Origin of the sequence: Streptomyces abyssomicinicus (assembly GCF_008974245.1) — a bacterium.
GTDB lineage: Bacteria > Actinomycetota > Actinomycetes > Streptomycetales > Streptomycetaceae > Streptomyces > Streptomyces abyssomicinicus.
On record NZ_BBZI01000008.1, the window covers coordinates 228,769 to 285,784 of the forward strand.

Consider the following 57,016-nt stretch of genomic DNA (forward strand, 5'->3'; position numbering starts at 1 on the left):
CGCACCGCCCGCCGCTTCGCGGAGGCCAGGGACTTCCAGGCGGGACTGTGGGCGGCGGCGGGCGAGGACCGGGCGGTGCTGATCGAGCGCGCGGTGCGCCGTCAGTACGCCGAGATGTTCGCGGCGATGCCCACCCCGGCGTACGCCACCTTCGGCAACGTCGACATCCCCCGGCTGTGGCCGGAGTTCGCCCGGGAGGGCACCACCGTCCTGGACGGCCAACGGGTGGAGATCGGCGGCTGGACCTTCGGCTTCGTCGGCGGCGGCCTGCGCACCCCGATGCGGACGCCGTTCGAGATCAGCGACGAGGAGTACGAGGCCAAGCTGGCCGCGCTGGGCGAGGTGGACGTGCTGTGCACGCACATCCCGCCGGAGGTCCCCGACCTGGTCTACGACACGGTGGCCCGCCGCTTCGAGCGGGGCAGCCGCGCCCTGCTGGACGTGATCCGGCGCACCCGGCCCCGGTACTCGCTCTTCGGGCACGTCCACCAGCCGCTGAGCCGGCGGATGCGGATCGGGTCCACCGAGTGCGTCAACGTGGGCCACTTCGCGAGCAGCGGCAGGCCGTGGGCGCTGGAGTTCTGAAGGCCCCGGCCCCCCTGCCGGGACGGCGGCGCCTTCCACGCGCGATAGCCTGCACCAGCAGACCTGCCGGACCGGATCTGGAGGAGCCACGGCGATGGCGGAACACACCAGCTCGAACATCACCATTGAGGCCGCACCGGCCGACGTGATGGAGGTGATCGCCGACTTCGCCCGCTACCCCGAGTGGACCGGTGAGGTGAAGGAGGCGGAGGTCGTCGCCACGGACGGCCGGGGCCGCGCGGAGCAGGTCCGGCTGGTGATGGACGCCGGCGCGATCAAGGACGACCAGACCCTGGCCTACACCTGGCAGGGCGGGAGCGAGGTCTCCTGGACCCTGGTGAAGTCCCAGATGCTCAGGTCCCTGGACGGCTCCTACGCCCTGCGGGACCGGGGCGACGGGTCCACCGAGGTCACCTACACCCTCACCGTGGACGTCAAGATCCCCATGCTGGGCATGATCAAGCGCAAGGCCGAGAAGGTCATCATCGACCGCGCGCTGGCCGGCCTGAAGAAGCGCGTCGAGTCCAGGGCGGCCTAGGGCCGGGTCCTCGCCGCCGATGCGAACCGTACTGATCACCGGGCCCGGCGGCTCCGGACGGACCACCGTCGCCGCGGCCACCGCCCTGCGCGCCGCCCGCGAGGGTTCCCGCACCCTGCTGCTGACCTGCGACGGCACCTCGCCCGCCGGTCTCCCGCCCGGCTCCGTGCCCGGCCTCGCTGTGCGCCTGTCCGACCCCGCCGAGGGGTTCCGGGACGCGCTGGGGGCCCTCCAGGAGCGGGCCGGCTCCGCCCTGGACCTGCTGGGCGCCCGTCCGCTGGAGCGCGACGAACTCACCCCGCTGCCCGGCGCCCGGGAGCTCGGGCTGCTGCGCGACCTGCGCCGGGCCGCGCGTTCCGGCGACCACGACGTGCTGGTCGTCGATCTTCCGGCGGCCCCCGACGCCCTCGCCCTCCTGGCCCTGCCGGGCGTGCTGCGCCGCTACCTGCGCCGGCTGCTCCCGCCGGAGCGGCAGGCGGCCCGCGCCCTGCGGCCGCTGCTGGGCCGGCTGGCCGGGGTGCCGATGCCGGCCGACTGGCTCTACGACTCCACCGCCCGCCGGGACGCCGAACTCGCCGAGGCACAGTCCCTGCTGGACCGCGCCTCGGTGCGGCTCACCGCCGAGCCCGGCCCCGCGGGAGCGGAGGCGGTGCGCGCGGCCGTGCTCGGCCTCGCGCTGCACGGCCACCGTCCTGAGGCGCTGCTGGCCAACCGGGTGGTGCCGGACTCCTCCCCCGACGCCTGGCTGGCCGCGCTCGCCGCCCACCAGCGCGGGACGCTCGACGAGTGGGCCGCGGCCCTGCCCGTCCACACCGTGCCGCACCTGGGCCGGGACCCGCGCGGCGCGGACGACCTCGCCGCCCTCGGCGTCCCGGGCGTGGACGCCTTCCCCGGCGCGGCGGGCCCGGCCGGCCCCGCCGCCGTCGAGCGGCCGGTGGAGGACCGGAGCGCCGAGGACGGCACGCTGGTCTGGCGCATACCGCTGCCCGGCGCGGTCCGTGAGGAGCTGGACCTGGTCCGACGCGGTGACGAGCTGCTGCTCACCGTGGGGCGCTTCCACCGGGCCCTCGCGCTGCCGTCCGTCCTGCGCAGGTGCGCGGTGACCGGGGCGGCCCTGCGGGAGGGCACGCTGGTCGTCCGTTTCGTCCCGGACCCGTCGCTGTGGCCGGGCCCTTCCGCGGAGCGCTGAACGCGCCCGGCCCGTTCGGGTAACGTCGACAGTGTCCGAGCCGGACGCGAGCGAGGGCACGCGGAAGAGACGGAAGAAGGGGTCCGGGATGAGCGAGAAGCCCGAAGCACACGTCGGCGGCTCCGACGCCTGGGCGGAGGCCTGCGCCGAGGACCTGCGGGCACAGCGGGAGGCCCACCGCGAGCGCCGGGCGACCGGCGACGGGACCGCGTCGGCCGCCGAGGAACTGCGCCGGCTGGCCTCCGCGGTCGCCGACCGGCTGGGCTCGTTCCAGGGGCAGGCCCAGCTGCTGGGGGCGGCCGAGCAGGTCGTCCGGCAGGCCAGGGCCGCGGTCGAGCCGGTGATCGAGCGGAACCCGGACGTCTTCCGCCACCTGGCCGCGGCCGGTTCCGAACTGCTCGCCGCCTACCGCTCCGCCGTGCAGGGCCAGGAGAGCCGCTGGACCTCCGGTGACGAACACCGGACCGGCGGTGCCGGGGAGGACGGTGCCGAGGGCGCCGCCGCCGGCCGGGCGGAGGGCCGCTCCGCGGACCGCCCGGGGGACGACGACCGGGGTGACGGACCGGTGGGAGGCCAGCGGATCGACGTGGAGTGATCGCCCTCCGGTACGGTAAGCCCCAGCGGGCACGACCATTTACCGAGGGACACATGGGACTCACCATCGGCGTCGACATCGGCGGCACCAAGATCGCGGCGGGAGTCGTCGACGAGGATGGCAACATCCTCTCGACCTTCAAGGTGCCGACCCCCGACACGGCCGAGGCCATCGTCGACGCCATCGCGTCCGCGGTGGACGGGGCCAGGGCCGGGCATCAGATCGTCGGCGTGGGCATCGGCGCCGCCGGCTACGTCGACCGGCAGCGGGCCACGGTCTACTTCGCGCCCAACATCGACTGGCGTCAGGAGCCGCTCAAGGCGAAGGTGGAGGCCCGCGTGGACCTCCCCGTCGTCGTCGAGAACGACGCCAACGCGGCGGCCTGGGGCGAGTACCGGTTCGGTGCGGGCCGGGACAACCGCAACGTCATCTGCATCACCCTGGGCACCGGCCTGGGCGGCGGCATCATCATCGGCGACAAGCTGCGCCGCGGTCACTTCGGTGTGGCAGCCGAGTTCGGCCACATGCGGATGGTGCCGGACGGCCTGCTGTGCGGCTGCGGCAAGCAGGGCTGCTGGGAGCAGTACGCCTCCGGGCGCGCCCTGGTCCGCTACGCCAAGCAGCGCGCCTCCGCCACCCCGGCCAACGCCGAGCTGCTGCTCTCCCTGGGCGACGGCACGCCCGAGGGCATCGAGGGCAAGCACATCTCCACGGCCGCCCGGCAGGGCGACCGGGTCTCCGTGGACTCCTACCGGGAGCTGGCCCGCTGGGTCGGCGCGGGGCTGGCCGACCTGGCCTCGCTCTTCGACCCGGAGGCGTTCATCATCGGCGGCGGCCTCTCCGACGAGGGCGAACTGCTGCTGGAGCCGGTCCGCAAGTCCTACCGGCGCTGGCTGGTGGGCGGCGGCTGGCGTCCGGTCGCCGAGGTGAACGCGGCGACGCTGGGCGGCAAGGCGGGTCTGGTGGGCGCGGCCGACCTGGCCCGGCAGCCCGCGGCCCCGATGTAGGAGGGCGCCCGGTGACGGCCGACGCGCCCGCCCCTCCTCCGCCGCTCCCGGCGTCCGGGACCGGGGCGGACGGGTCGGCCGTGGTCCGGGCGCTGTCCTACAACGTGCGGTCGATGCGCGACGACACGGCGGCGCTGGCCCGGGTGATCCGGGCCTGCGCGCCGGACGTGGTGCTGGTCCAGGAGGCGCCGCGGTTCGTCGGCTGGCGCAAGCGGCTGGCACGGCTGGCGCGGGAGTCGGGCCTGGTGGTCCTCTCCGGCGGCGCGCCCGCCGCGGGGCCGGCGCTGCTGTGTTCGGTGCGGGCGGTGGTGGAGCGCACGGAGGACGTGCTGCTGCCGCTCACCCCCGGGCTGCACCGGCGGGGGTTCTCCACCGCCGTGGTGCGGTTCGGGCGGGCGGCGCGGCTGGGGCTGCTGAGCTGCCACCTCTCCCTGCAGTCCGCGGAGCGGTACGGGCAGGCGGACATGCTGCTGGAACGGGTGCGGGGCCTGGGGGCCGCGCACGTGCTGGCGGGCGGCGACCTCAACGAGAGGCCCGGCGGGCGGGCGTTCCGCCGGGTGGCCGGGGAGCTGCGGGACTGCCGGACGGCCGCGCCGTGGGGCGGGGAGTTCACCTCGCCCGCCCACGACCCGGTCCAGCGCATCGACGCCCTCTTCACCACCCCGGGGATCGAGGTCCTCGCCTGCGGCGTCCCCACGGACCTCCCCGGCGTCACCCCGGCCGACCTCCGCGCCGCCACCGACCACCTGCCGGTCCTGGCGGCGCTGCGCGTGCCGTCGCCCTGACCGTCAGCGTGCGGCCTCGGCGTCCGCGAGCACCGACCGCAGCAGCGCACGGCACTCGTCGACGAAGGCGGGGAAGGTGTCCCAGTAGTAGGAGATGCCGCTGACGCCGGTGGAGATCGCCCAGGCCCGGGCCCTGCTCCAGGTCGCGTCGTCGAGGTCCAGCGCGTCCCGGTAGGCCTGCCGGGCCTCCTGCGGGAGGTTCCAGGCGGTGGAGTGCTCGGCATCCGGGCGGCCGACCGTGAGGGAACCGAAGTCGATCACGGCGTGCAGGGCGCCCTCCCGGACCAGCAGGTTGGTCGGCTTGAGGTCACCGTGGAGCCAGCCGTGAGGGCTGGAGGACGCGGGCAGGGCGAGCGCGGCACGCCACAGCTGTTCCAGCGCGTCGACGTCGAGCTCGCAACCCACGTGGGTCCGGCAGTCGCCGAGACACCGGGTGATCCACGGGTCGCAGGGTTCCAGGTCGCCCCCGCGGTACCCGCTGAGGCCGTCCGTGCGGGTGGCGCCCATGAGCGGGACGGCGTGCAGCTCCCCCACCACCGCCGCCAGGTCCGCGCCGAAGGCGGCCCAGTCCTGGACGGTGCCGGGACCGGCCTCCGCGCCGTCGATCCAGCGCAGGACCGACCAGGCCAGGGGGAAGGCGCCGGTGGGCGTCCCGACGTGGACGGGGGCGGGGACCGGGCGGGAGAGGTGCGGCGCGAGGCGCGGGAGCCACTCCTGTTCCTTCCGCACCGCCTCGGCCTTCTCCGTCGTGCGCGGAAGGCGCACGAGCAGGTCGTCCCCCAGCCGGTACATGGTGTTGTCCGTGCCCGCGCCGGCGGGCGCGAGCGGCAGGTCGGCCCACTCCGGGCGCTGTTCCTTCAGCAGCGCGCGGACCAGCGCCTCGTCGACAGCGATCTCGTTCTCATGCAGGGTCACGGCGACAGCCTGCCGCCGTTCCGATCAACGGGCCACCAGCTTGGCGGAGTTGGGCCGCAACCGCGCCCCTGGCCCCCACCGGTCAGGAGGAGGCGGAGGGCCGCCCGGAAGCTTCCGCGTCCGCGGGCTCGGGACGCTCCGACGACGCGGACCCGCTCACCGTGATCTCCCACAGGCGGTCCGCCGCCATCAGCGTCGCGGCGACCAGCAGACCGTTGCGCAGGAACAGCAGCGTGAGCCCCAGCGGCGTGCTCCCCACGACGTCCCCGAAGTACAGCGGGAACTCCAGCAGCGTCACCCCGCAGGCGGCCACCACGACCCACCCCGTCGGCCCCGCCCCGCTCCCGCGGAACGACACGCAGACCGCGGCGACGCCCACCAGCCACACCATGTACTGCGGGCTGATCACGCGGCTGGTCACGGTGAACATCAGCACCGCCACCAGAGCGGCCAGCGCCGGCACCGCCGGCCCCCACACGACGCGTGCCCCTGCGGCCCCCGGCGCCCCGGGGCGGGCCCGCCAACGCCAGAACAGCAGCCACCCGAACGCCGCCGCGGTCAGCAGCATCGCCGCCCGGCTCACCGTCTCCACGTGCGGGCCGAGGAACTCCATCGAGCCGTAGTTGAGCAGTACCTGCCCCTCCCACCCGTACTGCCGGGCGACGTGCAGGACCAGCGCGCCCAGCGACTCCACCTCGGTGCCCCGGTCGCGCTGGAAGGTGAGGAAGGCGAACGCCCCCGGCATCGCCAGCGCGAACCCGGCGGCCACCGCCGCGGCGGTCACCGCCGCCCAGACCCAGGTGGCCCTGCGGACCGCCCCGGCCAGCAGCAGCACCGGCCACACCTTGAGCATCGCGCCGAACCCGACGAGCGCGCCCGCGAGCCGGGGCCGCCGCCGCAGGGCGAGCAGCGCGCCCACCGCGACCGCCGTGACCATCAGGTCGTAGCGGGAGTAGACCGTCGGGCCGAGCAGCGGCACGCCCGCCGTCCACAGCCAGGCCCCGTGCGGGGACCGTCCGCTCCCCCGCCCGGCGCGCAGCAGCAGCGCGAACACCAGCAGGTCGACGAGGAAGGCGAGCACGAAGAACGCCTCCGCGTACCCCAGCCAGGGCAGCACGGCGGGCGAGAGGATCGCCAGCGCCGCGGCCGGCGGGTACTGCCAGGTGACGTCGGCCTGGGGGAACGTTCCCTCACCGAGCACGCCGTACCAGTTCTGGTAGATCACATGGACGTCGGAGGTGACGTCCGGCCCGGGCATCACCCACACCTTGAAGACCAGGAGCAACAGCACCGCCCGCGAGGCGAGCCACAGCGCCCACAGGACCCACAGGACCCACGGCGCGCCCCGGGCCCACCGCCCGGCCGCCGGGCCGGGAGCGGAGGGCGGGACGGTGGAGGCGGACGGGGGGTGCGCGCGGCCCGTGGTCTGCATGCGGACATGATTGCCCATGAGGCGGTTGGATAGGGTCGGCGGCGATGCACAAGACGCTGATCGTGACCAATGACTTCCCGCCGCGTCCCGGCGGCATCCAGGCGTTCCTGCACAACATCGCGCTGCGCCTCGACCCGGAGCGGTTCGTGGTGTACGCGTCGACCTGGAAGCGCGGCCGGGAGGGCGTGCGGGCCACCGAGGACTTCGACGCCGAGCAGCCGTTCACCGTGGTGCGGGACCGCACCACGATGCTGCTGCCCACGCCGGGCGCCACCCGCAAGGCCGTCGGCCTGCTGCGGGAGCACGGCTGCACCTCGGTGTGGTTCGGCGCCGCCGCCCCGCTGGGGCTGATGGCGCCGGCCCTGCGGAAGGCGGGCGCGACCCGGCTGGTGGCCACCACCCACGGCCACGAGGCGGGCTGGGCGCAGCTTCCCGCCGCGCGGCAGCTGCTGCGGCGGATCGGTGAGTCGACCGACGTCATCACCTACCTGGGCGAGTACACCCGTTCCCGGATCGCGGACGCGCTGACGCCCGGGGCGGCGGCGCGGATGGCGCAGCTCCCGCCGGGGGTGGACGAGAAGACGTTCCACCCGGGCTCGGGCGGCGACCGGGTGCGTGCCCGGCTGGGGCTCACCGACCGGCCGGTGGTGGTCTGCGTGTCGCGGCTGGTGCCCCGCAAGGGGCAGGACACCCTGATCCGGGCGATGCCGCGGATCCTGGCCGCCGAGCCGGACGCGGTGCTGCTGGTCGTCGGCGGCGGCCCGTACGAGAAGGACCTGCGGCGGCTGGCCCGGGAGACCGGGGTGGAGCGGTCGGTGGTGTTCACCGGCCCGGTGCCGTGGTCGGAACTCCCGGCGCACTACGGGGCGGGCGACGTCTTCGCGATGCCCTGCCGCACCCGGCGGGGCGGGCTGGACGTGGAGGGGCTGGGCATCGTCTACCTGGAGGCGTCCGCGACGGGCCTGCCGGTGGTGGCGGGCGACTCCGGCGGCGCCCCGGACGCGGTCCTCGACGGGGAGACCGGCTGGGTGGTCCGCGGCGGCTCGCCCGCGGACGCCGCGGAGCGGATCGTGACCCTGCTGGGGGACGCGGAGCTGCGCCGCCGGATGGGTGAGCGGGGCCGCGCCTGGGTCGAGGAGCGGTGGCGGTGGGACCTGCTCGCCGACCGGCTGCGCGAGCTGCTCTGACGGCGGTTCAGCGGGCGCCGAGTTCCTCGCGGAGCTCCGCCTGCCAGAGGGCGGTGAAGGCGGCCCGGTCCACGCCGAGGACGTCCCGCAGGGCGGCCTCCTCGCCGTCTTCGCCGACGGCGTCGTAGAGCGTCCGGACGGCCCGCTCGCCCCACCGGTCCGCCACCAGCCGGCAGGCCAGCCAGGCGCCCTCGTAGGCCCGGCCGACCGTCCCGGCGTCCCCGCCGAAGGCGAACTCCCCGTCGGTGGGCAGTCCTCGGGGGACGTCGCCGTCGCGCGCCGCGCGGGCGAGGGCCGGGGCGGCCTCGGCGGGCGGCTGCTCCTCGCCCCGGTAGGCCGTCCAGTCGGCGCATCCCTCCGAGAGCCACATCGGGGTGCGGGTGGTGGTGCGGGCGCGCAGGGCCACGTGGGTCGCCTCGTGCGTGACGACGATCTGCCGCGCCTGCTCGCCGAGGGTGCCGAACGCCTCCGGGTTCACGACGACGCGGGGGGCGTCGCCGGGGGTGGTGACGGCGGCGGTCGCCCGGTAGGCGGAGGCGGGGGCGTCCAGGAGGCGGGCCATGGCCTCGGTGGACTCCGGCACAACGACCACGGGGCGGACGGCGGTGTCCCACGCCTCGTCGACGGCGCGGGCGGCGGCTTCGCCGAGCGGCGTGTACGCGCGCGGGTCGGTGTCCGCGCCGGAGGCCACCACCAGGGTCCTGGGGGTGCTCGCGGTGCGCGGGGCGGGGTCCTGGTCCCAGAGCTGTTCCGCCTCGCCCGGGGCGGGTCGGTCGGCGGTGACGCGCCAGGTGCCGTCGTCGTCGCGGCCGAGCGTGAGGACGCGGCGGGCGGTGGCGGTGCCCACGTCCTGCTCCAGCCGGTGGCGCAGTTCGGCCTCCACGGTGGCCGTGTCCTCGCCCTGGACGGTCACCTCGGCCACCTCGTACCGCCAGGCGGTGAGCGGGAGGGCGTGCAGGGCTTCCCACTGCGCGGCGTCGCCGGTCGCCGCGAACGCGGTCCGGTCGCCGCGCAGCAGCGCCTCGCTGCGGCGCGTCAGCAGTTCCCCCGCGTCGGGCGCCGCCGGCGCGCACCCCGCCGCCACCCCCAGCGCGGCAACCACGCCCACCACCCGGCTCCTCAGCACCCCCCGATCCTAGGCACCCGGGCCGTCCGGCCGCCCTCGCGGTCCACCGGCCCCCTGACGGGCCGGTGGGCCGCGGCTGTGGGTTCCGCTTCGATCCGTCGGCCGGGACCGTGATGTCCAGGGGTTCTGGATGGGGTGTCCGGCCGGTGCGTCGGTGGGTTCGTCCGGTCGATCCGTCGTCTTCCCCGAACACGTCGTGCACTGGTCCGCTCGGGCGGAGTGCGGATCGTGGGGTGGTTCGCTCTTTCGGCGCCGCTCGGTGGGTATGGGTGTTCCCGACGGACGGGTCATCGGGGCAGGGAGAGATCATGGCGGTGCTCACGGGCAAGGCGGCTGTCGTCACTGGTGGCTCGCGGGGGATCGGCCGGGCTGTCGTGCTGCGGCTCGCGCGGGACGGGGCGACCGTGGTCTTCAACTACGCGCAGAACCGGGATGCTGCGGACGAGGTCGTGCGGCAGGCGGAGAAGGCGGGCGGGAAGGTCGTTGCGGTCCAGCTGGATCTGGCGGAGCCTCGCGCGGCCGAGGAGTTGCTGACCACTGCCGAACGTGAGCTCGGCGGTCTGGACATTCTGGTCAACAACGCGGCCACACATACCGACGTCGTGCCCATCGCGCAGACGGAGGAGGCTGTGTTCGACCAGGTGATGGCCGTGAACGCGAAGTCGGTCTTCCTCACGGTGCGTTATGCGGCGCGGCGTATGCGCGACGGCGGGCGGATCGTGAACATCTCCAGCCTCAACACCGTTTTCCCCGCCCCTGGCAACGCTCCGTACGCAGCCAGCAAGGGCGCCCTCGAACAGCTGACCTTGGTGGCCTCACGCGAGCTGGGCGCACGGGGCATCACGGTCAACACCGTCTCGCCCGGCGCCACGGACACCGATCTTCTGAACGCGGCCAACGAGCCGGAGAAGTTGGCGATGGCCGTCGCAATGACCTCGCTCGGACGCCTCGGCCGGCCCGAGGACGTGGCGGACGTCGTCGCCTTCCTCGCGGGGCCGGACGGGCGGTGGCTGACGGGCCAGAACATTCGTGCCAACGGAGGTGTCCTCTGACCGACAGGGGCACTGTGAGGCATTCACGGAACCTGCAGCGGCTGTCCGCCGCCCGGGTCAGGGCCGCGTGACCGAGGCGAGGGGGAGCATCCCCACCGGGTCGTAGCGGACCGCGGCGCCCGGCCGGGGGGCGTGGATGACCTGGCCGTCGCCGGCGTAGATGGCGACGTGGCTGGCGTCGGAGCGGTACGTCACCAGGTCCCCCGGCCGCGCCTGGGAGAGCGGGACCTGCCGCCCGGCCGCCCGCTGCGCCTGCGACGTACGCGGCAGCGAGACCCCGGCCCGGCCCCAGGCCCACTGCGTGAGCCCGCTGCAGTCGAAGGCCTGTGGCCCGTTGGCGCCCCAGACGTACGGCCGCCCCAGCGCGGAGCGGGCCGCGGCCAGCGCGGCGGCCGCCCGCCCGGTGGCCGCCACGTCGTCGCCGAGCGGCGGCAGGTCGCGTCCGGAGCGGGTGGCCCGCTCCCACGCGGCGCGCTCGCCCTCCGGCAGCGCGTTCAGCAGCTTCCGCGCCCGGGCCAGCTTCCGCTCCACCGTCCGCCGGTGGGCCGCCACGTCCTCGCGGGTGCGCTCGAGCTCGGCGAGGTCCGCCACCGCCTCCTCGCGGTTCTGGCCGAGTTCGCGCAGTGCCCCGCGCAGGCGGCTCAGTTCGCCGGCCTGGCGGGAGCCGATCCGGTCCAGGACCGACGCCTTGTCGAGGTAGTCCTCGGGGTCGGAGGAGAGCAGCAGGGCCAGCGCGGGATCCATGCCGCCGGAGCGGTACTCCGCCCCGGCCAGTGAACCGAGCTGCTCGCGCAGGGCGTTGACCCGCTCCTGTTGCCGGGCCATCCGGTCCTGGGACGCGTCGATCTCCTCGCGGAGTGCGTCGGCGCGCTCGTCGGCCTGGTTGAAGGCCTCGACCGCCTGCTCGGCCTCGGTGTAGAGCCGGTCCAGTTCGGACCGGGTGCTCCCGGCCCCGTCCGGCTCACCGGGCGCGGCGACCGCGCCCGGGGCGACCCCGAAGGCCGCGGCGGCGACCGAGAGGACCGCGGCGGTGAAGCCGGCGGCGCCGGGCGCGGAGGACGCACGGGCGGCCGGTACGCGGCGGCGCGGCGCGAGGCGGCGAGGTGCGAGGCGGCGATGACAACCCACGGGAAACCGCACTCCCTTCGAGGCTGACGAACCTGACGGACCTGCGGGACCGTCACGCACGGCGACGGAACCGATCCCCACGGTGGCGGGGGAAACGCGCCAGACAGTAGCCCCGTCCTGGGGCCTCCTCCAAAGACCGCCGGGTCCGAACATGCCCGCGCCCCGCCTCTGACGCAGGTCATAGGCGGGGCGCGCGGTCAGTACGGGTCGCCCGGTTTCATCCGACCGGGTGAACGCCGCCGGGTTTCGGCGGCGGGTCCGGACCGGCGGGGACCGTGGGGCGGGCGGGTCAGACCCGGACGCCGAACTGGAACGGCATGTTGTTGATCGACTCGTAGCGCACGAGGGTGCCGGTGCGCGGCGCGTGCAGCACCTGGCCGTTGCCGGCGTAGAGGCCGACGTGGTGCAGGTCGCTGTAGAAGATGACCAGGTCGCCGACCTTGAGCTCGCTCATCCCGATGCGCGTGCCGTAGTTGGCCTGCTGCTGGGAGGTGCGCGGGAGACCGACGCCCGCCTGGCCGTAGGCCCAAGAGGTGAGGCCGGAGCAGTCGAAGGAGCCGGGGCCGGTGGCGCCGTAGGAGTACGGCGTGCCGATCTTGCTCTGGGCGGCGGCGAAGGCGTCCGCGGCGCGGCCGGAGGCGGCGGCGCCGCCCCCGCCGGCGAGGGAGGCCGACTGCAGGGCGGACTTGGCCTCGTCCTGGGCCATCTCGGCCCGCTCGGCGGCGGTGAGGGAGTTGAGCAGCTTCTGGGCCTCGGCCAGCTTGCCCTTGACCTCCTTCTGCCGCTTGTTCAGCTCCTCGGTGGTCTCGGAGAGGTCCTCCATCTTGGTGGTGGCCTCTTGGCGCTGCTGGGCGAGCTCGCGCTGCTTGTCCTGGATCTCGGCCAGGTCCTCGACCTGCTGGTTGCTCAACTGGTCGAGGGTGGACGCCTTGTCGAGGTAGTCGTCCGGGTCGGCGGAGAGGAAGAGCTGCATCGAGGAGTCGATGGTGCCGCTGCGGTACTGGGCGGCGGCCGCCATGCCGATCGCGTCACGGAGCTCGTTGAGATCCTCCTGCCCCCGGGCCACGTTGTCCTGGAGGGCGTCGATCTCCTTCTCGAGCTTCTTCTGCTTCTCCTTGGCACCGTTGTACTTCTCGGTGGCCTGCTCCGCCTCTTCGTGGAGCTTGTCGACCTTCTCCTTGACCTCGCCCTTGCTGGGCTTGGCGGGCGCCGCCTGGGCGGAGTTGCCGCCGAGGACGACGGCGGCGGCCGCCGCGGTGGTCAGCACGGTGACGCGTGCGCGGCTCGGCTGCTTGGGTCGACGGTGGGACGCCACGTGGGCGGTCTCCTTCTTCCTTCAGCCGCCTGCCGGAGCACACCTGGCGGGCGGTGAGCCTTCGCCGTCACTCCCTCTGAGCGAACACCCGAGCGAAGGTTCGAGGGCTCTGACCCTAGTGACCTTCCTGTGATCAGTTCAAATCCTCAGGTGAAAAATCTCGCCCTCGCCTGCAAACTTTGCACGCAACTCACCTGCGGTGACGTCCGGATGACTTTGCGTCGCGACCGAAAACGGTCAACTCGCCCAGAGGGGCGGTCTTGCGGCAGAAGGGACGCCGGTGGTGCTCAGCCGCGGCTGAAGCGCTTCAGGAGCACCGCGGAGGCGACGGGACGCGCGCCCGCGCGGGCCACTCCGTCGGCGACCTCACGGTCGGTGGAGGCCACCACGACCGGCCGGCCGGACGGCTCGGCGCGCACGAGCTGGCGGATCAGCTCGTCGGCGGTGATCCCCGGCTTGGAGAAGAGCACCCGTACCCCGCGCGGCGGCGCCAGCAGCACCGGCGCGGCCAGCTCGGCGCCGTCGAAGACGCAGGTGACCTCGCAGCCGGTCTGCGCGGCCAGCGCGGAGAGCTGGCCCAGGAGTCTCAGCCGCTGCTGCTCCAGCGGCATCTGCGGATAGCCGGTCTTGGTGACGTTGTAGCCGTCGACCACCAGATGGGCCTGGGGCAGCGCCAGCAGCTGGTCGAGGATGGCCGGGTCGTCCTCGGAGAGCGCCCGGGCGGCGATGTCCTTGGGTGTCATCCGGCCCGGCTCCACCGCGTCGACGGTCTCGGCGGGCCACACCGACACCGGGGGCAGGGCGAGTTCGCGGCGCAGCCCCTGGGCGGCCTCCAGCACGGTGTCCAGCAGCAGCCGGGCCCGCATGTCCTCGATGCTGCGGCCCTCCCGGACCGCCTTGCGGCTGGCCTCCAGGGCCGCCTCGGTCTCGGACAGCCGGGCCTTGAGGCGCCGGCCCTCGCTCTCCGCCGCGGACACCTGGGCCTGGGTGTGCGCCTTGACCTCGTCGAGCTCGCCGCGGAGTTTGCGCTGCGCGGCCTCGCCCCGCTTGACGTCGCTGAGCGCCGAGCGCAGCTTGCGGTGCAGCGACTCGGCCTCCTTGCGGGCGGCCTCGAGTTCGGCGCGCAGCCGTTCGGTCTCGGTGCGGACGTGGTCGCGGGCGGCCGCCGCCTCGGCGCGCAGCCGCTCCAGTTCGGCCCGGGTCTCCTCGTCGGCGCGTTCGGCCTCGGCGCGCTGCGCCTCCTCGCCGGCGGCGGTCACCAGCTTCACCCAGCCGAGCGGGCGCAGCACGTACGCGGCTGCCGCGACGTCCAGCGGGTCCGCGGCCGGCGGCGGGGCGCCCGTCTCCAGCGCCGTCGCCAGCTCCGGGTGGGCCTCGCGGAACTTCTCCCCGACGCGCTGCCGGAACTGCGCCTCGGACTCCAGCGCGGCCGCCATCGCGTTGCCGGCGAACTTGGCGCGCCGACTGGGCGTGAAGCGGGCGTACTGGCGGAGCTGGCCGGGCAGTTCGGAGACGGTCAGTGAGCCGAACGCCTCCGCGGCGATCTGGACGACGCGGCGGCGCACACCGTCGGGCAGGGGACGGTCGAGCGCCTCAGCGGCGCCGTCGTCCGGCTTTCCGCCTCCGTCACCGGCCATCCGTCATCCCTCGTCCGTCGTCCGTCTTCCGAAACCCGCGGGGGGCTGGGCCGCCGCGTCAGGAGCCGGCGCCGGGCCGGTCCACCAGTTCCACCTTGTCCACCGCGTTGCACCAGCGGCAGCGGACCGACTCGATGGTCTCACTGACCACCTCGCGTTCCTCCACCGTGGGCTCGCCCGCCAGGTCGAGATGGACGTACTCGACGACCTTGGAGGAGCGGGTGACGTCGAAGCGGGTGAGGTTGCCGCAGAGCGTGCACCGCCAGCGGGTCGTCTCGGTGGGGAGGGGAACCGTCATCGCGGACTTCACCCTTTCTGTTGCTGATTCCTTCGGCTGGTGCCTGTGCGTGGTAACCCTACGGCCATTCGCCTGCCGGTCGCTCGCCTGTCCACGGCGGCGAGGCGGCACCCCGGACCTGTGTCCGGTGCGTCACACTTCGTGCATGATCCGCGACTGGAGCACGGCGTTCGCCGCGGCGGTCCGGAGCCGGCCGGCGCCCGTGACCCATGGCCTGACGGCGCTGTGCGTGGTGCTCTTCGTGATCGGTCCCGCCTCGGGCCTCAATCCCGTGCACGGCACGGGCGAGGAGCTCCTGGCGGCGCAGCGCGCCTGCTTCCGGCGCTGGGGCGTGGTGCCGGCGGAACTGCTGTCCGGCGCCCCCGACTCGCTGCTCACCCCGCTGACCGCGCTGTTCGTGCACGGCGGGTGGCTGCACCTGCTGGGCAACATGCTCTTCCTCCAGGTCTTCGGAGTGATGACCGAACAACGGCTGGGCAGCGGGCGGTTCGCGGTGTTCTACCTGGGCTGCGGAAGCCTGGCGCTGCTCGGGTACGCACTCGCCAACGCCTCCTCCGAGCAGTCCCTGGTGGGGGCGTCCGGCGCGGTGTCGGCGGTGCTCGGGGCGTTCCTCCACCTCTTCCCGCGGGCGCGGGTCACCAGTCTGCTGCCGTTCCTCCTCTTCCTTCCGGTGCGGCTGCCCGCCTGGGTGGTGCTGCCGTTCTGGGCGGCCCTCCAGTGGCTCGGCGCGGAGCGCGCCGGGGACGGGCCGGGCGTGGCCTACCTGGCCCACCTGGTGGGCTTCGGGCTCGGGTTCGCCACCGCGCGGATGGGGTTCCGGCGGGCGACTACAGTGAATCCACCAGCGACGGCCACCCAGGGAGAGAACCAGCCGTGATCACCGCGATCGTGCTCATCAAGACCAGCGTGGACCGGATCCCCGAGATCGCCCAGGAGATCGCCGCCCTGGACTCCGTCAGCGAGGTCTTCTCGGTGACCGGCACCTACGACCTGATCGCCATGGTGCGGGTGCGCGAGCACGACGACCTGGCGGAGGTCATCCCGGGCAGCATCAGCAAGATCCCCGGCGTGCTGGGCACCGACACGCACGTCGCGTTCCGCACCTACTCGCAGCACGACCTGGAGGCCGCGTTCGCGATCGGCCTCGACTCCTGACCCACGGCGCACCGGCGGCCGGCGCCGGGCGCGGCCGGTCGGCCGGTCGGTCGGTCGGTCGATGAAGGAATCCTCATCCCCGGTTCATCCGGGCGCACGGGTACGGCCGACATGCTCGCCCCATGCAGCTTTCGCACCGCATCGCCGCCCTGGCCGCGGTCGTCGCCGTGCCCCTGGGCATCGCGGCGACCAGCTACGCCCTGTCCGACCGGCCTGACGCACCGCGCGAGGCGCCCGCCAGGGTGGAACTGGTGGGGACCCCGTCCCCCGACCCGACGCCCTCCGACGTCCTCGTCCCCGGCCCCGAGGTGAGCGACCGCCCGCCGGGCGGTGACGCCTCCGACGACGACCATGACGACGACGGCCCGGACGACGCCGACGACACGAGTGGGGACGACACCTCCGATGACGACGCCGCCGCGGACGACGCCGGGGACGACGGCGACGACGGCGACGACGGCCCGGGCGACGCCGACGACTGACCGGCTGCCCCGCCGCCTCACCGCCCGCGTCCGGATCCTGCTGTGGCTGCTGCTGGTGATGTCCGTCGCGCTGGGCGCCGTCGCCGCCACCACCCGCTCGATCCTGCTGCGCGACGTCGACCACCGCGTGGACCGGCTGCTCGCGCAGGAGACCGGCGAGTTCGCCAACTTCCAGCGCCGCGGCAAGGACCCGGACACCGGCCGCCCCTTCGCCGAGCCGGCCCGGCTGCTCCGCGTCTTCCTGGAGCGCCAGTACGCGGACCCCGACGAGGAGCTCATCGGACTGGTCGGCGCCCTCGGCACCGATCCGGCGCAGATCGTCCAGAACCGGCAACTACGGGTGGACGAACCGCTGTTCAGGGACGCGGCGGCGCTGCGGCGAATCTTCGACGCGCCGCACGCCGCCGGCTCCGACGACGGGGTGCGCTGGGCGAAGGTCACCGTGGCCCGCGGGGACGGCGGGCCGGAGGCCGCGTTCGTGGTCGCCTTCCACCCGGAACGCGAACGGGAACGCGCCGACGACGTCTTCCGGGTCCTGCTGGTCATCTCCGCCGTGGCCCTGCTGATGACCACCGGCATCGGCTGGGTGGTCGCCGGCCGCATACTGCTGCCGGTCCGCCTGGTGCGCACCGCCGCCGCCGAACTCACCGAGCAGGACCTGACCCGCCGGATCCCCGTGCACGGGCGGGACGACGTGGCGGCGCTCGCCGAGACGTTCAACGCCATGCTGGACCGCCTGGAGCGGGCCTTCGCCGCGCAGCGCACCTTCGTCGACGACGCCGGGCACGAACTGCGCACCCCGATCACCATCGTGCGCGGCCACCTGGAGCTGATGGGGGACGACCCGGCCGAACGGGAGGAGACGGTCCGGCTGGTCACCGACGAGCTGGACCGGATGAGCCGGATCGTGGAGGACCTGCTGCTGCTCGCCAAGGCGGAACGGCCCGACTTCATCCGCCCCGAGGAGGTGCAGCTCGCCGAGCTGACCGCCGACGTCTTCGTGAAGACCCGCGCGCTGGGCGACCGCCGCTGGGAGCTGGCCGAGGTGGCGGACCGGCGGGCGCGGCTGGACGGACAGCGGATCACCCAGGCGATGGTGCAGCTCGCCCAGAACGCGGTGCAGCACACGGTGCCGGGGGCTTCGATACGCATCGGCTCGCGGACCGCCGGGGGGCGGGTCGAACTCTATGTGGCGGACTCCGGCCCGGGCGTGCGCCCGGAGGACGCCGAGGTCATCTTCGAGCGGTTCCGGCGCGGCACCGCCCGCAGGGGTTCCCTCGGCTCGGGCGCGGGGCTCGGCCTGTCCATCGTGAAGGCGATAGCCGAGGGCCATCACGGACACGTACGGCTGGAGGACACCGAGGGCGGCGGCGCCACCTTCGTCCTGGTCGTGGAGGAGGAACGAACGTAGTGGAACGCATCCTGATCGTGGAGGACGAGGAGCGGATCGCCTCCTTCGTCGAGAAGGGGCTGCGCGCCCAGGGGTATCTCACCACCGTCGCCGGCGACGGGGACGCCGGGTACGACCACGCCGCCTCCGGCGGCTTCGACCTCGTGATCCTCGACATCGGCCTGCCCGGCCAGGACGGCTTCACCGTGCTGCGCCGGCTGCGCGAGGACCGGGTGACGGTGCCGGTGATCGTGCTGACCGCCCGGGACTCGGTGCGCGACACGGTGGCCGGGCTCGAGGGCGGGGCGGACGACTGGATGACCAAGCCGTTCCGCTTCGAGGAGCTGCTGGCCCGGGTGCGGCTGCGGGTGCGCACCGCGGCCCGCGCGCCGGAGGTCACGGTGCTGCGCTCGGGCACGCTCTCCCTGGACCTGCGCACCCGCCGCGCCCGCGCCGAGGACCGGACGGTCGATCTCACGGCGCGGGAGTTCGTGCTGCTGGAGCTGTTCCTGCGGCACCCCGGGCAGGTGCTCTCGCGCGAGCAGATCCTGTCGCAGGTCTGGGGCTACGACTTCGACCCGGGCTCCAACATCGTCGACGTCTACGTCCGCGCGCTGCGCCGGAAGCTGGGCGCCGCCCGCCTGGAGACCGTGCGGGGGATGGGCTACCGCCTCCCCGCCTGACCGTCCGGGGCGGACGGCGGGCCGGGCGGCGGGCCGGGGCATCGGGCCGGGCGGGCGCGGCGAGCCGGCGGTCGCGGTCGCGGTCGCGGTCGCGTGAGGTTTCCTTCATCCGGCCCTCATGGCGACCTCACCCGCCCCCGGGATCGTCGGTGACGTGACGACGAACCTCCGGCGAACAGCCGTCCTCTGCCTGGTGCTCTCGCTCTGCGCCCTGATCGCCACGCCCGGCTTCGTCACCGGTTTGAGCGGCGAGGCCCGGGTGACCCTGGTGGTGTTCGTGCTGGCGGTGTACGCGTGGACGGCCACCCCGCTGGACGACACCCTGGTCGCCCTCGGCGCCGGGCTCGCCCTCACCGTGACCGGTGTGATCAGCAGCGACGCGCTCTTCGCCACCCTGGGCGATCCCACCGTCTGGCTGCTGATCTGCGCCTTCGTGCTGGCCGCCGCGGTGACCCGCACGGGGCTCGCGGGGCGGGCGGCGGTGTTCCTGGTGACCGGCGCCCGGGGGGTGCGGCAGCTGGTGCACCTGACCACGGCGGCGCTGGTCGTCACCGCCTTCGCCGTCCCGGCCACCTCCGGCCGCGCCGCCCTCGCCCTGCCGGTATTCCTCGCCCTGGCGAAGGTCCTGGCGGACCGCCGGCGTCTGGTGGTGATGCTGGCGCTGCTGTTCCCCACCGTCATCCTGCTCTCGGCGGTGGCCACGCTGATCGGGGCCGGCGCGCACCTGATCACCGTCTCGGTGCTGTGGGAGACCACCGGCCACCGCATCGGCTTCCCGCAGTGGCTGTTGCTGGGGCTGCCACTGGCGGTGGTCTCCTCCCACGCCGCGGCGGAGGCCGTGCTGTGGACCACCACCCGGCGCGAGGACCGGCGCGCTCCGGTGCGGATCACCGCCGAGCAGATCCAGCTCCACAGCGAGCGGCCCGTCACCGGGCCCTGGTCGGCGGCCGAGTCCCGCTGCGCGCTGCTGCTGGGCACGGTGGTCCTGCTGTGGTGCAGCGAGCCGCTGCACGGCGTCTCCCCGGCCCTGGTGGCCCTGATCGGCGCGGTCGTCGCCGTCACCCCCACGCTGGGCACGGTCCGGCTCAAGGACGCGCTGCGGACGGTGCCCTGGTCGATGCTGCTGTTCATGGCCGCCACCATGGCCACCGGCGTGGCCCTCGCCGACTCCGGCGCCGCCGCCTGGCTGGTGTCGGGGCTGCCGCTGGGCTCCGGTCCGTGGACGTTCCTCGCGGTGGTGGTGGCGGTCAGCACGGCGGCGCACCTGGTGCTGCAGTCCCGGTCCGCGCGTTCCTCGGTGCTGGTCCCGCTGGTGGTCGCCGCGGCGGGCGTCGCCGGGGTCAGTCCGGTCTCCGCGGCGCTCGCCTCCACCGCGGCGGCCGGGTTCTGCCACACGCTGCCCGCCTCGGCGAAGCCCGTGGCCCTCTACTCCGACCTGCCCGGTGTGCCCACCTACACGCCCCGGGACCTGCTGCGGCTCTCCGCCGTCCTGGCACCGCTGACCGCGGTGCTGGTCCTCGTCTTCGCCCTGTTCGTCTGGCCGCTGCTCGGCGTCCCGGTCCGCTGAACCGCCGCCCGGGTCCCTTTCCCAGGCCGCTCCTCCGTTCTCCTCCCTTTGTTCTCCGTTGCTCGCCGTTGTCCGCCGTTGATCTCCGTTCTCCTCCGTTGTCCGCCGTTCCCTTCTCCGACTGGAGTCCCGATGTCCGTTCCCGTTGCCCTCACCCGTTTCGCCGTCGCCCCGAGCGGCTTCAAGGAGTCCCTGTCCGCGCGGGACGCCGCCGAGGCGATCGCGGCGGGTGTCCTGCGGGTCGTGCCCGACGCCGAGGTCGACCTGATCCCGCTGGTCGACGGCGGTGAGGGCACCGCGGAGGCGCTGGCCTCGGCCGGCGGCGGGCGGCTGCTGCGGCGGCGCGCGACCGGTCCGCTCGGCCGGCCGCTCGACACCCACTTCGCGCTGCTGCCGGACGGCACGGCCGTGGTGGAGATGGCGGCCGTCGCCGGGCTGCGGCTGGTGCCGGCCGGCGCCCGGGACCCCGGGGCGACCACCACCGAGGGCGTGGGCGAGCTGATCCGCGCCGCCCTGGACGCCGGCGCGCGGCGGGTGCTGGTCGGCTGCGGGGACTCGGGCACCTCGGACGGCGGCGCGGGGGCGCTGCGGGCGCTGGGGGCCCGGCTCCTCGACCGGGACGGGCTGCCACTGCGTCCGGGCGGAGCCGAGCTGGTCCGGCTGGCCCGGGTGGACGCCTCGGGGCTCGACCCCCGGCTGGCCCGCACCGAGCTGGTCGTGGCCTGCAACCCGCACAACGTGCTCTGCGGCGAACGGGGCGTGGCCCGGGTGTTCGGGCCGCAGAAGGGCGCCACGGCGGGGCAGGTCGAGCTGCTGTCGTCGGGGCTGGAGAACTGGGCCGAGGTCCTCACCCGCGACCTGCCGGGCACCGGGATCGACCTGCGCGCGGCTCCCGGCACCGGTGCCTCCGGCGGCCTGGGCGCGGGACTGGCGGCCGTGGGCGCGCGGCTGCGGCCCCGCTTCGAGGTGCTGATGGACCCCCTCGGTCTCGACCTGCGGCTCGCCCGCGCCGATCTGGTGGTCACCGCGGAGGGCGCGCTGGACGGCCAGACGCCCTTCGGCAAGATCCCCGCCGAGGTGGCCCGGCGCGCCAAGCGGCACGGGCGGCCGGTGCTGGCGCTGGCCGGGACGCTCGGCGAGGGGGCGCACGAGGTGCGGGCGGCGGGGATCGACGCCTACAGCGGGATCCTGCCCGGTCCCGTGACGCTGGGCGAGGCCATGGGACGGGGCGCGGAGTACCTCACGGACGCGACCGAGCGGGCCCTGCGGATGGTCCTGCTGGGCGTCCGGGTCCACGCGGGCGCGGGCGCCCGGGCGGCCTGACCGGCGCCCCCCGCCCGTCAGGCGGTCTCGTGGATCAGGTCCGCCAGCGCGCTGAGGAGCCGGTCGACGTGCTCGACCGGCGTGCCGACGCCGAAGCTCGCGCGGACCGCGTTCAGCGGGGATCCGCCGGTCTCCCCGCACTCCGCGGCCTCGTCCCGCCTCCCGCCGAGCAGGTGACGCACCAGCGGGTGGGCACAGAACAGTCCGGCCCGCACGCCGATCCCGTGGGACGAGGCGAGCCGCTCGGCCAGTTCGGCGCTGTCCCGGCCGTCCACCACGAAGGACACCACGCCCACCCGGGGCGCCTCGTCGCCGAACAGCGACAGCACCCGCACGCCGGGCAGCGCCGCGAGGCCCTCCGTGAGCCGGTCGAGCAGCGCCTGCTCGCGCTCGGCGAGCAGCGCGGGGCTGGCCTCGGTGAGCGCCCGGCAGGCGGAGGCCAGGGCGTGCACGCCCACCACGTTGGGCGATCCGGCCTCGTGCCGGGCCGGGCCGGTGTGCCACTCGACGTCCAGGCCGCCGTCCTCCCGCCGGACGACCTGGCGGCTGGCCCCGCCGCCCGCCAGGTAGGGCTCGGCGGCGTCCAGCCAGTCGGCCCGGCCGGCCAGCACCCCCGCGCCGAAGGGCGCGTACAGCTTGTGCCCGGAGAGGGCCACCCAGTCGACGTCGAGGTCCCGCACCGACACCGGCCGGTGCGGCGCGAGCTGGGCGGCGTCCAGCACGATCCGCGCCCCGTGCGCGTGCGCCACCGCGGCGAGTTCACGCACCGGCCACAGCTCGCCGGTGACGTTGGACGCCCCGGTGACGCAGACCAGCGCGGGCCCGTCGTCCTCCCGCGCGGTGAGGGCCCGCTCCAGCGCGGCGACGGCCGCGGCGGGGCCGCCCGGCGCGTCCAGCAGGGTCACCTCGGCCCCGCGCCAGGGCAGCAGCGCCGCGTGGTGCTCGGTCTCGAAGACGTAGACCCGGCAGCCGGCCGGGAGGGCGGAGGCCAGCAGGTTGAGGGAGTCGGTGGTGGCGCGGGTGAAGACCACCTGGTCGTCCTCGCGGCAGTCGAGGAACCGGGCGACCGTCTCCCGGGCATCCTCGTACAGCTCCGTGGAGAGCCGGGACAGGTGCCCTGCGCCCCGGTGCACGCTGCCGTAGTACGGCGCGTACTCGGCGACCTCGTCCCAGACCTGGCGCAGCACCGGCGCGCTGGCCGCCTGGTCGAGCGCGGCGTACGGCACCCGGTGGCCGGAGGCCAGCGGCACGGTGACGTCCAGCCCCAGCACCGGCAGCGGCTCGGCGAGGGAGGAGACGGCAGCGGGCCCCGGGACCGGAGCGGTGACGGCGGCGGCGGTGCAGGCGGTCGCGGTGGCGGTGGAGCAGGCGGCGGCGGCGGCGGTGGCGAACGGCATGGCGGACTCCTGTGAGCACGTCGGCGTACCCCGGGGGCGGGGGCGCGGCCGACGGTGCGTCGGCCCTGCGCCGGCGCCGGCCACCAGGGACGGGACGGAGAAAGGGGGGAGGACGAAAGAGCGTAGGACTCGGCTCGACGGCCTGCCCGGCGGGGCGAACAGCGGAAAACAGCGACCCCGACCGGTCAGGCCCGGCGCATTCGTCGGCTCACGGAAGACTCCTCGGCAACCAGGACCCCTGGCATCACGGGAGGGGTCCGCGCTTGCCACAGACCTTGCTGTCTGCGGCCTGGTCCTCACCCGGGGCACCCCGCCACGGACGGAGGGTTGCCGGACAGCCGGCCGGGGCCTGATGGCTGTCACTCGTGACCTGCCCCGCATCCTGCCACAACCGCCGCACGCGCACGAGGCGTGGTCCGCCATACGGACCACGCCTCGCGTACACGTTCCCCGACCCGCCCCGGCGGCCCCGCCCCGGCGGCTGCGGAGTCGGCGGCTCAGGAGTTGCTGGCCATGACCCACCGCTCCAGGGACCGCCGGGCGGCGCCCGAGTCGAGGGACTCGGCGGCCCGGTCCATGCCGGCCCGGATCTGCTCGGCGAGCGTCCCCTCCCCCGGCTCCAGGGCGACCAGCGCCGCCGCCGAGTTCAGCAGCACGGCGTCCCGGACCGGGCCGGTCTCGCCGGCCAGGAGGCGCCGGGCGACGTCCGCGTTGTAGGACGGGTCGCCGCCGCGCAGGGCGTCCAGCGGCGCGTACGCGACGCCCACCTCACGCGGGTCGAAGACCTCCTCACGCACCTGTCCGTCCCGCACCACCCAGACCCGGGAGGGGCCGGTCACGGTGAGCTCGTCGAGGCCGTCCTCACCGCGGAAGACCAGCGCGGAGTTGCCCGCCTCCGCGAACACACCCGCCATGATGGGCGCCATCCGCAGGTCGGCCACACCGATCGCCTGCGCCCTCACCCGTGCCGGGTTGGTCAGCGGGCCCAGGAAGTTGAAGGTGGTCCGGATGCCCAACTGGCTGCGGGCAGCAGCCACATGACGCAGCGCCGGGTGGAACTTCACCGCGAAGCAGAAGGTGATGCCGGCCTCGTTCGCGACCTCGGCCACCCGCTGCGGGGTCAGCTCCAGGTTGACGCCCAGCTTCTCCAGCACGTCCGAGGACCCGCTCGCCGAGGAGGCGGCCCGGTTGCCGTGCTTGACCACCTTCACCCCGGTGCCGGCGATCACGATCGCGGACATGGTGGAGATGTTGACGGTCTTCGCGCCGTCGCCGCCGGTGCCCACGATGTCCACGGCGGGGCCGGGCACGTCGATCACCCGGGCGTGGTCGTACATGGCCCGCACCAGGCCGGTGATCTCCTCGACCGTCTCCCCCTTGGCCCGCAGCGCGACCACGAAGGCCGCGATCTGGGCGTCGGTGGCCTCGCCCCGCATGATCCGGTCCATCGCCCAGGCGGTGTCGTCGGCGCTCTGGTCGCGGCCCTCCAGCAGGCCGTTGAGGACGGCCGGCCAGGAACGGCCCGCCGCGGTGTCGCCTCCAGCGGGGGTCACAGCGCTCATATGCCGCTCCTGATCGTCTCGGTCCGGCGGCCCGCCCGGGGCCGCGGGTTCACGGGTGGCGCCCCGGTCCGCGGGGCACCTCCCACCCTATCGATCCCGCGGACGGCGAAGAGCCCCGTCCGGGTGCCGGACGGGGCTCCTGCCGTGGCGATCAGTTGATCAATCGGCGATCGGGGTGATCGGCCCGCTCACGCGGGGGACGGGCACTCAGTGGTGACCGTGGCCGGCCTCGATCTCCTTGAACTCCTCGAGCGTGGGCTTCTCGATCTGGTTGCCCTCGCCGTAGTAGCCCTGGCTCAGCTTGGCGCGGAGCTTCTCCGACGCCTTCACCTTGCGCTCGACACCGTTCTCGTCGACCGTCGGGCCGATCTCGGCCGGCTTGTACTGCTCGTGCGCGGTGAGGGTGTGCAGCTGCTCCTGGGAGAGCGGCTCGTGCACCTCGATGAACTCACCGTGCGGCAGGCGCTTGATGATGCCCGACTCGCGTCCGTGCAGCACCTTGTCCTTGTCCCGGCGCTGCAGGCCCAGGCAGATGCGCTTGGTCGCGATGAACACCAGCACCGGCACCACGAACATGCCGATCCGGACGAACCAGGTGATCGCGTTGATCGACAGGTTGAAGTGGGTGGCCCACAGGTCGTTGCCGCCGCCGACGAGCAGCACGAAGTACAGCGCGATCCAGGCGGCGCCGAAGGCGGTACGCGTCGGGGCGTTGCGCGGGCGGTCCAGGATGTGGTGCTCGCGCTTGTCGCCGGTGACCCAGGACTCGATGAACGGGTAGACCGCGATCGCGACCATGACCAGACCGAAGACCATCAGCGGGATGAAGACGCCCAGGACCAGGGTGTGGCCCCAGAAGTTGATCTCCCAGCCCGGCATGATGCGGATCAGGCCCTCGGAGAAGCCCATGTACCAGTCGGGCTGCGCGTTGGTCGACACCTGGTCCGGACGGTACGGGCCGATGTTCCAGATCGGGTTGATCGTGGCGATCGCGGACATGACCGCGATCACGCCGAACACCAGGAAGAAGAACCCGCCGGCCTTCGCCATGTACACCGGCAGCAGCGGCATGCCGACCACGTTCTTGTTGGTGCGGCCGGGACCCGCGAACTGGGTGTGCTTGTGGTAGAAGACCAGGATCAGGTGCGCCACTACGAGGCCCAGCATGATGCCCGGCAGCAGCAGGATGTGGATCGAGTAGAAGCGGGCGATGATGTCGGTGCCCGGGAACTCGCCGCCGAAGAGGAACATCGACACGTAGGTGCCGACGACCGGGATCGACAGGATCGCACCCTGCATGAAGCGGATACCGGTGCCGGAGAGCAGGTCGTCCGGGAGCGAGTAGCCGGTGAAACCGGTGAACATGCCCAGGACGAACAGCAGGAAGCCGAACAGCCAGTTGATCTCACGCGGCTTGCGGAACGCGCCGGTGAAGAACACGCGCATCATGTGGACGAACATGCCGGCGAGGAAGACGATCGCGGCCCAGTGGTGGATCTGCCGGATCAGCAGACCGCCGCGCACCTCGAACGAGATGTTCACGGTCGACTCGAACGCCTGGGACATCAGCTGTCCCTGCAGCGGCACGAACGAGCCGTGGTACTCCACCTCGGCCATCGACGGGTGGAAGAACAGCGTCAGGTACACACCCGTGAGGATGATGATGATGAAGCTGTAGAGGCAGACCTCGCCCAACATGAACGACCAGTGGTCGGGGAAGATCTTGCGCATGTTGGCCTTGGCCAGGGAGAAGATCCCCAGCCGGCCGTCGGCCCAGTCGGCTACGCGCTCGCCGGCCGGGGCCTTCCCGCGGGAGCGGGAGGACTCGTTGCTGGCTGCATTACTCATGATTCTCCGCGCTCCCAGAAGGCCGGACCGACGGGCTCTTCGAAGTCGCCGAGCGCCTCGAGGTACCCCTCGTCGTTCACACCGATGCGGAGCTGCGGCAGGGCGTGACCGGCAGGACCGAAGATGACTCGGGCGCCGTCGGCGAGGTCGAAGGTGGACTGGTGGCAGGGGCACAGCACGTGGTGCGTCTGCTGCTCGTACAGGGAGATCGGGCAGCCCACGTGGGTGCAGATCTTGGAGTACGCCACGATGCCCTCGTGCGACCACTCGAGCTCGCGCTTGTCCTTGATGTCCGCCGGCTCGAGCCGGACGAGCATCAGGGCCGCCTTGGCGATCTCCTTCTGGAAGTCGTGGTCGTGCTCGTGCAGGCCCTCCGGCATGGCGAAGGTCAGCGAGCCCACGGAGATGTCCGAGGCACGCAGCGGCTCGTGGGTGTTCATGTTCACGAGCAGCTTGCCCTTGGACCACAGGGTGTGCCGCAGCTTGGTGCCGGGCATCGGGCCCAGCTCACGCAGCAGCACGACGCCGGAGAGCGGGACCAGGGTCAGGGCGCCCAGCAGCGTGTTGCGGATGAGCTTGCGCCGGCCGAAGCCGATGCCCGACTCGGTGACGCCTTCCTTGAAGTCGGCGAACACCTGCTCGCGGACCTCCGGGGAGGCCTCGATCGGGTGGCGCTCGGCGGCGACCTCGACGTCGGACATCAGCGTGCGCGCCCAGTGGACCGCACCCGCGCCGATCGCGAACAGCGCGACGCCCAGCGTCAGGCCGAGCGAGAAGTTCAGCGCGCTGATGTGGCCCAGCGGGAAGACGTAGATGATCTTGTCGACCGGCAGCGCCACGAAGGCGGCGATGAAGCCGACGGTCGCCAGCATCGACAGGGTGAAGAGACCGGCGACGATGCGCTCCGAGCGCTTCGCGGCCTTCTCGTCCACGTCCTGGATGCGGTGCTCGTGGGGCGGGAGCCCCGGGTCGGCGAACGGGTTGTCCTTGTCCGCCACCCCCAGCGCACCGTGTGCGTGGGCCTGCTTCTGGGGCAGGTTGTCTTCGGAAATGTCGTGGCTACTCATGACTTCTTGGCCTTTGCGGTCCGAGCGGCGACCCAGACGGCGACGGCGACCAGGGCGCCCAGACCGAACACCCAGCCGAAGAGACCTTCGGCGACGGGGCCGAAGCCACCGAGCTTCAGACCGCCCGGGGTCGCGGAGTCGTCGCCGTTGACCGTGTCGAGGTACGCGATGATGTCTCGCTTCTCCTGCTCCGGCATGACGGTGTCCGGGAAGGAGGGCATGTTCTGCGGACCCGTGAGCATCGCCTGGTAGATGTGCTTGGGGTCCACATCGGAGAGGTCGGGCGCGTACTTGCCGTGGGTCAGGGCGCCGCCCTCACCGGTGAAGTTGTGGCACTGGGCGCAGTTGGTGCGGTACAGCTGGCCGCCGTTGGCGACGTCGGCGCCCGCGGGGTCGTACTGCTCGGTGGTCGGAACCGCCGGGCCGGCGCCCAGGGACGCGACGTACGCCGCGAGCTGGTCGATCTCGGCCTGCGTGTAGACGACCTTCTTCTTGGGGACCTGCTGGCTCGGCTGCTGCGCGGGCATACGGCCGGTGCCGACCTGGAAGTCGACAGCGGCCGCGCCGACGCCGACCAGGCTAGGACCGTCGGACGTGCCCTGACCGCCGGTGCCGTGGCAGCTGGCGCAGCCCACGGTGTAGAGCTTCTTGCCCTCGTCGATGGCGAGGGACTGGGCTGTTTCTTCGGCCTTCGCCTCGCCCGCGGGCGCGAACGCGGCGTACAGCCCCCCAGTGGCCGCCAGCGCGAGGATGAGGACGACGATCGCCGCCAGCGGATGGCGTCGTCGTGCGGAGAGCTTTTTCACGGATTACCCCGGTGTCAGGATCTTCTGCGTCGATGCTTCTGGAATGGGAGCGGCCGCGGCGCGGCCGATCCGACTACTTGATCATGTAGATCGTGGCGAAGAGGCCGATCCAGACGACATCGACGAAGTGCCAGTAGTAGGACACGACGATCGCGGCCGTCGCCTGCTCGTGGGTGAACCGCCGGGCCGCGTAGGTACGGCCCAGGACGAACAGGAAGGCGATGAGGCCGCCTGTCACGTGAAGTCCGTGGAATCCGGTGGTCAGGTAGAACACGGAGCCGTACGGGTCGGACGAGAGCGTCAGGCCCTCGTGCGCCACCAGGGCCGTGTACTCGTACACCTGACCGCCGACGAAGATCGCACCCATGATGAAGGTGACGATGAACCACGCCCGGAGCTTCTTCACGTCACCCTTCTCGGCGGCGAACACGCCGAGCTGGCAGGTGAGGGAGGAGAGCACCAGGATCGTGGTGTTGGCCGCCGAGAACGGGAAGTTCAGCGTGTCGGCCATTTCCGTCCAGTGATCGGTACCCGTAACCGATCGCAGGGTGAAGTACATCGCGAAGAGGGCCGCGAAGAACATCAGCTCGGAACTCAGCCAGATGATGGTTCCGACGCTGGTGAGGTTCGGCCGGTTGACCGACGGGTGCGCGTGCCCGGTTTCTACTGTCGTTGCTGTCGCCACGACCGACATTATGTCGGTCGCTTATCCCGCCCTCACTCCCGGGGGTGCCGTTCGGAGTGTCTGGGCCTGACGACTGGGCCGTACGGACCGGTCGACCGGCCCCGCGGGGGCGTTCCGGCGCCTTGGCGAACAGCTGTGCCGATCGGTGTCGGAGGGGTGTCGTGAGGAGTAGCATCCGCGGCATCGGTACCTGATGTTCCCTATCTTGCGGAGGCACGGATGCAGGCGACCGCGACGGTGCTGCTCTACAGCGACGACGCCAACACCCGGGAGCAGGTGCGGCTCGCCGCCGGACGCCGGCCGGCCGCCGACGTGCCGCCGGTGGAGTTCGTCGAGTGCGCCACCCCGGAGGCTGTGGTCCGGGAGCTCGACAAGGGCGGGATCGACGTCTGCGTGCTGGACGGCGAGGCCGTCCCGATGGGCGGGATGGGCGTCTGCCGCCAGATCAAGGACGAGGTCTTCCACTGCCCGCCGGTGCTGCTGCTGATGGCCCGCCCGCAGGACGCCTGGCTGGCCACCTGGAGCCGGGCGGACTCGGCGGTCACCATGCCGGTGGACCCGGTGGAGTTCGCGGACGCCCTCGCGGGGCTGCTGCGCGGCCGGGCGGCCCTGACGGGCTGAGCCCGCCACGCGCGTACGGCGGAGGGGGTGGCTGGGCCGGTCCGGCCCGCCACCCCCTCCGGCGTACTCCCGCGGCGGGCTCCAGCGCGTACTCCTGGACGTCGCTCCGGCCGCCGTCAGAGCGACTGCGGGGTCAGGCGCGCCCGGTCCGCCGCCGTGGGGCCCCCGGCCCCTCCGGTGAGCGCGGAGCCCGCCTGCCACTTCTTCCAGTCCATGTTCCAGTCGCCGAAGCCGTTGCCGAAGGACTCCATCATGTCGCCGTCGGAGTTGACCACCTCGACGACGTCTCCCTCCTTGACGTAGTCGAAGAACCATTCGGCGTTCTCCGTGCTCATGCCGGTACAGCCGTGGCTGACGTTGGCGACCCCCTGCGAGCCCACCGACCAGGGCGCCGCGTGCACGTACTCGCCGCTCCAGGTCACCCGGGTGGCGAAGTGCACGGGCAGGTCGTACGACTCCGCGCTGCCCTCGGCGATGCCGATGCTGGTGCCGCGCATCCGTACGAAGCGCTCCTTGGCCAGCACCACCTTGACGCCGTTGCGGGTGTCGAAGCCGGGCTTGCCGGTGGTCACCGGGAGGGTCCTGACCTCCTCGCCGTTCTTGTAGACGGTCATCCGGTGCGAGCCCGCGTCGGTGAGGGCGACCACCTTGTCGCCGATGGTGAGCTCCACCGCCCGGGAGCGTCCGCCCCAGAGACGGTCGCCGACCTTTATCCCCTCCAGGTTGCTGCGCACCCGGACGGTGGCGTGGGCGGGCCAGAACTCCTCGGGCCGGAAGTGCAGCTCCTTGTCGTCCACCCAGTGCCAGGACCCCGCCACGGCGGGCGTGGACTCCACGCGCAGGGCGCGCTCCACGACGGCCCGCTGGGCGTGACCGCGCACCGGGACGCTCAGCTCCGCGGTGACGGGCTGCCCGACGCCGTAGGTGCCCGCCCTGGGGCCGAACTTCACGTCCAGGACGTGCTTGGCGGTCGGCTTCCCGGTGGCGAAGTTCAGCACCTTGCGGCCGGCCGCGCCGTCCTCGTCGACGGTGCTCACCCGCACCGTGTACCGGGCGTTGCCGGCCAGCGGGGTGGTGCTGTGCCAGCGGCGGCCGTCGGCGGAGAGTTCGCCGGCCAGGTAGCGGCCCGTCGCGTCGACGGCGGTCACGTCGGTGATCCGGCCGTCGAAGGCCTCGGCGGTGACCTCCAGCGGTTTGTCGGGGTCGGCCTTCCGTCCGTTGCCTATGGGGCCCTTGAGGGCGATCCCGTTGGCGGCCTGGTATGCCTCCGGGGCGGCGAGGGGCTGTTCGGAGGAGCCGCACGCGGCGGTGGTGGCCGCGAGGGCTGAGGCCAGCAGGACGCCGGCGGCGGTGCGGGGGCGGGTGCGCGCGGTCGTGTGATGGCTCATGACACCACGCTAGGGAGGGGGCGCGATGCGGGCAGCGCGTGATGGCCCTTCCGGGTGACGGCGCGTCCGCCACCCGGGGCACCGGCGCCCGGACGGACGACGGCGCCCCGGGTCTCCGTGCGGAGACCCGGGGCGCCGGGGTGATCAGCGAGACGGCCGCGTCACTGGGTGCGGTTCTCACCGCGGTAGTACTCGAAGACCCAGCCGAAGAGACCGACCAGGATGAACGGGGCCGAGAAGAACATCAGCCACCAGCCCACCGCGATCGACAGGAAGGCGAACGCGCCGCCGAGGCCCAGCAGCAGCGGCTGCCAGCTGTGCGGGGAGAAGAAGCCCAGCTCCCCGGCCTCGTCCGCGACGTCGGCCTCCTTGTTGTCCTGCGCCATCGTGTCGACCCGCCGGGCCGTGAAGGCCAGGTAGTAGCCGACCATGATGCACAGGCCGAAGGCCAGGAAGAGCGCCGTGGTGCCGGCCGGCTCCTTCGACCACAGACCGTAGACGATCGCCACGGCCAGGATGAAGACGCTCAGCCAGATGAACATCTTGCCCTGGATCTTCACTTGCCGGCCTCCTTTCCACCAGCGAGGGCAGCGCCCTCGACGTCGCGGTTCTCGAGCTCGTCGAAGGCCGCCAGGTCGGGGTGGTGCAGGTCGAACGCCGGGGATTCACTGCGGATCCGCGGCAGGGTGAGGAAGTTGTGCCGCGGGGGCGGGCAGGAGGTCGCCCACTCCAGCGAACGGCCGTAGCCCCACGGGTCGTCCACGCCGACCGGCTTGCCGTACTTGGCGGTCTTCCAGACGTTGTAGATGAACGGCAGGAAGGAGAGGCCGAGGACGAACGAGCCGATGGTGGAGACCGTGTTGAGGGCGGTGAAGCCGTCGGCGGCCAGGTAGTCCGCGTAACGGCGCGGCATGCCCTCGGCGCCCAGCCAGTGCTGCACCAGGAAGGTGCCGTGGAAGCCGACGAACAGCGTCCAGAAGGTGATCTTGCCCAGACGCTCGTCGAGCATCTTGCCGGTGAACTTCGGCCACCAGAAGTGGAAGCCGGCGAACATCGCGAACACCACGGTGCCGAACACCACGTAGTGGAAGTGCGCCACCACGAAGTAGGAGTCGGAGATGTGGAAGTCCAGCGGCGGCGAGGCCAGGATCACGCCGGTGAGACCACCGAAGAGGAAGGTGACCAGGAAGCCCACCGACCAGAGCATCGGCGTCTCGAAGGAGAGCGAGCCCTTCCACATGGTGCCGACCCAGTTGAAGAACTTCACACCGGTCGGGACCGCGATCAGGAAGGTCATGAAGGAGAAGAACGGCAGCAACACACCACCGGTGACGTACATGTGGTGCGCCCACACCGTCACGGAGAGACCGGCGATCGCGATGGTCGCGCCGACCAGACCCATGTAGCCGAAGATCGGCTTGCGGGAGAAGACCGGGATGATCTCGGAGACGATGCCGAAGAACGGCAGCGCGATGATGTACACCTCGGGGTGGCCGAAGAACCAGAAGAGGTGCTGCCACAGCAGGGCGCCGCCGTTGGCGGCGTCGAAGATGTGTGTGCCGAACTTGCGGTCCGCCTCCAGCGCGAAGAGCGCGGCGGCCAGGACCGGGAAGGCGAGCAGGACCAGGACACCGGTCAGCAGCACGTTCCACGTGAAGATCGGCATGCGGAACATGGTCATACCAGGCGCGCGCATGCAGATGATCGTGGTGATGAAGTTGACCGAGCCGAGGATGGTGCCGAAGCCGGAGAACGCCAGACCCATGATCCACAGGTCACCGCCGAGACCCGGCGAGTGGATGGCGTTGGACAGCGGGCTGTAGGCGAACCATCCGAAGTCCGCGGCGCCCTGCGGGGTGAGGAAGCCGCCGACCGCGATCGTCGAGCCGAACAGGTAGAGCCAGTAGGCGAACATGTTCAGCCGCGGGAACGCCACGTCGGGCGCGCCGATCTGCAGCGGCATGATCCAGTTCGCGAAACCGGCGAAGAGCGGCGTCGCGAACATCAGCAGCATGATCGTGCCGTGCATCGTGAACGCCTGGTTGAACTGCTCGTTCGAGATCAGCTGCGTACCGGGACGGGCCAGCTCGGCGCGCATCAGCAGCGCCATCACGCCGCCGATGCAGAAGAAGATGAACGAGGTGACCAGGTACAGCGTGCCGATGGTCTTGTGGTCGGTGGTGGTGAGCCACTTGACCACGAGGTTGCCCGGCTTCTTGGCGCGGACCGGGAGCTCGTCCTGGTAGTACGAGCCCGGTGCGGCACCCTGGGGTTGGTTGAGGATGCTCACAGTACGTTCGTCTCCCGGTTCTTCTCGTGGCTCGTCTGACCGATGCCAGCGGGAATGTAACCGGTCTGCCCCTTCTCAGCGAGGTCCTTGAGGTGCTGCTCGTACCGCTCGGGGGAGACGACCTTCACGTTGAACAGCATGCGGGAGTGGTCGACTCCGCAGAGCTCGGCGCACTTGCCCTTGAAGGTGCCCTCCTTGGAGGGGGTCACCTCGAAGACGTTGGTGTGGCCCGGGATCACGTCCTGCTTCATCAGGAACGGGACGGTCCAGAAGGAGTGGATCACGTCGCGCGAGGTCAGCACGAAGCGGACCTTCTGGCCCTTGGGCAGCCACAGCGTCGGGCCGGGATCGCCGTTCTGCGGGTTCCGCGTACTGGGGATGCCGTAGTCGTAGACGCCGCCGGCGTTCTCCGGGAAAGCCTTGCGGAACTTGTCCGGGATGGCGTCCAGGTTCTTGTCGGTCTTCGCGTCACCGGACACGCCGTCGACGTTCTCGACGTAGTTGAAGCCCCAGCTCCACTGGTAGCCCACGACGTTGACCGTCACATCGGGCTTGTCCGCCGTCTCGAGGAGCTTGGCCTCGTCGCGGGCGGTGAAGTAGAAGAACACCGAGACGATGATGAGCGGGACGATCGTGTACAGCGCCTCGAGCGGCATGTTGTAGCGGGTCTGCGGAGGAACTTCCACCTTGGTGCGGCTGCGCCGGTGGTAGAACGAACTCCACAGGATCAGTCCCCACACGAGCACGCCGGTGGCCAGCGCGGCCGCCCAGGTGCCCTGCCACAGGAAGAGGATCCGCGGAGCCTCCTCCGTGGTCGGGGTGGGCATGCCGAGGCGAGGGAAGTCCTCGTATGTGCAACCAGTCGCGGTCGCCAGGACCAGGCCCGCAGTCAGTGCCTGCAGCAGCTTCCGCCGCATCGGGCGCCGCGGCGAGCGGTCGGAGCCGTTGGGACTCACGTAGCGCCTTCCCGAGAGTCTCGCCCGCGCTGGTTGGCTGCGGCCTTAACGCTGGTCGGTCGCCGTCCTGCGTCGGGCAGGGGTTTGGATGTTTATGCGGACCAAACCCTACTGGACGCTTTTTGGGGTCGCGCGAGGAGGGTCCCCCAACGCGCCGCCCGACACCCCGAAGGGGTGGCCGCACGGACGGGTGTCGTCCGCTTGTACCCGCGACGGCGCGCCGATTTCACCCGGTTGACGGCTTCTCGCCCGTCAGGAGCGCCGTCGGCGGCGGCCCCGCGACGCCGTCGCGGTCTCGCCGAATCGGGGCCGAACGTCCCGGTAGCGTACGGGCGTGCCGTACTTCGACGCCGCCTCCGCGGTCCCCCTCCACCCGGTCGCCCGCCAGGCCCTCCAGGCCTCCCTCGACGAGGGGTGGGCCGACCCGTCCCGCCTCCACCGGGAGGGCCGCCGGGCCCGGTTGCTGCTGGACGCCGCGCGGGAGGCCGCCGCCGAGGCGGTGGGCTGCCGCCCGGACGAACTGGTCTTCACCACCTCCGGCACCCGGGCCGTGCACACCGGCATGGCGGGCGCGCTGGCCGGACGGCGCCGGGCCGGACACCACCTGATCGTGTCATCGGTCGAGCACTCGTGTGTCCTGCACGCGGCCGAGCGGCACGAGGCCGACGGCGGCACGGTCACCCGGGTCGGGGTGGACCGGGGCGGAGCGGTGGACGCCGCCGATTTCGCGGGCCGGCTGCGGGCGGACACCGCCCTGGCCTGCCTGCAGTCCGCCAACCACGAGGTGGGCACCGTGCAGCCGGTGGCCGAGGTGGCCGAGGCGTGCCGCTCGGCGGGGGTGCCGCTGCTGGTGGACGCGGCGCAGTCGCTGGCCTGGGGTCCGGTGGAGGGCGCCTGGTCGCTGCTGGCGGCGAGCGCGCACAAGTGGGGCGGCCCGTCCGGCGTCGGGCTGCTGGCGGTGCGCAAGGGGGTGCGGTTCGCGCCGCCGGGGCCGTCGGACGAACGCGAGTCGGGTCGCGCGCCGGGGTTCGAGAACATCCCGGCGGTGGTGGCCGCGGCCGCCTCGCTGCGGGCCGTGCGGGCGGAGGCCGCGGCGGAGGCGGCGCGGCTGAGGGAGCTCACCGGGCGGATCCGGGCGCGGGTTCCGGAGCTGCTGGCCGACGTGGAGGTGGTGGGCGACCCGCAGCGGCGGCTGCCGGGGATCGTGACCTTCTCCTGTCTCTACGTCGACGGGGAGGCGCTGCTGCACGAGCTGGACCGGGCGGGGTTCTCGGTCTCCTCGGGCTCCTCCTGCACCAGCAGCACGCTGACGCCGAGTCACGTGCTGAGGGCGATGGGAGTGCTGAGCGAGGGCAACGTGCGGGTGTCGCTGCCGATGGGAACGCCCGCGGAGGACGTGGAGACGTTCCTCGACGTGCTGCCGCGGGTGGTCGCGTCGGTCCGGGCCCAGCTGGGGGCGCCGGCGGCGGGCGACGGGCGCGGCGCGGGCGCGGCGGGCGCGGACGAGCTGGTGCTCGACACGTTGGGACGGCGGTGCCCGATCCCGGTGATCGAGCTGGCCAAGGTCATCGGCGACGTGCCGGTCGGGGGCGTGGTGCGGGTGCTGTCCGACGACGAGGCGGCGCGGCTGGACATCCCGGCGTGGTGCGAGATGCGGGGGCAGCGGTACGAAGGGGAGGCTCCCTCCCCCGGGGGCGGGGTCGCCTACCTGGTCCGCCGCGAGCGGTAGGCCGTCCGCCACTCCCCGGCCGCGGCGGCGGGGCCCCGCGGGTCCGGGCAGCCGCAGCCCCGCGGGCGGGGTCGTGCCGCCGGGCCGCACGGGTGGGCGCCGGTCGGCACGGTGCGCGGTGTCCGCATGGCGGGGGCGGACCGGCACGGTAGTGGCGCTCCGCTCCCGGCGAGGGCCGGACCGGCGCGGTACGCGCGCCGACCCGCTTCGGCGGGCGGGGGCGGCGCGGGCGCCGGGCCCGCCCCGCCCCCGCCGTCGCGCGACGCGGCGCGAGGAGTTACGGCAGGGCCAGCATCCGCTCGAGGGCCAGCTTCGCGTACGTCTCCGTCTCCCGGTCGACCTGGATCCGGTTGACCAGCTTGCCGTCCGCGAGCGACTCCAGCGTCCACACCAGGTGCGGCAGGTCGATCCGGTTCATGGTCGAGCAGAAGCACACCGTCCGGTCGAGGAAGACGACCTCCTTGCCCTCCGGGGCGAAACGGTTCGCCAGCCGCCGGACCAGGTTGAGCTCCGTACCGATGGCCCACTTGGACCCGGCCGGCGCCGCCTCCAGCATCTTGATGATGTACTCCGTCGAGCCGACGTGGTCCGCCGCGGCGACCACCTCGTGGCGGCACTCGGGGTGCACCAGCACGTTGACGCCCGGGATCCGCTCCCGCACGTCGTTCACCGACTCCAGGCTGAACCGCCCGTGCACGGAGCAGTGCCCGCGCCACAGGATCATCTTCGCCGCCCGCAGCTCCTCGGCGGTGAGCCCGCCGTTCGGCTTGTGCGGGTTGTAGACGACGCAGTCCTCCAGCGACATCCCCATGTCCCGCACCGCGGTGTTGCGCCCCAGGTGCTGGTCAGGGAGGAAGAGCACCTTCTCGCCCTGCTGGAACGCCCACTCCAGCGCCCGCTTCGCGTTGGAGGAGGTGCAGATCAGACCGCCGTGCCGGCCGGTGAAGGCCTTGATGTCGGCGGAGGAGTTCATGTAGGAGACGGGGACGACCTGCTCGGCCACGCCCGCCTCGGTCAGCACGTCCCAGCACTCGGCGACCTGCTCGGCCGTCGCCATGTCGGCCATGGAGCAGCCGGCGGCGAGGTCGGGCAGGACGACCTTCTGGTCGTCCGAGGTGAGGATGTCGGCCGACTCGGCCATGAAGTGGACGCCGCAGAAGACGATGTACTCGGCCTCCGGGCGGGCCGCGGCGTCGCGGGCGAGCTTGAAGGAGTCGCCGGTGACGTCCGCGAACTGGATGACCTCGTCGCGCTGGTAGTGGTGCCCGAGCACGAAGACCTTGTCCCCGAGCTTCTCCTTGGCCGCGCGGGCGCGCTCCACCAGGTCCGGGTCGGACGGCGACGGCAGGTCGCCGGGGCACTCGACGCCCCGCTCGCTCCGGGGGTCGGCCTCACGGCCGAGGAGGAGCAGCGCGAGCGGCGTCGGCTGGACGTCGAGCTCCTGAGGCTGGGCGGTGGTCACTACACGCACCCTTTCTGTTCTGCGGCTTCCCCGGACGGGGAGGTGGGCCTAACCTTTTCGTCTAAATGACGCTATCTATCATAACCTCTGTCGGCCGGTTTCCGGGCGGCCGATAGCGTCGATGTGACGTGAATCCCGGTCGGCTCCCTCGGAGCGGTGGGCGCTGTTCCGGGTCCCGGGCGTGTGCGAGCATGAGGAAGGACGATCGACGCCCTCCAGGCTCTCGACTTCGCCCGGGCCGGGGCGGAATGAATCCGCGGCCGGGCCGGTTGAATCGTCGGCAAGCAGTCTCCGTACAACCCGGGAGAGATGTAGATGTCCGTATCGGACGAGAAGACCACCGTCACCGACGGCATCATCCTGACCGACGCCGCCGCGGCCAAGGTCAAGGCCCTGCTCGACCAGGAAGGCCGCGACGACCTGGCGCTGCGCGTCGCCGTTCAGCCCGGTGGCTGCTCCGGCCTGCGCTACCAGCTGTTCTTCGACGAGCGTTCCCTCGACGGCGACGTGCTCAAGGACTTCGACGGCGTCAAGGTGGTCACCGACCGCATGAGCGCCCCGTACCTGGGCGGCGCGTCGATCGACTTCGTCGACACCATCGAGAAGCAGGGCTTCACGATCGACAACCCGAACGCCACCGGCTCCTGCGCCTGCGGCGACTCGTTCAACTGAGCCGGCCCGGCCCGGCTCGACACCGAGGGCGGCGCTCCCCGAACGGGGGGCGCCGCCCTCGGGCGTTGCCGGGGACCGGGCGCGGGCGTCAGCGCGCGGACGGGCGCGGTGTGTCCTTCTCCTCGGGCACGGGCGTCCCGGCGGAGTCGACCACCGCGCGGTCGCCGAGCGGCTCGTCGAGCTCCACGGTCCGGTGGTGGATCTTGGCGATCATGATGCAGACCCGGTCGGGCCACTTCCTCTCCTCGACGACCACCTCCACCCGGTCCCCGTGTTCGGTCGCCCGCAGGGTGAAGTCCGAGCACACGCCGGCCTCGAAGGCCACGGTGAGGCGGCCGTCCTCGGCCCGGTAGCCGGTGACCCGTGCCCGGTCGGCGCCGGTTCCGTCGTCCGGCCCGGTCGGGCGGGGGCTGGGCTGCTCGGCCGGCGGCTCCTCGGAGGTGACCAGGAAGGCGGGGTCGACGGCCGGGTGGGCGACGGTCAGCGGGTCGACGGCGTTCGGGATCCGCACCTGGAAGATCCACGACGGCACCAGCGCCTGTCGTCCGTCCGTGTGGAACGCGGCCAGGCCGAGGACCGCGCTCTCCACGGTGGCGGTGCGCCGCTTCTGCGGCTGCTCGGGTGTGCAGGGGTCGGCCGGCGGCACGGAGCCGGCCGGGCGCCCCGCCTCGTCGCCCTGCCCGTCGGTGTGCGGCACCGCGCTGGCGCAGCCGGGCGCCGGGGCGCCGCCGACGCCGGAGCTCAGCCGGTCGAGGTCCTTCAGCGCCTCCTCGGCCTCCACCAGCGGGTAGGAGTCGCCCCGGACCGGGTCGGCGAGCTGTCCGGCGCCCGAGGTCACCGTGGAGTCCGGGCCCACCCGCAAGGTGGTGGTCCAGCCGTGGGTGGGCAGACCGCCGATCACCGGATCGGCCTCGACCGTCCGTTCGGCGCCCAGGGTGCGGCTCGCGTCGACCTCGGCGTCGTCCTGCCCGGCCGCCTCCAGCACCGGGGCGGCGGCGGCCTTCGCCTTCGCCTCGCCGACTGGTGTCCGCCCCTCGGACAGCTCGCGGGTGAACGTCCAGGAGGCGGGCGCCTCGCGGTCGACGGACAGCTCCCGGCCCGCCTTCCACGCCGTGCCCTCGCTGCGCGGTGTGCTCTCCAGGCCCAGCGCCCCGGCGAGCGCGGCGACCCGCTGCTTGGGCACCTCACCCTCGGGGCGGTACACGGGGGCGGTGTCCGGCGCGTCGGGCAGCGGGCCGTCGGGACGGAAGGTGAGCCCCTGCGGCACGGCGCCGTAGCCGTCCAGAACCAGGGGTTCCGGATCGGTGGGACCGGCCTGGGCGGAGGCCGCCCGGCCGCCCGCGGAGGAGGCCGCGTAGGCGCTGATGCCCGCGACGGCGAGGACGGCGGCGGTCACCGCGGCGACGGCGAGCCGTCCGCGCGGCGGCCGCTGCCGCCGCGCCGGCGTCGCGGACCCGTCGTCGGCACCGCCCGGCATCCGCCCGGCGTCACCCCCCACCGCCGCCGACCCGATCCCGCCCCCGGCGGCCCCCGTACCCGCAGGCTCCCGGCCCGCGACACCGTCCGCGCCCCCGCGCGACACCGCAGCGACGAACCCGTCGTCGGCGCCCCCCGGCGAACGCTGCCCGGCCCCGCCCGGCGTCGGCCCGTCCCCGGTGACCTCCGCCGTCGACCCGGACTCCGGACCCACGGCGCCGTCCGCGTCCCCGCGCGGCACCGCAGCGACGAACCCGCCCCCGGCGGCATCCGTCCCCGCGGGCTCCCGGCCCGCGACACCGTCCGCGCCCCCGCGCGACACCGCAGCGACGAACCCGTCGTCGGCGCCCCCCGGCGAACGCTGCCCGGCCCCGCCCGGCGTCGGCCCGTCCCCGGTGACCTCCGCCGTCGACCCGGACTCCGGACCCACGGCGCCGTCCGCGTCCCCGCGTGGCGCCACCGCCGGTTCCCGCCGGTCCGCGGCCCCGTCGTGGCGGTCCGCCCCGGTCGTCGTCTCGTCGTCCGGGCCGTCGGCCGGCAGCGCGTCGTCCTTCACCTCTTCGCCCTTTCTTCCCGGAGGCCCTCGGAGGCCGCATCCCTCATCAGGAGTCGCCGATGGGACGTACGCGGGGAACTCCCGGTTCCCCGGAAGCGGCGGGAGGGCCGATCCCGGCCCCGGGTCCGCCTACCATCGGTAGGTCACCAAGCCGCCAGCCAGGAGAGACTCCCCGTGCGCATCGCAGTCACCGGCTCCATCGCCACCGACCACCTCATGACCTTCCCCGGCCGGTTCGCCGACCAGCTCGTCGCGGACCAGCTGCACACGGTCTCGCTCTCCTTCCTGGTCGACCAGCTGGACGTCCGCCGAGGCGGCGTCGGCGCCAACATCGCCTTCGGCATGGGCCAGCTGGGCACCGCCCCGGTCCTGGTGGGAGCGGCCGGCTCCGACTTCGACGAGTACCGCGCCTGGCTCGACCGGCACGGCGTCGACACCGCTTCCGTGCGCATCTCCGAGACGCTGCACACCGCGCGGTTCGTCTGCACCACGGACGCCGACCACAACCAGATCGGTTCCTTCTACACCGGCGCCATGAGCGAGGCCCGGCTGATCGAGCTGAAGACCGTCGCCGACCGGGTGGGCGGCCTCGACCTGGTCCTCATCGGCGCCGACGACCCGGAGGCGATGCTCCGCCACACCGAGGAGTGCCGCACCCGGGGCATCCCGTTCGCCGCGGACTTCTCGCAGCAGATCGCGCGGATGAACGGCGAGGAGATCCGGATCCTGCTGGAGGGCGCGACGTACCTCTTCTCCAACGAGTACGAGAAGGGGCTCATCGAGTCCAAGACCGGCTGGTCCGACGAGGAGATCCTGGCCAGGGTCGGCCACCGGGTCACCACGCTGGGCTCGCGGGGCGTGCGCGTCGAGCGGCACGGGGAGACCCCGGTCGAGGTCGGCGTCCCGCAGGAGGCCCGCAAGGCCGACCCGACCGGTGTCGGCGACGCCTTCCGGGCGGGCTTCCTGTCCGGGCTGGCCTGGGGCGTCTCGCTGGAGCGGGCCGCGCAGATCGGCTGCATGCTGGCCACCCTCGTCATCGAGACCGTGGGCACCCAGGAGTACCAGCTGCACCGCGCGCACTTCATGGAGCGCTTCGCCGAGGCCTACGGCGAGGAGGCCGCCTCCGAGGTCCGCAAGAACCTCGGCTGACGATCGGGCCCGCGACACGCGGGGAACGGGGAAGGCCCCCGGCGCCGAGTGGCGCCGGGGGCCTTCCTGTGTGTCGGGCCTCGCCCGTGTCGGACGCGTCAGGCCCGAGCGGGTTCGGGCTCCGTGGCGGGGGTGGGGGTACCGTCCCCGTCCCCGCCCTCGCCGGCCTTGGCCCGGCGCTTCGCCGCGCGCTTGGCGGCGCGCCGCTCCTTGCGGAGCTCCAGCATCGCGTAGAGCGTCGGCACCAGGAGCAGCGTCAGCAGCGTCGAGGTGATCAGACCGCCGATCACCACGACCGCCAGCGGCTGGGCGATGAACCCGCCGTGGCCGGTGACGCCCAGCGCCATCGGGATCAGCGCGAAGATGGTCGCCAGCGCCGTCATCAGGATGGGCCGCAGACGGTGCCGGCCACCCTCGATCACCGCGTCGACGATGCCGTAGCCCTGATCCCGGTACTGGTTGATCAGGTCGATCAGCACGATCGCGTTGGTGACCACGATGCCGATCAGCATCAGCATGCCGATCATCGCCGGGACGCCCATCGGGATGCCCGTGGCGATCAGCAGGCCGAGCGCGCCGGTGGCCGCGAACGGGATGGACACGAGCAGGATCAGCGGCTGGGCGAGCGACCGGAAGGTGCCGACCAGGAGCATGAACACGATCGCGATCGCGGCGAGCATGGCCAGGAAGAGGTTGACGAAGGCGTCGTCCTGCTGCTCGGTGACACCGGCGATCTCGGCCGTGGCGCCCTCGGGCAGCTCCAGCTTGTCGAGGGCCGTGAAGAGCTCCGCGCTGACCGCGCCGGTGTTGTCGCCGGTCGGGCGGGCGGTGACGTTCACGGACCGCTGGCCGTCGATGCGGGTCAGCGAGACCGGGCCGTCGACCAGCTCGACATCGGCGATCTGGGACAGCTTGACCGGGCCGAGACGCAGGTTCTTCAGCTCGGCCATGGTGTCGGCGGGCTTCGCGGAACGGATGACGATGTCGCGCTCGGCGTTGTCCAGGGTGGCCTTGCCGACCGTGGTGCCGCGGACCGACTGGGCGACGACCGCGCCGAGGGTCTGGTCGTTGAACCCGGCCGCGGCGGCCTTCTCGTTGGCGCGGACCTGGATGCGCGGGACGGACTGCGCGAGGTCGCTGGTGACGTCGGCGACGTCGTCGAGACCCTCGACCGCCTTGGTCACGTCGGCGGTGGCGTCGGCGAGGACCTGCGGGTCGGCCGCCTTCACGACCACCGCGAGGTTGGTGCCGCCGAAGCCGCCGGAGGCGTCGATCTTGGTGTCGCCGATGCCGTCGAGGCCGGCGAGACCCTCCTCGATGTCCTTCTGGACGCCCTCGTAGGAGGCGCCCTCCTCCAGCATGACCTGGAACGAGGACTGGTTGCTGCCGGTGCCGCCGCCGAAGGCGGCCATCCAGCCGGAGCTGCCGACGGTGACCTGCTGGTCCTTGACGCCGTCGATGCCCTCGATCAGCTTCTCGACCTTGGCCGCGGCCTCGTCGGTGGCGGCCAGGCTGGTGCCGGGCTCCATCTCCTGGCTGACGGCGATGACGTTCTGGTCGCCCTGGTCCAGGAAGTTGGTCTTGAGCAGCGGCGTCATGCCGAGGGTGCCGACGAGCACCACGACGGCGATCAGCACGCTGGTGAGGCGGCGGCGCGTGGCGAACTTCAGGACGGGCACGTACAGGCGCTGCAGGCGGCTGCGGCGCTCGGCCTCCTCGGCCTTGCGGCGGGCCTCCTCGGCGTCCTCGGGGGTGTGCTTCGGGGCGCGCAGGAACCAGTAGGAGAGGACCGGGACGACCGTCAGCGACACCAGCAGCGAGGCCAGCATGGCGATCGTGACGGTGAGGCTGAAGTCGCTGAACAGCTCGCCCACCATGCCGCCGACCAGACCGATCGGCAGGAAGACCGCGACGGTGGTCAGGGTGGAGGAGGTGATGGCGCCGGCGACCTCGCGGACGGCCTTGAGGATGGCCTCCTTGCGCTCCGTGCCGTAGCCGAGGTGCCGCTTGATGTTCTCCAGCACCACGATCGAGTCGTCGACCACACGCCCGATGGCGATGGTCAGACCGCCCAGGGTGAGCATGTTGAGCGAGGTGTCGCGGGTCCACAGCACGATCAGGGTGAGGACCACCGAGAGCGGGATGGAGACCGCGGTGACCAGCGTGGAGCGGATCGACGTCAGGAAGACGAGGATCACCACGACGGCGAAGAGGAGACCGAGCGCGCCCTCGGTGGTGAGGCCGGAGATGGCGTCGGCGACGGCCGGGCCCTGGTCGGTGACCACGGTGACCGCGGCGCCCGAACCGACGGCGGCGCGCAGCTCGGGGAGCTTGTCCTGGACGGCGTCGGAGATGGTGACGGCGCTGCCGTCCCGGTCCATGGTGACGATGACGGAGAGGCTGGGCTCGCCGTTGGTGCGGGTGATGGAGGTGGCCGCGGCCGGCTTCTCGGCGACCTTGGCGACCGAGGAGAGCTTGACCGCCTTGCCGCCGCCCTCACCGGCGACGCGCAGGTCCTTGATCTGGTCGAGCGAGGTGAAGCCGCCGCCGACCTGGACGGTGCGGCTGGAGCCGTCCTCGTCGAAGGCGCCCGCCGGCACCGAGGCGCCGCCCGCCTGGAGCGCCTGGGTCAGCGAGGCGGACGTCAGCCCGGCGCGCGCCAGCTTGGCGTCGTCCGGGGTGACGGTGACCTGCATCTCGCGCACGCCGTTGACCGCGGCCTGGCCGACGCCGTCGATCTTCTCCAGCTCGGGGACGACCGCGGTGTCGATGCGGTCGGCCAGCGCCTGCTGGTCCATGTCGGCGGTGACGGAGAGGACCACGGCCGGGATGTCGTCGGACGAACCTGCGATCACCTGCGGGTCGACGCCCTCGGGCAGCAGGTTCCGGGACCGGTTGATCGCCTGCTGGATGTCGGCGACCAGCTGCTTGGTGTCCGGGCCGTAGTCGAAGGAGGCCATGATCACGGCGCTGCCCTCGCTCGCCGTGGAGGTCAGGCTCTCGACCCCGTCGACGGCCTTGATGCCGTTCTCCAGGGGCTCGACGACCTGCTTCTCGACGACGTCGGGCGACGCGCCCTGGTACGGCGCGATCACCGACACCATGGGCAGCTCGATGGAGGGAAGCAACTGCTGCTTGAGCTGCGGGATCGCGATGACTCCGAAGATCAGCGCGATCAGCGACATCAGACCTATCAGGGCCCGCTGCGCGAGGCTGAATTTGGACAGCCAGGACATAAGGGTCAGGGTCTCTCTACGAGGTGAGGGCACGGTGCGTGGAAGGCGCCGGGTGGGGGCGGGACCGCCGCCGCCTACATCCTCGCCCATGCCACGGAGAGACCTGGTAGCCCCCTGGTCCGATTTGAGGAGCATCACATCCTCCTCCGGTCGGACAAGCCGACCGGAGGAGGATGAGACGCGGGGCCACGCATCCACCCGCCGTCGCGCTACACCCCGGGGACGTCTTCGGACTTCTCGGACTTCTCGGACTGCGCTGCCGGCTCGGACTGCGCTGCCGGCTCGGGCTGCTCGGGCTGCGCCGACTGCTCGGACGACCCGGACTGCCCGGGCCGCGCGGACGACCCGGACTCCACGGACGACCCAGGCTGCTCGGAAGGCTCGGCCTGCTCGGCCTGCTCGGACGGATCCGACGGCTCGGGCCGCTCCGGCAGTTCGGCGGCGAGCGCCGCGGCGGCCCGCACCATCGGAAGCGCCAGCAGCGCCCCCACGCCCTCACCGACCGCCACCCCGTGGTCGAGCAGCGGCTCCAGCGCCATCCGGTCCAGCGCCTTGGCCTGGGCGGGCTCACCGCTGCGGTGACCGGCCAGCCACCAGTCGGGGCCGCGGAAGGCGACCCGCTGGGCGACCAGGGCGGCGGCGGCCGACACCACGCCGTCCAGGACCACCGGGGTGCGGCGAGCCGCGCACTGGAGCAGGAAGCCGGTCATGGCCGCCAGGTCGGCGCCTCCCACCGTGGCCAGCAGCTTGAGCTGGTCGCCGAGGACCGGGCGGGCCCGGCGCAGCGCGTCGCGGATCGCGGCGCACTTACGCATCCATGCCAGGTCGTCGATCCCGGCCCCGCCGCGGCCGGTGACCACCGAGGCGTCGGTGCCGCAGAGGGCGGCGATCAGCACGGCGGCGGCGGTGGTGCCGCCGACGCTGACGTCGCCCAGGACGATCAGGTCGGTGCCGGCGTCCGCCTCCTCGTCGGCGAGGGCGACGCCCGCGGCGAAGGCGGCCTCCGCCTCCTCCGCGGTGAGCGCGTCCTCCACGTCGATCCGGCCGCTGCCCCGGCGCACCCGGTGGCCGGCCACCTCGGCGGGCAGCTCCCCCGGGTCGCAGTCCAGGGCCATGTCCACCACCCGGACCGGGACGTCCTGACGGCGGGCCAGCACGGCGACCGGGCTCAGGCCCTCCAGGACGTCCCGGACCAGCCGGACGGCGGTACCGGCCGGGCGGCCGGAGACATCGAGCGCGGCCACCCCGTGGTCGGCGGCGAACAGCAGGACCTTGGGCCGCTCCACGGGGCGCACCGGCACGGCGTGCTGGGCGGCGGCGAGCCACTCCCCCAGTTCGTCCAGACGTCCCAGCGACCCGGCCGGCACGGCCAGACGCTCCCGGCGCGCCTCGGCGTCACGGCGCACGCTGCCGTGGGGGCGCTGGATCCGGTCGGTGAAGTCGTCGAGATTAAGCGAGCTCATTGGCGGAACAGTACCGGCCCGTCGGGGCCGCGTCGTTGCGTCCCGGAGCGGGAAGACCTACCTTCCGGTTTGCCCGCTTTCGTTCCCGGGGATCTTCCGTGTTGTCCGTCAGGGTGAGGAGCCGCCGTGGCCGAGGTCGTCGTGCCGGAACCGCAGGACCCGGTGGTGAGGGGTCCGCTGCCCGACGACCGGCCGCCGCGGCCGCTGGAACGGCTGCGCCACCGCCTCGCCGCGCGGGCGGTGCTGGCGGTGGCGCCGGAGCCGGAGAGCTGGCTGGACGTCGGGTGCGGCCGCGGGCACTTCTGCGAGGCCGCCCGGCGGTACTTCCCGTACACGGCCTTCGACGGACTGGACGTCACCCCGCTGGTGGAGGTGGCGCGGGCGGCCGGGCGGATCGAGGAGGCGCACCGGGGCCTGCCGGGCGACCCGGAGGTCGTCTCGCGGCTGACGTCCCGTTACGACGTGATCAGCCTCCGGGGCGTCCGCCCCGGCCCCGACCGGCTCCGCGCGCTGCGGCCCATACTGCGCGAGGACGGCCACCTCCTCGTCGACGCCGTCCCCGACCCCGCCACCGCCCTCGCCGCGCTCACCGCGGCCGGCTACCACGCCCTGCCGCCCCGCCACCGCCTCCCCGGGGTGCCGCTCCTGGCCCGCCTCCCGGCCCGCCCCGCCCCCCGCTGACCGATCCGCACGGCCGCACGCCGCCGGGAACCGTTCCTACGGGTTCTTCGCCATGGCCAGTACCGGGGCGAACTGGTCGCCGAGCTTCTGGAACTCGTCCGGGATCCTCGCGAGGGCGTCCTGGAGGGCTTGCGCCAGCTCCGTCTCCTCCCTGCTCCTCTGCTCCGGCGGGTTGGCCAGGCGGGCCGCGAGGGCCGCCAGCTGTTCGGCGATGCGGTGCAGGTCGCCGGCGATGCGACCGGCCGACTCGACGGCCCTGTCGTGCTCGTCGGTCCACATGCCGGTGTCCGACTTCTCCGCCTGCCGGAGAAGGTCGATGCCCTGCTGGACCTGCTCACGCCCCCCGTTCACCTGCTTCTGGAGCTCGTGGAGTTGTTCCACCAGCTTGGTCACCCTCAGCTCCTCCCGGCCCGCGTACTGATCGGTGATCCTGTACGGGACGCCGAAGTTCTGTGCGATGTCCATGACTTCGTGCAGCGTGTGGTAGGCGAACGGGGTCGTGTGGTCGAAGTCCAGCCGCCAGAAGGCGAAGATGCCCCAGGCCACCGCGGCGATCTCCTGCCGGGTCCCGCCCGCGGCCCGGGCGAGGTTGAACATGCGGGCAGCCGTGTAGGACTGACCCGCCCAGACCGGCGCCTTGTGGGCACGCGCGAGCTTCGTGGTGTCGGAGTTCTCGTTCCTCGTGGACGGGTGCTCCTTGCCCCCTTGCCACTTCCGCGGGTTCTGGCCCCGGTCCTGGGCCCGCTGGTTCCGCACCCCGGTCGCGGGGTCGATGCCCGACGTGCTCCAGGTGTCGTCCACGCCGATGTCGCTCAGCAGGTCCGTGCCCATGGTCGGAGGGAAATGCCTGGCCGGTCCGAAGTACTCCATCAGGTCGTGGAGCACCATGATCTTCTCCCGGAACGGGAAGTTCTCCGGGCTGCGCAGCACCGCCTGGATTCCGCCGCCCACTCCGGGGACGGTCGTCGCCAGGTGTGCGAGCGCCTCGCCGGGACGGAACTTGCTCCGCGGGTTGTGCGCCGGATTGAAGTACGTGAGGTAGGCGCCGAAGGGCTGGCCGGCCTTGGCCGCGCCTCCTGCCGCGAGTTCGTGGGCGACGCCGTGGACGAGCTCGTGTTCCATGGCCTGCCGCTTGTCGGGAGTCATCTGCGACTTGATCGTCTCGGTCCGGCTGTCGATGCGCAGCAGCAGGGAGTTGAGGAGGAGGTCGACGTCCCGGCTGACCTTGATCTCGGCCGCCGCCGCCTTCTCCTTCTTGCGGTTCTCCTTCGCCTCGACCCAGCCCATCAGCCCGCGCGCCAGCTCGGCGTAGTCGTTCACCTGGACGTCGCGGTTCTTCGCGCCGAACTCCGGGTGCTTGCCGATGTCGGCTTCCAGCACCTTGTGGAGGCCCTTCTCACCGACCGGCGACACGATCAGCTTGCGCAGCTGCCCGACGATCCGGTTCTCCGCGCCCTGGATCTGCTTCCACTCGTCCTCGGAGAGCTCACCGCTCTGCTTCGCCGCGCCGATCCCGGCGACGATGTCGAGCACCTTCGCGTCGAGCTTCGCCCGCTGCTCCGGCGGGGACTGGTTCTCGCTCTCCTTCCGGTACTCCTCGGAGATCTTCCGGCCGTTGACGGTGAGCGCCCGCTGGACGGGGCCGGCCCCCGGCCCGGGCGGCGTGACGCCCGGGGCGTGCTTCTGCCGGGGCGCCGGGGCGGAGCGCGACATGACCCGCGTCGCGTTGGCTTCGGCCTCGCGTTCGAAGCGGTCGGAGGGGTCGGAGACCTTGAGGCCGCCGCCGTTGTCCGTTCCGGCCACGGGGCCCCGGCGCTGCTGGATGACGTGCGTCAGCTCGTGGGCGAGGGTGTGCCTGTCGCCGCCGCCGTCACCGATCACGACGTGGGAGCCGGACGTGTAGGCGCGGGCGCCGACCTCCGCCGCGGATGCCTTCGCGGCGGAGTCGTTGTGGATACGGACGTCGGAGAAGTCCGCCCCCAGACGGGCCTCCATGTCCGTGCGGGTCGGCCCGTCCAGGGGGCGGCCGCTGGTGCGCAGGACGTCGTGGACGGCGGAGCGCTGCACGGAGGGCCGCTCGGCAGGCAGGTGACCGCAGTCCGCACCGTGCCGGTGCTCCTCGGGCCGGGCCCCGGCACGGCCGGCCGCACGGAGCATCTGGACCACGGCGGCGTTGCCCGCGGTGGCCTGGAGGCCGAGAAGCCCGGCGGGAAAGTCACGTTCCGCCGGCTGGGTCCTGTCACGGCGGCGGCCGGGCTGCCTGCCGTGGGCCGTCGGTCTCTTGTCGTTGGCGTGCATCGGGCCCTCTCGTCACGAGCGCGGAAACCGGCGTCGGCCACGGCTCCCGCCTGCCGCGAACACCCTACTGGCGCCGGTCCCGGCGGCCGGTAGCCGATTTCCGGCTGCGCAGGAGTTCCTCCTGCGCATGGCGGCCACGCCGCGTCCACGGCCACACCTCGTCCACGGCGCCGCGTGCGGCTAGGAACCGCCCCGCAGGGGCAGGGCCTGGCCGGCGACGACCAGGAGGACGTGCTCGGACTCGGCGGCGACGGCCGCGTTGAGGCGGCCCAGCTCGTCGCGGTAGCGGCGGCCGGAGGCGGTCGCGGGGACGATGCCGGAGCCGACCTCGTTGGAGACGGCCACCACCGTCCGCCGCGTCGCCCGCAGCGCCCCGGCCAGCTCCGCCACCCGCTCGCGCAGCGCCTTCTGCCCGCCGCCCGCCCACTCGGCGTCGTCCCACGCCCCGACCGCGTCCATCGCGTCGGTGAGCCACAGCGCGAGGCAGTCGATCAGGAGCGGCGCCCCGGCCCCGTCGTCGAGCAGGGGCACCAGGTCGCAGGTCTCCAGGGTCCGCCACGAGCCGGGCCGCCGGTCGCGGTGGAGACGGACCCGTTCCGCCCACTCGGAGTCCCCGCCCCGCGTCCCGCCGGTGGCCACGTACACCACCTCGGGGAACGCCTCCAGGCGCCGCTCCGCCTCGACCGACTTGCCGGAGCGCGCCCCGCCCAGCACCAGCGTGCGCCTCGGCACGTCCGGCACGCTCTCGTACGACCCCACCACCAGCGTCTCCCCGTCCGGTACCGCCCGTGCCCCCGCCGCGGCCAGCCGGCGCCGCAGCTCCGGGCCCGGCGGCACGTCGTGGTCGATGTGCACCGCGATCACGTCCGTGGTGGTGCCGACCGCGCCCGCCGTCCGCAGGCGGGCCAGCGCGTCGGGGCGGCCGAGCACGTCGGCCAGCACCATGTCGTACGGTTCCGCGGTCTCCTCCAGGCCGGCCGGCGCGCACCCGGGCGGCAGAAGGAGCAGTCGGCGGCCGTCCGGCCCGGTGACCGCGTACCCGGTTCCGGGGGCGTCCATGGCCAGCGCCCGCACCCGGTGCCCGGTGAGCAGCGCCAGTTCACGCCCGTCCGGCACCCGGCCCGGCTGCGGCAGCCCCGGCGGCACCTCCACGGCGGGCCCGTCGTGCGGGTGGGTGAGCAGCACCTGCCGCACCCCGGTCAGCGAGTGTCCCGAGCGGGCGGCGGCGAAGGCGGCCCCGGGGACCAGGTCGAGCAGCAGCGTGCCGTCCACGAGCAGCGAGGTCGCGGCCCGGGCGTCCGGGCCGAGGGCGACGGCGCAGGCGGCGCAGGGGCAGCCGGGGCGCGGCAGCCCGCTGGGGGCTCCGGTGCCGAGCAGAGTGACGTCCACGCACCGATTGTCCCGTCCGCCGGCCGGGCCGCACGCCCCGGCCGTCTGTTCGGCGGCGGGGCGTCCTCCGCACGGGGCGGACGGCCGGCCGCGTGACCCCGGTCATGTTGCCCGGACCGCGCGGACGGGAACGATCAGGGCCTAGGCTCCTGACGACGGCATCCCAGCCGGACCCGCAACCCCTGGAGGCGCACGTGGTGGCATGGATTTGGCGGTTCGAGAAGGCCGACGGCACCGAGGTCGAGCCCGCGGTGGAGCCGGAGGAGTTCACCACCCAGGGGGACGCGGAGTCCTGGCTGGGCGAGCACTGGCGGGAGCTGCTGGAGGGCGGTGCCGAGCAGGTGCGGCTCTTCGAGGACGAGGCGGAGATCTACGGGCCGATGAGCCTGCGCGCCGAGGACGTCGAGGCCTGAGCCCCCGGCCGGCCTGCCCGAGCCTTCGGCCGGCGGTGGCCGGGGACCGGTTTCCGGCGCCCGGGCGGGGAACAAGGGCGGCGGGGCGGCGGACCGCCGCCCCGCCCGCCTCCCGTCACTGCTCGCCGAGGGTGACCCGCACGGTGCGGTCGTCGCCGCCCCGGCGGTAGGCGACGGTCACCTTCTCGCCGGGCTTCATGGTCGCCAGCGTCTCGGTGAGGGAGGTGATGGTGGTGATCGGCCGGGTCCCCAGCCGGATGATCACGTCCCCGGCCCGCAGCCCCGCGTCGGCGGCGGCCCCGCCGCTGATCACCTCCACGATCGCCACGCCGACGGCCCGGGAGTTCCGGTCGACCACGGTGCGGCCGGTGATGTCCAGGGCGGCCCGCCCGGTGTGGGTGACCCGGCCGTCCTCGATGATCTGGTCGGCGACCGTGCGCACCATGGACGACGGGATGGCGAAGCCGATGCCGGCCGCCGCGCTGCCGTCCAGTCCGGGGTCGGACGCGGCGAGGGTGGGGATGCCGACGACCTCGCCGTCCAGGTCGACCAGCGCGCCCCCGCTGTTGCCGGGGTTGATGGCCGCCGAGGTCTGGATCATGTTGGGGATGGTCGCCCCCGTGCCGCCGGTCTCGGACGTCTCGCTGACGGTCCGTCCGGTGGCCGAGACGATCCCCTGGGTGACGCTGGAGGAGAGCCCCAGCGGCGAGCCCATCGCCAGCACGATCTGCCCCACCTGCACCTCGGCGGAGTCCCCGAAGGCCGCGGGCCGCAGTCCGTCGGGCATCCGCTCCAGCTTGATGACGGCGAGGTCCTGCTCGGGGAAGGACGACACCAGCCGCGCGGTCAGCGGCTGACCGCTCTGGGCGGTGGTGACCTGGAAACTCTTCTGGTCGCCCACCACATGGGCGTTGGTGACGATGTGTCCGCGGTCGTCGTAGACGATGCCGGAACCGAGGTCGCCGCCGGCCTGCACCTGGACCACGGAGGGCAGGACGTCGCGGATGACCCGGATGTAGCCCTCCTCCAGGTCCTCCGGGGCGCGCGGCGCGTGCGGGGCGCCGGCCTCCTGGCCCCGGGCGGAGTGCGGCGCGACGGCCGCGCAGGCGGGCAGGACGGCGAGGGCCAGGCAGCAGGCGAGGGCGGCGCCGGCACGGCGTGCGGCGCAGGCGTGCCCGGCGTCCGGTGCGGCCGCGTCGGCGGAGGCGTCAGCGTCGGCGGCGGCGTCTGCGGCGTCTGCGTGCATGGGCACGAGTCTTGCCGCCGCCCGGCGCCGCAGCGCGTCATGTGCCCCCGAACGGGCGCCCCGCGCCGGTCAGCCCCGGCTGCCGCACAGGTGGAGCAGCGCGGCGACCCGGCGGTAGGGGTCGGTGCGACCCGCCCGCTCCTCCGCGGCGAGGAGGGCTTCCAGGTGGGACGGCTGCTCCGCCCCGTCGGGCGCCTGGTCGGTGAAGACGCGGACGCCGTACCAGGCGCGCAGCGGCGCGCCGATGCCGGCCAGCGACTCGGTCAGCGCGTCCAGGCGGTCGGCCCGCGCGTTCACGCCGAGCCGGTTGCGGTAGCCCACGCTGTCGAAGGCGGCGACCGCGCCGGCCCAGTCGCCCGCCAGGCCGGGGCGCATGGCGAGCGCGTCGCCGTTGCGCACCAGCAGCGAGAGCAGCCCGCCGGGGGCCAGCATCCGGCCCAGTCCGGCGAGCAGCGGGTCCGGTTCGTCGACGTACATCAGCACGCCGTGGCAGAGCACCAGGTCGAAGCTGCCCGGCAGGAAGTGGACGCCGGTCTCCTGGCCGTCACCCTGGACCAGCCGGAACCGTTCGCGGATCCCGGCCGGCTCGGCGGCCAGCGCCTCGCGCGCGGCCTCGATCATCGTGGGGTCGCGCTCCACGCCGGTGACCTGGTGCCCGGCGCGCGCGAGGCGCAGCGCCTGGGTGCCCTGGCCCATGCCGACGTCCAGCACCCGCAGCCGCCGGCCGACCGGGAAGTGGCCGATGATCTGCTCGTCGAGCTGACGTGCCACCAGTTCCTGGCGCACCACGTCGCGCAGCCCGCCCACCTTGCCGAGCCAGGCACGGGCCGCGTCGGAGTCGAAGGGCGCCGTCTGCCGCGGCACCCGGTCGGAACCGGTGGTGGTCAGGGCCGCTCCCCGCGCTTGACCTGGGGCTTGGGCAGCCGCAGGCGCCGCATCTGCAGCGAGCGCATCAGCGCGTAGGCGACGGCGCCGCGCCGGTTGTCGTTCGGGAACTTCTCGGCCAGCCGCTTGCGCAGGCGCAGGCCGGTGACGACGGAGTCGAGCACGATCATCACGATGACGGCCAGCCACAGCAGCATGCCGAGGTACTGGACCCGCTGGTTCTGGACGACCGTCAGGATCAGGATGATCACGGCCATCGGGAGGAAGAACTCCGCCACGCACCAGCGCGAGTCGATGTAGTCACGGGCGAACCGGCGGACCGGGCCCTTGTCGCGCACCGGCAGGTACCGCTCGTCGCCGGAGGCGAGCGCCTGGCGCTGGCGCTCCAGCGCGGCGCGGCGCTCCTCGCGCTGCCGCTTCGCCGCCTCCTTGCGGTTGGTCGGCGTGTTGGCGACGCTTCGGCGCTGGGACTGGGCCACGCTCCGCTTGGGAGTGGGCCTGCCCTTCGGGGCCTGCGGGTCGCGGGGCTGCTTGGCCTGGCTCACCGGCGACTGCGCGGCGTCCTTGGCCTTCTCGTCGTTGGCACGGCTACGGAACACAAAACCCAAGGGTACGGGGTGCCCGTCGGCATGGACCACCGCCCCGGCGGGAACGATCCCGCAACGGCCCGCGTCCTCACCCGTGGGAGAACGGGTACCCGTTCTCCTCCCTGGGCCGGATCGGTCGTGTTCATGGTCGTCCTCGCGGAGGACCGGATCGGCCACCGGACAGTGCGGTAATGGAGACACAGCCCTTACCGTGGGTTGTATCGGCAGTAGCTGGAGCTGGAAGTCGTCAGAAGGGGGCGCGCGAAGCCCATGAGCGGTGTCATGAAGCGTATGGGGATGATCTTCCGCGCGAAGGCGAACAAGGCCCTGGACCGGGCCGAGGACCCTCGCGAAACCCTCGACTACTCGTACCAGAAGCAGCTCGAGCTGCTGCAGAAGGTGCGGCGCGGGGTCGCCGACGTGGCGACCTCCCGCAAGCGTCTGGAGCTCCAGCTGAACCAGCTGCGCTCCCAGTCGGGCAAGCTCGAGGAGCAGGGCCGCAAGGCGCTGGCCCTGGGCCGTGAGGACCTGGCCCGGGAGGCCCTGAGCCGGCGGGCCGCCCTCCAGCAGCAGGTGACCGACCTGGAGACGCAGCACAGCACCCTCCAGGGCGAGGAGGAGAAGCTCACCCTGGCGGCCCAGCGGCTCCAGGCGAAGGTGGACGCCTTCCGCACCAGGAAGGAGACCATCAAGGCGACGTACACGGCGGCCCAGGCGCAGACCCGGATCGGCGAGGCCTTCAGCGGCATCTCCGAGGAGATGGGCGACGTCGGGCTGGCCATCCAGCGGGCCGAGGACAAGACGGCACAGCTCCAGGCGCGGGCCGGCGCGATCGACGAGCTGCTCGCCTCGGGCGCGCTGGACGATCACTCGGGGCTCGCCAAGGACGACATCCAGGCCGAGCTGGACCGGCTCTCCGGTGGTACGGATGTGGAACTGGAACTGCAGCGGATGAAGGCCGAGCTGTCGGGCGGGACGTCCGCGCAGCAGCAGGCCATCGAGGGCGGCCAGCAGGCGTCGGGCCAGGACCGGGCGCAGTCGCAGGAAGCCCCTCGGTTCCACAAGGAGCAGTAGCCCCGAACGGCTTCAGGGAGGCCAGGGATGATCGTGCGGATCATGGGCGAGGGTCAGGTCCGGCTGTCCGACAGCCATCTGACCGAGCTCTCCGTCCTGGACGACGAACTCCTCTCGGAGATGGAGCAGGGTGACGGCCCCGGTTTCCGCCGGACGCTGCAGGCCCTGCTCGACAAGGTCCGGGAGCTGGGGGAACCGCTGCCGGACGACTCCCTGGAGCCGTCCGAGCTGATCCTCCCGGCTCCGGACGCCACCCTCGACGAGGTCCGCGACCTCCTGTCCGACGACGGCCTGATCCCGGGCTGACGCCCGCACCGCCGCCTCCGGGCAGGGACGCCCGTCGCGGCCCGCCGGGCGGCCGTGCCGCCACGGCGGCGCCGGTCGCCCCACGGGCCGCGCGCGGCGCCCGCGGGGGCGATCGCCGGGGTCCCGCCGGGCGGGTGCGGGGCGGGCGGTAGCGTCGGCGGGATGTCCGACTCCGCGTTCTCCCGCCTCCTCACCGGCCCCCGTTTCGCACTGGGCACGCTCACCGTGCTGCGGGTCCGGGTCCACCGCTGGGACCGGGAGGCCGCCCGCGCCGGGATGCTCTGCGCCCCGGCGGCCGCCGGGGCGGCCGTCGGCGCGGCGTCGGCGCTGGCCGGCGTGGCCGGCGTGACGGCCGGCCTCTCCGCGCCGCTCGCCGCGGTGGCCGCCGTCGCCGTCCCCGCCGCCCTCACCCGCGCGCTGCACCTGGACGGCCTCGCCGACACGGCCGACGGCCTCGGCAGCGGCCGGCCCGCCGACGAGGCGCTGCGGATCATGAAGCGCTCCGACATCGGCCCGTTCGGCGTGGTCACGCTGCTGCTGGCGCTGGCCGCGCAGACCGCCGCCCTCGCGCAGGCCTTCGCCCACTCCCCCGCCCGGGGCGCCTTCGCGGCCCTGCTCTGCGCGGTGACCGCCCGGCTGGCGCTGACCCTCGGGGCGAGGAGGGGGGTGCCCGCCGCCCGGCCGGAGGGACTGGGCGCGGCGGTGGCCGGGGCGGTGCCCCGGACGGCGGCGGCCGCGGTCGCCACCGCGGTCACCCTCCTCGCGGCGGCGGGCGGCGCGCTGCTCGACGGCCCGGCCGGCGCGGTGCGCGCGGCGGCCGCGGTGCTCGTGGGGTGCCTGGCCGCCGAGGCGCTGCTGCGCCGCTGCGTGCGCCGGTTCGGCGGCGTGACCGGTGACGTGCTGGGCGCCCTGGCGGAGACCGCGGCGACCGTCTCGCTGGTCGTGCTGTGCCTGGGCTGAACTCCGCGGGAACCCGCGCGTAGGCTCCTCCCAGAAGCTCAGGGCCCGGCCGAGCCCATCCCCTCGGCTCCTCCCGGACTCATCACCATCGAACGGAAGCGAGACATCACCACCGTGACTGATCTTTCCCTCAGCACCGCCGCCGTGGCCGGCCTGCGCGCCGACGCGATCGTCGTCGGTGTCGCCAAGGGCGCGCAGCCGGACGGCGGCCCCGTCGTGGCCGCGGGCGCCGAGGCCGTCGCCGCTGCGTACGACGGTTCCCTGGCCGGTCTGCTGGAGACCCTCGGCGCCTCGGGCGCCGAGGGCGAGGTGACCAAGCTGCCCGCCCCGTCCGGGTTCAAGGCCCCGCTCGTGGTCGCGGTCGGTCTGGGCGCCGGGCCGGAGAAGGGCGAGGCCTGGGACGCCGAGGCGCTGCGCCGTGCCGCCGGTGCGGCCGCCCGTGCGCTGACCGGTGTCAGGAAGGCCGCGTTCGCGCTGCCGCTGGAGGACGCGGAGGCGGCCGGCGCGGTCGCCGAGGGCGTGCTGCTCGGCGCGTACGTCTACGACGCCTACAAGGAGTCCGGCAAGGACGAGAAGGCCCGCGCCAAGGCGGGCAAGGGTCCGCTGGGCGAGGCGGTGCTGCTCGGCGGCAAGCCGCGCGACCGCGCCTTCAAGGCGGCCGTGGACCGCGGTGCCGCGGTGGCCGGGGAGATGAACCGTGCCCGCGACCTGATCAACATGCCGCCGAACGACCTGTTCCCGGCCTCGTTCGCGGAGATCGCCCAGAAGGCCGCGAAGGAGCACGGCCTCAAGGTGACGGTGCTGGACGAGAAGGCGCTCGCCAAGGGCGGCTACGGCGGCATCCTCGGCGTCGGCAACGGCTCCACCCGCCCGCCGCGGCTGGTGAAGCTGTCGTACACGTCGTCGAAGGCGAAGAAGCACCTGGCCCTCGTCGGCAAGGGCATCACCTACGACTCGGGCGGCATCTCGCTGAAGCCGGCCGGTCACAACGAGACCATGAAGTGCGACATGGCCGGCGCGGCCGCGGTCTTCGCCGCGGTGGTGGCGGCCGCGCGGCTCGGCCTGGACGTCGACGTCACCGGCTGGCTCTGCCTGGCGGAGAACATGCCGTCCGGCTCCGCCACCCGTCCGGGTGACGTGCTGCGCATGTACAGCGGCAAGACGGTCGAGGTGCTGAACACCGACGCCGAGGGACGGCTGGTGCTGGCCGACGGCCTGTGGGCCGCGTCGCAGGAGAAGCCGGACGCCGTCGTGGACGTGGCGACGCTGACCGGCGCGATGGTGCTGGCGCTCGGCTCGCGGACGTTCGCCGTCATGGGCAACGACGACGCCTTCCGCGGCGCCGTCCACGAGGCGGCCGAGGAGTCCGGCGAGGACGCCTGGCAGATGCCGCTGCCGGAGCACCTGCGCGCCGGCATGGAGTCC

General features: G+C 73.3%; 50 protein-coding genes, 1 pseudogene and 1 riboswitch (2 of these 52 running past the window's edge). Of the genes and pseudogenes, 25 read left to right on the plus strand and 26 right to left on the minus strand.

All coding sequences use genetic code 11. From position 1 onward, the window contains the following. The 6 genes from GBN72_RS17970 to GBN72_RS17995 all read left to right on the plus strand — a co-directional run. Positions 1-585, plus strand: the 3' portion of a protein-coding gene (locus GBN72_RS17970) for a metallophosphoesterase family protein (RefSeq protein WP_151772867.1). The gene continues 225 nt to the left of window position 1, outside the view; 585 of the gene's 810 nt are visible here — the last part of the coding sequence; its start codon lies beyond the left edge, outside the window; its stop codon occupies positions 583-585. A 94-nt stretch (positions 586-679) separates the two neighbouring features. After that, positions 680-1,123, plus strand: a complete 444-nt coding sequence (locus tag GBN72_RS17975; protein WP_151772868.1) for an SRPBCC family protein — start codon at positions 680-682, stop codon at positions 1,121-1,123. 19 nt (positions 1,124-1,142) lie between these two features. Further along, positions 1,143-2,312 (plus strand): ArsA family ATPase, encoded by a 1,170-nt coding sequence (locus GBN72_RS17980; RefSeq protein ID WP_151772869.1) that lies wholly within the window; start codon positions 1,143-1,145, stop codon positions 2,310-2,312. A gap of 88 nt (positions 2,313-2,400) precedes the next feature. Then, entirely contained in the window at positions 2,401-2,907 is a 507-nt protein-coding gene (locus tag GBN72_RS17985; RefSeq protein ID WP_151772870.1) for a DUF5304 family protein, read from the plus strand. Positions 2,908-2,960: 53 nt separating this feature from the next. Next, positions 2,961-3,914: an ROK family glucokinase gene (locus tag GBN72_RS17990; protein ID WP_151772871.1), complete on the plus strand. Its 954-nt coding sequence runs from the start codon at positions 2,961-2,963 to the stop codon at positions 3,912-3,914. 11 nt (positions 3,915-3,925) lie between these two features. Next, entirely contained in the window at positions 3,926-4,699 is a 774-nt protein-coding gene (locus GBN72_RS17995; RefSeq protein WP_151772872.1) for an endonuclease/exonuclease/phosphatase family protein, read from the plus strand. 3 nt (positions 4,700-4,702) lie between these two features. Here the strand turns inward: GBN72_RS17995 and GBN72_RS18000 are convergent, their stop codons facing one another. After that, positions 4,703-5,614 carry an aminoglycoside phosphotransferase family protein gene (locus GBN72_RS18000; protein ID WP_151772873.1) on the minus strand — a complete coding sequence of 304 codons (912 nt, stop codon included), beginning with the start codon at positions 5,612-5,614 and terminating at the stop codon, positions 4,703-4,705. Positions 5,615-5,696: 82 nt separating this feature from the next. Beyond that, entirely contained in the window at positions 5,697-7,046 is a 1,350-nt protein-coding gene (locus tag GBN72_RS18005; RefSeq protein ID WP_151772874.1) for a glycosyltransferase 87 family protein, read from the minus strand. A gap of 44 nt (positions 7,047-7,090) precedes the next feature. On the opposite strand from GBN72_RS18005, the gene GBN72_RS18010 reads away from it, so the two are divergent. After that, the gene (locus tag GBN72_RS18010) at positions 7,091-8,233 is read left to right on the plus strand and encodes a glycosyltransferase family 4 protein (protein WP_151772875.1); all 1,143 of its coding nucleotides are present in this window, start codon (positions 7,091-7,093) and stop codon (positions 8,231-8,233) included. Positions 8,234-8,240: 7 nt separating this feature from the next. On the opposite strand, the gene GBN72_RS18015 is transcribed toward GBN72_RS18010, so the two are convergent. Continuing rightward, positions 8,241-9,359, minus strand: coding sequence for a hypothetical protein (locus tag GBN72_RS18015; protein WP_151772876.1), 1,119 nt, complete (start codon positions 9,357-9,359; stop codon positions 8,241-8,243). 308 nt (positions 9,360-9,667) lie between these two features. Between GBN72_RS18015 and GBN72_RS18020 the strand changes: the two genes are divergently transcribed. Beyond that, positions 9,668-10,411: an SDR family oxidoreductase gene (locus GBN72_RS18020; protein WP_151772877.1), complete on the plus strand. Its 744-nt coding sequence runs from the start codon at positions 9,668-9,670 to the stop codon at positions 10,409-10,411. A 57-nt stretch (positions 10,412-10,468) separates the two neighbouring features. Here GBN72_RS18020 and GBN72_RS18025 read toward each other — a convergent pair whose 3' ends face one another. The 4 genes from GBN72_RS18025 to GBN72_RS18040 form a co-directional block, all read right to left on the minus strand. After that, a complete protein-coding gene (locus GBN72_RS18025; RefSeq protein ID WP_246212620.1) occupies positions 10,469-11,539 on the minus strand; it encodes a C40 family peptidase in 1,071 nt (356 codons plus the stop codon). 289 nt (positions 11,540-11,828) lie between these two features. Next, a complete protein-coding gene (locus GBN72_RS18030) occupies positions 11,829-12,854 on the minus strand; it encodes a C40 family peptidase (RefSeq protein ID WP_151772879.1) in 1,026 nt (341 codons plus the stop codon). Between the two features lie 287 nt (positions 12,855-13,141). Continuing rightward, entirely contained in the window at positions 13,142-14,491 is a 1,350-nt protein-coding gene (locus tag GBN72_RS18035; protein ID WP_151772880.1) for an NYN domain-containing protein, read from the minus strand. Between the two features lie 58 nt (positions 14,492-14,549). Next, on the minus strand, positions 14,550-14,789 hold the full coding sequence (locus tag GBN72_RS18040; protein WP_151772881.1) for a hypothetical protein: 240 nt from the start codon (positions 14,787-14,789) through the stop codon (positions 14,550-14,552). A gap of 145 nt (positions 14,790-14,934) precedes the next feature. Here GBN72_RS18040 and GBN72_RS18045 point away from each other — a divergent pair, with 145 nt between their 5' ends. The 7 genes from GBN72_RS18045 to GBN72_RS18075 all read left to right on the plus strand — a co-directional run bounded on the left by GBN72_RS18045 (position 14,935) and on the right by GBN72_RS18075 (position 21,389). Further along, positions 14,935-15,666 (plus strand): rhomboid family intramembrane serine protease, encoded by a 732-nt coding sequence (locus GBN72_RS18045; protein WP_151772882.1) that lies wholly within the window; start codon positions 14,935-14,937, stop codon positions 15,664-15,666. Further along, complete coding sequence (locus tag GBN72_RS18050; protein ID WP_151772883.1) at positions 15,663-15,944, plus strand: Lrp/AsnC family transcriptional regulator; 282 nt, start codon at positions 15,663-15,665, stop codon at positions 15,942-15,944. Before GBN72_RS18045 ends, GBN72_RS18050 begins: the two co-directional genes overlap by 4 nt. A gap of 122 nt (positions 15,945-16,066) precedes the next feature. After that, the gene (locus tag GBN72_RS18055; protein ID WP_151772884.1) at positions 16,067-16,426 is read left to right on the plus strand and encodes a small secreted hydrophilic protein; all 360 of its coding nucleotides are present in this window, start codon (positions 16,067-16,069) and stop codon (positions 16,424-16,426) included. Then, the gene (locus GBN72_RS18060) at positions 16,350-17,837 is read left to right on the plus strand and encodes a sensor histidine kinase (RefSeq protein WP_174887157.1); all 1,488 of its coding nucleotides are present in this window, start codon (positions 16,350-16,352) and stop codon (positions 17,835-17,837) included. The genes GBN72_RS18055 and GBN72_RS18060 overlap by 77 nt, the downstream gene beginning before the upstream one ends. Continuing rightward, positions 17,837-18,499: a response regulator transcription factor gene (locus GBN72_RS18065; RefSeq protein WP_151772885.1), complete on the plus strand. Its 663-nt coding sequence runs from the start codon at positions 17,837-17,839 to the stop codon at positions 18,497-18,499. The genes GBN72_RS18060 and GBN72_RS18065 overlap by 1 nt, the downstream gene beginning before the upstream one ends. Before the next feature lie 118 nt (positions 18,500-18,617). Next, the gene (locus GBN72_RS18070) at positions 18,618-20,066 is read left to right on the plus strand and encodes an SLC13 family permease (RefSeq protein WP_151772886.1); all 1,449 of its coding nucleotides are present in this window, start codon (positions 18,618-18,620) and stop codon (positions 20,064-20,066) included. 132 nt (positions 20,067-20,198) lie between these two features. Beyond that, positions 20,199-21,389 carry a glycerate kinase family protein gene (locus tag GBN72_RS18075; RefSeq protein ID WP_151772887.1) on the plus strand — a complete coding sequence of 397 codons (1,191 nt, stop codon included), beginning with the start codon at positions 20,199-20,201 and terminating at the stop codon, positions 21,387-21,389. A 17-nt stretch (positions 21,390-21,406) separates the two neighbouring features. Here GBN72_RS18075 and GBN72_RS18080 read toward each other — a convergent pair whose 3' ends face one another. The 6 genes from GBN72_RS18080 to ctaE all read right to left on the minus strand — a co-directional run bounded on the left by GBN72_RS18080 (position 21,407) and on the right by ctaE (position 28,763). Next, positions 21,407-22,786 (minus strand): aminotransferase class V-fold PLP-dependent enzyme, encoded by a 1,380-nt coding sequence (locus GBN72_RS18080; protein WP_151772888.1) that lies wholly within the window; start codon positions 22,784-22,786, stop codon positions 21,407-21,409. 254 nt (positions 22,787-23,040) lie between these two features. Next, a riboswitch (SAM riboswitch) is annotated at positions 23,041-23,157 on the minus strand. A gap of 126 nt (positions 23,158-23,283) precedes the next feature. After that, entirely contained in the window at positions 23,284-24,348 is a 1,065-nt protein-coding gene (gene trpD, locus GBN72_RS18085; RefSeq protein WP_151772889.1) for an anthranilate phosphoribosyltransferase, read from the minus strand. Positions 24,349-24,555: 207 nt separating this feature from the next. Further along, positions 24,556-26,196, minus strand: a complete 1,641-nt coding sequence (gene qcrB, locus GBN72_RS18090) for a cytochrome bc1 complex cytochrome b subunit (RefSeq protein WP_151772890.1) — start codon at positions 26,194-26,196, stop codon at positions 24,556-24,558. Continuing rightward, on the minus strand, positions 26,193-27,263 hold the full coding sequence (gene qcrA / locus GBN72_RS18095; protein ID WP_151772891.1) for a cytochrome bc1 complex Rieske iron-sulfur subunit: 1,071 nt from the start codon (positions 27,261-27,263) through the stop codon (positions 26,193-26,195). Before qcrA ends, qcrB begins: the two co-directional genes overlap by 4 nt. Beyond that, positions 27,260-28,069 carry a cytochrome bc1 complex diheme cytochrome c subunit gene (qcrC, locus tag GBN72_RS18100; protein WP_151772892.1) on the minus strand — a complete coding sequence of 270 codons (810 nt, stop codon included), beginning with the start codon at positions 28,067-28,069 and terminating at the stop codon, positions 27,260-27,262. The genes qcrA and qcrC overlap by 4 nt, the downstream gene beginning before the upstream one ends. Before the next feature lie 73 nt (positions 28,070-28,142). Then, positions 28,143-28,763 (minus strand): aa3-type cytochrome oxidase subunit III, encoded by a 621-nt coding sequence (gene ctaE / locus GBN72_RS18105; RefSeq protein ID WP_151772893.1) that lies wholly within the window; start codon positions 28,761-28,763, stop codon positions 28,143-28,145. A 210-nt stretch (positions 28,764-28,973) separates the two neighbouring features. On the opposite strand from ctaE, the gene GBN72_RS18110 reads away from it, so the two are divergent. Then, the gene (locus GBN72_RS18110) at positions 28,974-29,375 is read left to right on the plus strand and encodes a response regulator (protein ID WP_151772894.1); all 402 of its coding nucleotides are present in this window, start codon (positions 28,974-28,976) and stop codon (positions 29,373-29,375) included. A 116-nt stretch (positions 29,376-29,491) separates the two neighbouring features. Here the strand turns inward: GBN72_RS18110 and GBN72_RS18115 are convergent, their stop codons facing one another. The 4 genes from GBN72_RS18115 to ctaC all read right to left on the minus strand — a co-directional run bounded on the left by GBN72_RS18115 (position 29,492) and on the right by ctaC (position 34,009). Then, positions 29,492-30,763, minus strand: coding sequence for a L,D-transpeptidase (locus tag GBN72_RS18115; RefSeq protein WP_151772895.1), 1,272 nt, complete (start codon positions 30,761-30,763; stop codon positions 29,492-29,494). A 161-nt stretch (positions 30,764-30,924) separates the two neighbouring features. Then, positions 30,925-31,323, minus strand: a complete 399-nt coding sequence (locus GBN72_RS18120) for a cytochrome c oxidase subunit 4 (RefSeq protein WP_151772896.1) — start codon at positions 31,321-31,323, stop codon at positions 30,925-30,927. Then, a complete protein-coding gene (gene ctaD, locus GBN72_RS18125; protein WP_151772897.1) occupies positions 31,320-33,053 on the minus strand; it encodes an aa3-type cytochrome oxidase subunit I in 1,734 nt (577 codons plus the stop codon). Before ctaD ends, GBN72_RS18120 begins: the two co-directional genes overlap by 4 nt. Continuing rightward, a complete protein-coding gene (gene ctaC / locus GBN72_RS18130) occupies positions 33,050-34,009 on the minus strand; it encodes an aa3-type cytochrome oxidase subunit II (protein WP_151772898.1) in 960 nt (319 codons plus the stop codon). Before ctaC ends, ctaD begins: the two co-directional genes overlap by 4 nt. A 334-nt stretch (positions 34,010-34,343) precedes the next feature. Between ctaC and GBN72_RS18135 the strand changes: the two genes are divergently transcribed. Further along, positions 34,344-35,738: a cysteine desulfurase/sulfurtransferase TusA family protein gene (locus GBN72_RS18135; protein WP_151772899.1), complete on the plus strand. Its 1,395-nt coding sequence runs from the start codon at positions 34,344-34,346 to the stop codon at positions 35,736-35,738. Positions 35,739-36,015: 277 nt separating this feature from the next. Here GBN72_RS18135 and nadA read toward each other — a convergent pair whose 3' ends face one another. After that, entirely contained in the window at positions 36,016-37,200 is a 1,185-nt protein-coding gene (gene nadA / locus GBN72_RS18140; protein ID WP_151772900.1) for a quinolinate synthase NadA, read from the minus strand. A gap of 315 nt (positions 37,201-37,515) precedes the next feature. Between nadA and GBN72_RS18150 the strand changes: the two genes are divergently transcribed. Further along, positions 37,516-37,872 carry a HesB/IscA family protein gene (locus tag GBN72_RS18150; RefSeq protein WP_151772902.1) on the plus strand — a complete coding sequence of 119 codons (357 nt, stop codon included), beginning with the start codon at positions 37,516-37,518 and terminating at the stop codon, positions 37,870-37,872. Positions 37,873-37,960: 88 nt separating this feature from the next. Here GBN72_RS18150 and GBN72_RS18155 read toward each other — a convergent pair whose 3' ends face one another. Then, positions 37,961-39,904, minus strand: coding sequence for a hypothetical protein (locus GBN72_RS18155; protein WP_246212695.1), 1,944 nt, complete (start codon positions 39,902-39,904; stop codon positions 37,961-37,963). Positions 39,905-40,078: 174 nt separating this feature from the next. Here GBN72_RS18155 and GBN72_RS18160 point away from each other — a divergent pair, with 174 nt between their 5' ends. Further along, positions 40,079-41,053 carry a carbohydrate kinase family protein gene (locus GBN72_RS18160; protein WP_151772903.1) on the plus strand — a complete coding sequence of 325 codons (975 nt, stop codon included), beginning with the start codon at positions 40,079-40,081 and terminating at the stop codon, positions 41,051-41,053. Positions 41,054-41,151: 98 nt separating this feature from the next. Here GBN72_RS18160 and GBN72_RS18165 read toward each other — a convergent pair whose 3' ends face one another. Both GBN72_RS18165 and cobT read right to left on the minus strand, forming a co-directional pair. Next, complete coding sequence (locus tag GBN72_RS18165) at positions 41,152-44,289, minus strand: efflux RND transporter permease subunit (RefSeq protein ID WP_151772904.1); 3,138 nt, start codon at positions 44,287-44,289, stop codon at positions 41,152-41,154. A gap of 209 nt (positions 44,290-44,498) precedes the next feature. Continuing rightward, positions 44,499-45,752 (minus strand): nicotinate-nucleotide--dimethylbenzimidazole phosphoribosyltransferase, encoded by a 1,254-nt coding sequence (cobT, locus tag GBN72_RS18170; protein WP_151772905.1) that lies wholly within the window; start codon positions 45,750-45,752, stop codon positions 44,499-44,501. A gap of 126 nt (positions 45,753-45,878) precedes the next feature. Between cobT and GBN72_RS18175 the strand changes: the two genes are divergently transcribed. Beyond that, positions 45,879-46,433 carry a methyltransferase domain-containing protein gene (locus GBN72_RS18175; RefSeq protein WP_151772906.1) on the plus strand — a complete coding sequence of 185 codons (555 nt, stop codon included), beginning with the start codon at positions 45,879-45,881 and terminating at the stop codon, positions 46,431-46,433. Positions 46,434-46,469: 36 nt separating this feature from the next. Here the strand turns inward: GBN72_RS18175 and GBN72_RS35375 are convergent, their stop codons facing one another. Then, positions 46,470-48,731, minus strand: a complete 2,262-nt coding sequence (locus GBN72_RS35375; protein WP_246212621.1) for an eCIS core domain-containing protein — start codon at positions 48,729-48,731, stop codon at positions 46,470-46,472. Positions 48,732-48,911: 180 nt separating this feature from the next. Next, a complete protein-coding gene (locus tag GBN72_RS18185; protein WP_151772907.1) occupies positions 48,912-50,120 on the minus strand; it encodes a bifunctional adenosylcobinamide kinase/adenosylcobinamide-phosphate guanylyltransferase in 1,209 nt (402 codons plus the stop codon). A 194-nt stretch (positions 50,121-50,314) separates the two neighbouring features. Between GBN72_RS18185 and GBN72_RS18190 the strand changes: the two genes are divergently transcribed. After that, positions 50,315-50,533, plus strand: coding sequence for a hypothetical protein (locus tag GBN72_RS18190; protein ID WP_151772908.1), 219 nt, complete (start codon positions 50,315-50,317; stop codon positions 50,531-50,533). A gap of 115 nt (positions 50,534-50,648) precedes the next feature. Here the strand turns inward: GBN72_RS18190 and GBN72_RS18195 are convergent, their stop codons facing one another. From GBN72_RS18195 to GBN72_RS18205, 3 genes and pseudogenes are all read right to left on the minus strand, one after another. Continuing rightward, complete coding sequence (locus GBN72_RS18195; protein ID WP_151772909.1) at positions 50,649-51,779, minus strand: S1C family serine protease; 1,131 nt, start codon at positions 51,777-51,779, stop codon at positions 50,649-50,651. Between the two features lie 69 nt (positions 51,780-51,848). Beyond that, positions 51,849-52,550, minus strand: coding sequence for a methyltransferase domain-containing protein (locus GBN72_RS18200; protein ID WP_151773298.1), 702 nt, complete (start codon positions 52,548-52,550; stop codon positions 51,849-51,851). Positions 52,551-52,663: 113 nt separating this feature from the next. Then, a pseudogene (locus GBN72_RS18205) lies at positions 52,664-53,397 on the minus strand (DUF3043 domain-containing protein). A gap of 124 nt (positions 53,398-53,521) precedes the next feature. Between GBN72_RS18205 and GBN72_RS18210 the strand changes: the two are divergent. From GBN72_RS18210 to GBN72_RS18225, 4 genes are all read left to right on the plus strand, one after another. Further along, the gene (locus GBN72_RS18210) at positions 53,522-54,325 is read left to right on the plus strand and encodes a PspA/IM30 family protein (RefSeq protein WP_151772910.1); all 804 of its coding nucleotides are present in this window, start codon (positions 53,522-53,524) and stop codon (positions 54,323-54,325) included. 27 nt (positions 54,326-54,352) lie between these two features. Continuing rightward, positions 54,353-54,631, plus strand: a complete 279-nt coding sequence (pspAA, locus tag GBN72_RS18215) for a PspA-associated protein PspAA (protein ID WP_151772911.1) — start codon at positions 54,353-54,355, stop codon at positions 54,629-54,631. A gap of 162 nt (positions 54,632-54,793) precedes the next feature. Further along, positions 54,794-55,591: an adenosylcobinamide-GDP ribazoletransferase gene (locus tag GBN72_RS18220; protein ID WP_151772912.1), complete on the plus strand. Its 798-nt coding sequence runs from the start codon at positions 54,794-54,796 to the stop codon at positions 55,589-55,591. Positions 55,592-55,705: 114 nt separating this feature from the next. Then, positions 55,706-57,016, plus strand: the 5' portion of a protein-coding gene (locus GBN72_RS18225) for a leucyl aminopeptidase (protein ID WP_151772913.1). 231 nt of this gene lie beyond the right edge of the window; 1,311 of the gene's 1,542 nt are visible here — the first part of the coding sequence; its start codon is at positions 55,706-55,708; its stop codon lies off the right edge, out of view.

Coding starts and splice junctions, on each gene's coding strand:
- GBN72_RS17975 (WP_151772868.1), top strand. CDS start 680: ATGGCGGAACACACCAGCTCGAACATCACCATTGAGGCCGCACCGGCC.
- GBN72_RS17980 (WP_151772869.1), top strand. CDS start 1,143: ATGCGAACCGTACTGATCACCGGGCCCGGCGGCTCCGGACGGACCACC.
- GBN72_RS17985 (WP_151772870.1), top strand. CDS start 2,401: ATGAGCGAGAAGCCCGAAGCACACGTCGGCGGCTCCGACGCCTGGGCG.
- GBN72_RS17990 (WP_151772871.1), top strand. CDS start 2,961: ATGGGACTCACCATCGGCGTCGACATCGGCGGCACCAAGATCGCGGCG.
- GBN72_RS18005 (WP_151772874.1), bottom strand. CDS start 7,046: ATGCAGACCACGGGCCGCGCGCACCCCCCGTCCGCCTCCACCGTCCCG.
- GBN72_RS18010 (WP_151772875.1), top strand. CDS start 7,091: ATGCACAAGACGCTGATCGTGACCAATGACTTCCCGCCGCGTCCCGGC.
- GBN72_RS18020 (WP_151772877.1), top strand. CDS start 9,668: ATGGCGGTGCTCACGGGCAAGGCGGCTGTCGTCACTGGTGGCTCGCGG.
- GBN72_RS18035 (WP_151772880.1), bottom strand. CDS start 14,491: ATGGCCGGTGACGGAGGCGGAAAGCCGGACGACGGCGCCGCTGAGGCG.
- GBN72_RS18040 (WP_151772881.1), bottom strand. CDS start 14,789: ATGACGGTTCCCCTCCCCACCGAGACGACCCGCTGGCGGTGCACGCTC.
- GBN72_RS18045 (WP_151772882.1), top strand. CDS start 14,935: ATGATCCGCGACTGGAGCACGGCGTTCGCCGCGGCGGTCCGGAGCCGG.
- GBN72_RS18055 (WP_151772884.1), top strand. CDS start 16,067: ATGCAGCTTTCGCACCGCATCGCCGCCCTGGCCGCGGTCGTCGCCGTG.
- GBN72_RS18060 (WP_174887157.1), top strand. CDS start 16,350: ATGACGACGCCGCCGCGGACGACGCCGGGGACGACGGCGACGACGGCG.
- GBN72_RS18070 (WP_151772886.1), top strand. CDS start 18,618: ATGGCGACCTCACCCGCCCCCGGGATCGTCGGTGACGTGACGACGAAC.
- GBN72_RS18075 (WP_151772887.1), top strand. CDS start 20,199: ATGTCCGTTCCCGTTGCCCTCACCCGTTTCGCCGTCGCCCCGAGCGGC.
- GBN72_RS18080 (WP_151772888.1), bottom strand. CDS start 22,786: ATGCCGTTCGCCACCGCCGCCGCCGCCGCCTGCTCCACCGCCACCGCG.
- trpD (WP_151772889.1), bottom strand. CDS start 24,348: ATGAGCGCTGTGACCCCCGCTGGAGGCGACACCGCGGCGGGCCGTTCC.
- qcrB (WP_151772890.1), bottom strand. CDS start 26,196: ATGAGTAATGCAGCCAGCAACGAGTCCTCCCGCTCCCGCGGGAAGGCC.
- qcrA (WP_151772891.1), bottom strand. CDS start 27,263: ATGAGTAGCCACGACATTTCCGAAGACAACCTGCCCCAGAAGCAGGCC.
- ctaE (WP_151772893.1), bottom strand. CDS start 28,763: ATGTCGGTCGTGGCGACAGCAACGACAGTAGAAACCGGGCACGCGCAC.
- GBN72_RS18110 (WP_151772894.1), top strand. CDS start 28,974: ATGCAGGCGACCGCGACGGTGCTGCTCTACAGCGACGACGCCAACACC.
- GBN72_RS18115 (WP_151772895.1), bottom strand. CDS start 30,763: ATGAGCCATCACACGACCGCGCGCACCCGCCCCCGCACCGCCGCCGGC.
- GBN72_RS18150 (WP_151772902.1), top strand. CDS start 37,516: ATGTCCGTATCGGACGAGAAGACCACCGTCACCGACGGCATCATCCTG.
- GBN72_RS18165 (WP_151772904.1), bottom strand. CDS start 44,289: ATGTCCTGGCTGTCCAAATTCAGCCTCGCGCAGCGGGCCCTGATAGGT.
- cobT (WP_151772905.1), bottom strand. CDS start 45,752: ATGAGCTCGCTTAATCTCGACGACTTCACCGACCGGATCCAGCGCCCC.
- GBN72_RS35375 (WP_246212621.1), bottom strand. CDS start 48,731: ATGCACGCCAACGACAAGAGACCGACGGCCCACGGCAGGCAGCCCGGC.
- GBN72_RS18195 (WP_151772909.1), bottom strand. CDS start 51,779: ATGCACGCAGACGCCGCAGACGCCGCCGCCGACGCTGACGCCTCCGCC.
- GBN72_RS18210 (WP_151772910.1), top strand. CDS start 53,522: ATGAGCGGTGTCATGAAGCGTATGGGGATGATCTTCCGCGCGAAGGCG.
- pspAA (WP_151772911.1), top strand. CDS start 54,353: ATGATCGTGCGGATCATGGGCGAGGGTCAGGTCCGGCTGTCCGACAGC.
- GBN72_RS18220 (WP_151772912.1), top strand. CDS start 54,794: ATGTCCGACTCCGCGTTCTCCCGCCTCCTCACCGGCCCCCGTTTCGCA.